Source organism: Pseudomonas sp. 13B_3.2_Bac1, from assembly GCF_025466205.1.
Taxonomy (GTDB): domain Bacteria; phylum Pseudomonadota; class Gammaproteobacteria; order Pseudomonadales; family Pseudomonadaceae; genus Aquipseudomonas; species Aquipseudomonas fluorescens_H.
In genome coordinates, this window is sequence record NZ_JANLOG010000149.1 from 112,766 (window position 1) to 170,436 (window position 57,671).

At 60.8% G+C, this 57,671-nt stretch carries 48 protein-coding genes and 1 pseudogene (2 of these 49 running past the window's edge); 31 read left to right on the forward strand and 18 right to left on the reverse strand.

The window, feature by feature from the left end:
• The 6 genes from NTD85_RS25060 to gpmI all read right to left on the reverse strand — a co-directional run.
• Positions 1 to 406: the beginning of a Vps62-related protein gene (locus NTD85_RS25060; protein ID WP_262143475.1), read on the reverse strand. The gene continues 899 nt to the left of window position 1, outside the view; 406 of the gene's 1,305 nt are visible here — the first part of the coding sequence; it begins with the start codon at positions 404 to 406; its stop codon lies off the left edge, out of view.
• Between the two features lie 211 nt (positions 407 to 617).
• Positions 618 to 2,096 (reverse strand): trypsin-like peptidase domain-containing protein, encoded by a 1,479-nt coding sequence (locus tag NTD85_RS25065; protein ID WP_262143476.1) that lies wholly within the window; start codon positions 2,094 to 2,096, stop codon positions 618 to 620.
• A 133-nt stretch (positions 2,097 to 2,229) separates the two neighbouring features.
• Positions 2,230 to 3,006 (reverse strand): divergent polysaccharide deacetylase family protein, encoded by a 777-nt coding sequence (locus NTD85_RS25070; protein WP_045122256.1) that lies wholly within the window; start codon positions 3,004 to 3,006, stop codon positions 2,230 to 2,232.
• A gap of 2 nt (positions 3,007 to 3,008) precedes the next feature.
• Complete coding sequence (locus NTD85_RS25075; protein ID WP_201136030.1) at positions 3,009 to 4,328, reverse strand: S41 family peptidase; 1,320 nt, start codon at positions 4,326 to 4,328, stop codon at positions 3,009 to 3,011.
• Positions 4,329 to 4,359: 31 nt separating this feature from the next.
• Entirely contained in the window at positions 4,360 to 5,646 is a 1,287-nt protein-coding gene (locus tag NTD85_RS25080) for a murein hydrolase activator EnvC family protein (protein ID WP_003220768.1), read from the reverse strand.
• Between the two features lie 239 nt (positions 5,647 to 5,885).
• A complete protein-coding gene (gene gpmI, locus NTD85_RS25085; protein ID WP_262143477.1) occupies positions 5,886 to 7,415 on the reverse strand; it encodes a 2,3-bisphosphoglycerate-independent phosphoglycerate mutase in 1,530 nt (509 codons plus the stop codon).
• Positions 7,416 to 7,568: 153 nt separating this feature from the next.
• Here gpmI and NTD85_RS25090 point away from each other — a divergent pair, with 153 nt between their 5' ends.
• Genes NTD85_RS25090 through secB form a run of 3 tightly spaced genes read left to right on the forward strand, consistent with a single transcriptional unit; the run spans position 7,569 to position 8,781 of the window.
• Complete coding sequence (locus NTD85_RS25090; protein ID WP_003220772.1) at positions 7,569 to 7,982, forward strand: rhodanese-like domain-containing protein; 414 nt, start codon at positions 7,569 to 7,571, stop codon at positions 7,980 to 7,982.
• A gap of 1 nt (position 7,983) precedes the next feature.
• On the forward strand, positions 7,984 to 8,238 hold the full coding sequence (grxC, locus tag NTD85_RS25095) for a glutaredoxin 3 (protein WP_003220774.1): 255 nt from the start codon (positions 7,984 to 7,986) through the stop codon (positions 8,236 to 8,238).
• A gap of 57 nt (positions 8,239 to 8,295) precedes the next feature.
• The gene (secB, locus tag NTD85_RS25100; RefSeq protein WP_025110924.1) at positions 8,296 to 8,781 is read left to right on the forward strand and encodes a protein-export chaperone SecB; all 486 of its coding nucleotides are present in this window, start codon (positions 8,296 to 8,298) and stop codon (positions 8,779 to 8,781) included.
• Between the two features lie 181 nt (positions 8,782 to 8,962).
• Here secB and NTD85_RS25105 read toward each other — a convergent pair whose 3' ends face one another.
• A complete protein-coding gene (locus tag NTD85_RS25105) occupies positions 8,963 to 9,418 on the reverse strand; it encodes a tRNA (cytidine(34)-2'-O)-methyltransferase (protein WP_003220777.1) in 456 nt (151 codons plus the stop codon).
• Between NTD85_RS25105 and NTD85_RS25110 the strand changes: the two genes are divergently transcribed.
• Positions 9,417 to 9,857 (forward strand): hypothetical protein, encoded by a 441-nt coding sequence (locus NTD85_RS25110; protein ID WP_262143478.1) that lies wholly within the window; start codon positions 9,417 to 9,419, stop codon positions 9,855 to 9,857. The genes NTD85_RS25105 and NTD85_RS25110 overlap by 2 nt on opposite strands.
• A 520-nt stretch (positions 9,858 to 10,377) precedes the next feature.
• Here NTD85_RS25110 and ntrC read toward each other — a convergent pair.
• The 5 genes from ntrC to glnA all read right to left on the reverse strand — a co-directional run bounded on the left by ntrC (position 10,378) and on the right by glnA (position 15,947).
• Complete coding sequence (gene ntrC / locus NTD85_RS25115) at positions 10,378 to 11,814, reverse strand: nitrogen regulation protein NR(I) (RefSeq protein WP_103485265.1); 1,437 nt, start codon at positions 11,812 to 11,814, stop codon at positions 10,378 to 10,380.
• Entirely contained in the window at positions 11,811 to 12,896 is a 1,086-nt protein-coding gene (glnL, locus tag NTD85_RS25120) for a nitrogen regulation protein NR(II) (protein ID WP_003220783.1), read from the reverse strand. The genes ntrC and glnL overlap by 4 nt, the downstream gene beginning before the upstream one ends.
• Positions 12,897 to 13,127: 231 nt before the next feature.
• Complete coding sequence (locus NTD85_RS25125) at positions 13,128 to 13,745, reverse strand: DUF4124 domain-containing protein (protein WP_262143479.1); 618 nt, start codon at positions 13,743 to 13,745, stop codon at positions 13,128 to 13,130.
• Positions 13,742 to 14,254, reverse strand: a complete 513-nt coding sequence (locus tag NTD85_RS25130) for a DUF4124 domain-containing protein (protein WP_262143480.1) — start codon at positions 14,252 to 14,254, stop codon at positions 13,742 to 13,744. Before NTD85_RS25130 ends, NTD85_RS25125 begins: the two co-directional genes overlap by 4 nt.
• A gap of 286 nt (positions 14,255 to 14,540) precedes the next feature.
• Complete coding sequence (gene glnA, locus NTD85_RS25135) at positions 14,541 to 15,947, reverse strand: glutamate--ammonia ligase (RefSeq protein ID WP_003220788.1); 1,407 nt, start codon at positions 15,945 to 15,947, stop codon at positions 14,541 to 14,543.
• Between the two features lie 329 nt (positions 15,948 to 16,276).
• Here glnA and thiI point away from each other — a divergent pair, with 329 nt between their 5' ends.
• Together thiI and typA are read left to right on the forward strand one after the other, a co-directional pair.
• Complete coding sequence (thiI, locus tag NTD85_RS25140) at positions 16,277 to 17,731, forward strand: tRNA uracil 4-sulfurtransferase ThiI (protein WP_003220790.1); 1,455 nt, start codon at positions 16,277 to 16,279, stop codon at positions 17,729 to 17,731.
• Between the two features lie 139 nt (positions 17,732 to 17,870).
• Entirely contained in the window at positions 17,871 to 19,691 is a 1,821-nt protein-coding gene (gene typA, locus NTD85_RS25145; RefSeq protein WP_003220792.1) for a translational GTPase TypA, read from the forward strand.
• A 226-nt stretch (positions 19,692 to 19,917) separates the two neighbouring features.
• Here typA and NTD85_RS25150 read toward each other — a convergent pair whose 3' ends face one another.
• On the reverse strand, positions 19,918 to 20,355 hold the full coding sequence (locus tag NTD85_RS25150; protein WP_045122258.1) for a YkgJ family cysteine cluster protein: 438 nt from the start codon (positions 20,353 to 20,355) through the stop codon (positions 19,918 to 19,920).
• A 258-nt stretch (positions 20,356 to 20,613) separates the two neighbouring features.
• On the opposite strand from NTD85_RS25150, the gene NTD85_RS25155 reads away from it, so the two are divergent.
• The 5 genes from NTD85_RS25155 to NTD85_RS25175 all read left to right on the forward strand — a co-directional run bounded on the left by NTD85_RS25155 (position 20,614) and on the right by NTD85_RS25175 (position 30,213).
• Positions 20,614 to 23,064: a glycogen/starch/alpha-glucan phosphorylase gene (locus NTD85_RS25155; protein ID WP_003220794.1), complete on the forward strand. Its 2,451-nt coding sequence runs from the start codon at positions 20,614 to 20,616 to the stop codon at positions 23,062 to 23,064.
• Between the two features lie 254 nt (positions 23,065 to 23,318).
• Complete coding sequence (locus NTD85_RS25160; protein WP_262143481.1) at positions 23,319 to 26,906, forward strand: DUF2339 domain-containing protein; 3,588 nt, start codon at positions 23,319 to 23,321, stop codon at positions 26,904 to 26,906.
• Entirely contained in the window at positions 26,903 to 28,267 is a 1,365-nt protein-coding gene (locus NTD85_RS25165; RefSeq protein ID WP_262143482.1) for a DUF3999 domain-containing protein, read from the forward strand. Before NTD85_RS25160 ends, NTD85_RS25165 begins: the two co-directional genes overlap by 4 nt.
• A gap of 329 nt (positions 28,268 to 28,596) precedes the next feature.
• Entirely contained in the window at positions 28,597 to 29,607 is a 1,011-nt protein-coding gene (locus tag NTD85_RS25170) for a class 1 fructose-bisphosphatase (protein WP_003220797.1), read from the forward strand.
• Between the two features lie 3 nt (positions 29,608 to 29,610).
• Positions 29,611 to 30,213: a DUF924 family protein gene (locus NTD85_RS25175; protein ID WP_262143483.1), complete on the forward strand. Its 603-nt coding sequence runs from the start codon at positions 29,611 to 29,613 to the stop codon at positions 30,211 to 30,213.
• 10 nt (positions 30,214 to 30,223) lie between these two features.
• On the opposite strand, the gene NTD85_RS25180 is transcribed toward NTD85_RS25175, so the two are convergent.
• The 4 genes and pseudogenes from NTD85_RS25180 to NTD85_RS27855 all read right to left on the reverse strand — a co-directional run.
• Positions 30,224 to 30,556, reverse strand: a complete 333-nt coding sequence (locus NTD85_RS25180; RefSeq protein ID WP_103519973.1) for a type II toxin-antitoxin system RelE/ParE family toxin — start codon at positions 30,554 to 30,556, stop codon at positions 30,224 to 30,226.
• Positions 30,553 to 30,825, reverse strand: coding sequence for a type II toxin-antitoxin system Phd/YefM family antitoxin (locus tag NTD85_RS25185; protein ID WP_047290864.1), 273 nt, complete (start codon positions 30,823 to 30,825; stop codon positions 30,553 to 30,555). The genes NTD85_RS25180 and NTD85_RS25185 overlap by 4 nt, the downstream gene beginning before the upstream one ends.
• 204 nt (positions 30,826 to 31,029) lie before the next feature.
• Positions 31,030 to 31,794: a methyl-accepting chemotaxis protein gene (locus tag NTD85_RS27850; protein ID WP_371850962.1), complete on the reverse strand. Its 765-nt coding sequence runs from the start codon at positions 31,792 to 31,794 to the stop codon at positions 31,030 to 31,032.
• Positions 31,795 to 31,887: 93 nt separating this feature from the next.
• A pseudogene (locus NTD85_RS27855) lies at positions 31,888 to 32,922 on the reverse strand (sensor histidine kinase); the annotation flags it as partial.
• Positions 32,923 to 33,204: 282 nt separating this feature from the next.
• On the opposite strand from NTD85_RS27855, the gene NTD85_RS25195 reads away from it, so the two are divergent.
• On the forward strand, positions 33,205 to 33,459 hold the full coding sequence (locus NTD85_RS25195; RefSeq protein ID WP_003220802.1) for a hypothetical protein: 255 nt from the start codon (positions 33,205 to 33,207) through the stop codon (positions 33,457 to 33,459).
• Positions 33,460 to 33,490: 31 nt separating this feature from the next.
• Positions 33,491 to 34,060, forward strand: a complete 570-nt coding sequence (locus NTD85_RS25200; protein WP_003220803.1) for a lipocalin family protein — start codon at positions 33,491 to 33,493, stop codon at positions 34,058 to 34,060.
• 121 nt (positions 34,061 to 34,181) lie between these two features.
• Here the strand turns inward: NTD85_RS25200 and NTD85_RS25205 are convergent, their stop codons facing one another.
• The gene (locus NTD85_RS25205) at positions 34,182 to 35,546 is read right to left on the reverse strand and encodes a formimidoylglutamate deiminase (protein WP_262143485.1); all 1,365 of its coding nucleotides are present in this window, start codon (positions 35,544 to 35,546) and stop codon (positions 34,182 to 34,184) included.
• A 188-nt stretch (positions 35,547 to 35,734) separates the two neighbouring features.
• Between NTD85_RS25205 and hutC the strand changes: the two genes are divergently transcribed.
• The 18 genes from hutC to NTD85_RS25295 form a co-directional block, all read left to right on the forward strand.
• Positions 35,735 to 36,403 carry a histidine utilization repressor gene (gene hutC, locus NTD85_RS25210; RefSeq protein WP_232324077.1) on the forward strand — a complete coding sequence of 223 codons (669 nt, stop codon included), beginning with the start codon at positions 35,735 to 35,737 and terminating at the stop codon, positions 36,401 to 36,403.
• Entirely contained in the window at positions 36,400 to 36,969 is a 570-nt protein-coding gene (locus NTD85_RS25215; RefSeq protein ID WP_003220806.1) for a HutD family protein, read from the forward strand. The genes hutC and NTD85_RS25215 overlap by 4 nt, the downstream gene beginning before the upstream one ends.
• 480 nt (positions 36,970 to 37,449) lie before the next feature.
• Entirely contained in the window at positions 37,450 to 39,150 is a 1,701-nt protein-coding gene (gene hutU, locus NTD85_RS25220) for a urocanate hydratase (RefSeq protein ID WP_262143486.1), read from the forward strand.
• Positions 39,151 to 39,313: 163 nt separating this feature from the next.
• Complete coding sequence (locus tag NTD85_RS25225; protein ID WP_003220810.1) at positions 39,314 to 40,786, forward strand: purine-cytosine permease family protein; 1,473 nt, start codon at positions 39,314 to 39,316, stop codon at positions 40,784 to 40,786.
• Between the two features lie 70 nt (positions 40,787 to 40,856).
• The gene (locus NTD85_RS25230; protein WP_262143487.1) at positions 40,857 to 41,825 is read left to right on the forward strand and encodes an ABC transporter substrate-binding protein; all 969 of its coding nucleotides are present in this window, start codon (positions 40,857 to 40,859) and stop codon (positions 41,823 to 41,825) included.
• Positions 41,826 to 41,909: 84 nt separating this feature from the next.
• Positions 41,910 to 42,761 carry an ABC transporter permease gene (locus tag NTD85_RS25235; protein WP_003220813.1) on the forward strand — a complete coding sequence of 284 codons (852 nt, stop codon included), beginning with the start codon at positions 41,910 to 41,912 and terminating at the stop codon, positions 42,759 to 42,761.
• Positions 42,758 to 43,588, forward strand: coding sequence for a glycine betaine/L-proline ABC transporter ATP-binding protein (locus NTD85_RS25240; protein ID WP_003220814.1), 831 nt, complete (start codon positions 42,758 to 42,760; stop codon positions 43,586 to 43,588). The genes NTD85_RS25235 and NTD85_RS25240 overlap by 4 nt, the downstream gene beginning before the upstream one ends.
• A 155-nt stretch (positions 43,589 to 43,743) precedes the next feature.
• Positions 43,744 to 45,267, forward strand: a complete 1,524-nt coding sequence (gene hutH, locus NTD85_RS25245) for a histidine ammonia-lyase (RefSeq protein ID WP_262143488.1) — start codon at positions 43,744 to 43,746, stop codon at positions 45,265 to 45,267.
• Between the two features lie 117 nt (positions 45,268 to 45,384).
• Positions 45,385 to 46,917 (forward strand): histidine ammonia-lyase, encoded by a 1,533-nt coding sequence (hutH, locus tag NTD85_RS25250; RefSeq protein WP_262143489.1) that lies wholly within the window; start codon positions 45,385 to 45,387, stop codon positions 46,915 to 46,917.
• 245 nt (positions 46,918 to 47,162) lie between these two features.
• Positions 47,163 to 48,368: an imidazolonepropionase gene (gene hutI, locus NTD85_RS25255; protein ID WP_262143490.1), complete on the forward strand. Its 1,206-nt coding sequence runs from the start codon at positions 47,163 to 47,165 to the stop codon at positions 48,366 to 48,368.
• A gap of 10 nt (positions 48,369 to 48,378) precedes the next feature.
• Complete coding sequence (hutG, locus tag NTD85_RS25260; RefSeq protein WP_262143491.1) at positions 48,379 to 49,182, forward strand: N-formylglutamate deformylase; 804 nt, start codon at positions 48,379 to 48,381, stop codon at positions 49,180 to 49,182.
• A gap of 261 nt (positions 49,183 to 49,443) precedes the next feature.
• Positions 49,444 to 50,415 (forward strand): prolyl aminopeptidase, encoded by a 972-nt coding sequence (gene pip / locus NTD85_RS25265; protein ID WP_003220824.1) that lies wholly within the window; start codon positions 49,444 to 49,446, stop codon positions 50,413 to 50,415.
• Positions 50,412 to 50,849 (forward strand): D-aminoacyl-tRNA deacylase, encoded by a 438-nt coding sequence (gene dtd / locus NTD85_RS25270; RefSeq protein WP_003220826.1) that lies wholly within the window; start codon positions 50,412 to 50,414, stop codon positions 50,847 to 50,849. The genes pip and dtd overlap by 4 nt, the downstream gene beginning before the upstream one ends.
• Positions 50,850 to 51,156: 307 nt before the next feature.
• The gene (locus tag NTD85_RS25275; RefSeq protein WP_262143492.1) at positions 51,157 to 52,941 is read left to right on the forward strand and encodes a glucan biosynthesis protein G; all 1,785 of its coding nucleotides are present in this window, start codon (positions 51,157 to 51,159) and stop codon (positions 52,939 to 52,941) included.
• Positions 52,934 to 55,504: a glucans biosynthesis glucosyltransferase MdoH gene (gene mdoH / locus NTD85_RS25280; RefSeq protein WP_410017550.1), complete on the forward strand. Its 2,571-nt coding sequence runs from the start codon at positions 52,934 to 52,936 to the stop codon at positions 55,502 to 55,504. The genes NTD85_RS25275 and mdoH overlap by 8 nt, the downstream gene beginning before the upstream one ends.
• Positions 55,505 to 55,677: 173 nt before the next feature.
• Positions 55,678 to 56,475: a transporter substrate-binding domain-containing protein gene (locus tag NTD85_RS25285; protein ID WP_003220833.1), complete on the forward strand. Its 798-nt coding sequence runs from the start codon at positions 55,678 to 55,680 to the stop codon at positions 56,473 to 56,475.
• Positions 56,476 to 56,607: 132 nt separating this feature from the next.
• Positions 56,608 to 57,567: an amino acid ABC transporter permease gene (locus NTD85_RS25290; RefSeq protein WP_103485248.1), complete on the forward strand. Its 960-nt coding sequence runs from the start codon at positions 56,608 to 56,610 to the stop codon at positions 57,565 to 57,567.
• Positions 57,560 to 57,671, forward strand: the start of a protein-coding gene (locus NTD85_RS25295; protein ID WP_103520646.1) for an amino acid ABC transporter ATP-binding protein. Its footprint extends 623 nt past the window's final position; 112 of the gene's 735 nt are visible here — the first part of the coding sequence; the start codon lies at positions 57,560 to 57,562; its stop codon lies beyond the right edge, outside the window. Before NTD85_RS25290 ends, NTD85_RS25295 begins: the two co-directional genes overlap by 8 nt.

The following is a 57,671-nucleotide window of genomic DNA, read 5'->3' on the forward strand; positions in this document are numbered from 1 at the left end:
CCGCTCCCATGGCCACATAACCTTGCGGGGCAAGCGGTCGCCATACGGCCCCGTCTTTCTTCGATTTTGAGCCGGAGTCTTTCCAGATCAATTCGAAGTCGTCCGGGCGGCGTAATGCCGGGCCCCGGGTTGGATCCGCGCTGGGGGTATCGGCCTCGCAAACCACGGCGACCACGGTGCTGCCGTTAATGTTGTCGTGTCCGGCAATGAACACATCGCCGAGCGGGAAGTAGCCCGGCAATACATCCGGCGCTGGTGTCGGCCGCCAGAAAGCCGCAGGTTTTGCCCGCGAGCCGGCGCTGTCCCAGATTCGGTGGTATTCCGTGGTGAACTGGATCAGCAAGTTGTCGTGTCTGATCGGCTCGATTGGCCTGGATGGCGCTGCGGCCTGTTCATGAATGGTCATAGTCACTCCTGATAGTTGAACGACGACTCAAGGGAGTCGCGACCCGTTGCAGGTCTCACTATCGGTATTCGCGCCAGGCCTTTGGCGGTAACTATGTATTTAGCGTAGTGACCGGATATTTCCGATAGACATCATCCTGGCCATTGGCAGCCTTGCGCGTCTTCTGTTTACCGTTGAGGCAGAAGCACAAGGCTGCGGGGCGCCGTTCAGATCAAGGGGCGCGATTTTTGAGCGTTTCCCATTGCAGGATGTATTCCTTCAGCACTGAGCGCTGATTGTTGGTATCGAGGGCATACATGCAGAATTTCATGGGGAAGTTGCTTTCTCGGCGAACCCAATTGTATTTCGGAACGGTATACCCCTGCGGATCGACGCAACGGGTTGTATCCGCAGGGCCGGCTTTTACTTCATAACGATCAATACCCTCGTTGTTCCTTTTCGGCCAGAGGAATATCACTCGGTCTGTTTCTTTGTCATAGAAAGCGTCCAGGGCAGGAGCAGGTGTCGGGCCCGCATCAATCAGATAGGTAGGAACGGTCACGGCGTTGCGGTAAGTTCCGGCGGGTAATACTTCGCTGGTATCGTCCGTGGCGATAATGCAAAGGTTATTAGTCCCGGTTTCAGGTCCCATTGGAACATTCAACCGAGTGGGGCGGGTGTCGCTGGCGATCGGTTGGCTGTAGCCTTCAGGCTTTTCGCAATCGAGTGAGTCGGCAGTACGTTTGGTTCGAATAAATCGGGTGCTGGCGGTTATTTCGAGGTTCCACGCGGGATACCCATAACTGTCTTGCGTAGTTACGCTGATTTTTGCGTGCATTGGCAGTTCGGCGGGTAGCCTGATGGAAGCTGCCGGAAATAACTCGCACACCTGTGGGTTGGTATTGAGTTTGCCATTGATAAAGCAATTGTTGAAAACCGAGGTTGAACTACCGTAACTGCCGCTCGGCATCTGGCCGTAGCCGGGCAGCGGCGTCAGATGGGCTGCAAGCGTACCCAGAACGCCATAGACTTCGTTGGTCCCTCGAACAATGACAGGGCTCCCGGAGCTTCCGGAGGCAACGTCTTTGCACTGATTGCTGAGACTATGCCGCCAGACCCAGGGCTTTTCGAAAATGGCCGGCGAAGGTACGTGGGTACAGGCTGAAATTCGTAATGGCGCTCCACCGGGTCCGTGCACAATCAGAATGTCGGTGTCTTCGGCCGGTGGTTGTTCGGCCAGCTTCATGGGCGTGATGCCCTGTGCCAGAAGTTCGCCTTGTGACATCCCTAGTTCCAAAAGAGCCACATCGACACCCTGAATACTGCTCCAGGCTACTTTTTTCAGAGGGACGGTCTTGCGGGCATCCGGTGTGTCATTGAAATGGTTGAAGGTGATCGTGCCTTCGATGTGGTCATCTATTCGCATGACGCCATTTTCCTTGCCCACGCAATGTGCGCTGGTCAGTGCATAGGCAGAGTCGGACGCATCAGAGCTGTTTGTGTCGATCAGAAAAGCGGTGCAGGTAAGTTGCCCAGGGCTTTTGTATACGCCTATTCCGCTCCAGTAGTTATAGTCACCATCCTGGTTTTTCAGGTAATGGGAGGATGAGAAGTTCTCAATGCCCTTGCCATAATCCACAGGGTTGGAATAAGCAGGCAGTGAGAATGCAGGAAGTAATAAAAAGCCTGTGTAGATGTTCTTTAAGTTCATGGCCAGTCCTTGGCGAGTGTGTTGGGGTGCAAGACTGGCGCAGAATAAATGAGTTTTGTTGTTAGTGAATTTCCAAGGTGTTGCTATTTGTTGGATTCGGCGCGGGGTAATAAGCAGTTAATTAATTGGCCGGTTAGCGATAAATACCATTTTTCCCGTGTGCAGCGGTCGCCCTGTTGCTCCGCACGCTGATCATCTGCTTGATGTCGATCCACTCGATGCCCTGAGCTTTCAGCTTCGGCAATTCACGCTCCAACACTGCCAGCGTCTGCGGGTACGGGTGACCGATCATCACCGCCGATCCCTGTTTGCGCGCCAGGCTGATGGCGGTCTGCAGTTGGGTGAAAATCGCTGCTTCGGTGCGCTCGTCATCGAGGAATACATCCCGCGAAACACTCGCCAGGTCGATTTTCTGTGCCTGCTGCGCCGCCACGGTTTGCGCACTGGTGCGGCTGTCGACGAAGAACTTGTGGCGGCGTTGCAACTCACCCATCAGCCACGCCATCGCCACCGGTTGCGCGGTCATGCGACTGCCCATGTGGTTGTTGATGCCCGCGGTGTAAGGGACCATTTTGAACGCGGCGTCGAGGCGCTTTTGCAGCTCTTCGAGCGGCAGTTCGGGGTGCCAGGCGTACGGACCGGTGGCCGGATCCATCGGCATGTGCAGGATCACGATCTTGCCGGCGCGATGGGCTTCGCGGGCGAATTCGGTGGCGTGCGGCGTGTCGGGCATGATCGCCGTGGTCACCGGGCCGGGCAGGGCCAGCACGCGGCGATCCCGGGGCAGGTTTTGCCCCAGGTCGTCGATGATCAGCGTCAGGTAGGCTTTTGGCGGGGTCGTGCTGGCGGGTTCTGCGTGCGCAGCACCCGCCAGACAGCACAGCAGGACGAAGAGGAAACGCAAAGACATCCTCAACGGCCGGACGTGATGCTCAGCCCTTTGAGCAGGCTCAGGGCCTGGGCCAGTTGGTAATCGTCATCCTGCGGCATGGCCTTGGCCTTCGCGCCGGAACCGGTCGGCTTGTCTGCGCCGCCGTTGCCGTTGCCCAGGTGGCCTTGCAGGTCGGCTTCCTTGAAGTAGTCGCCGTCCGCTTCGTTGGTGATCTTGGCCTTGCGCACTTCGATGTCCGGGACAATGCCCTGGGCCTGGATCGAGCGGCCGTTCGGCGTGAAGTACAGCGCCGTGGTGATCTTCAGCGCGCGGTCGTTGTTCAGCGGCAGCACGGTTTGCACCGAGCCTTTGCCGAAACTGGTGGTGCCCATGACCACCGCGCGTTTCTGGTCCTGCAGGGCACCGGCAACGATTTCCGACGCCGAGGCGCTGCCACCGTTGATCAGCACCACCATCGGCACCGCTTCGCTTTCGTCCTTGCCGGTGGCGGAGAAGCGCAGTTCGGAGTTGGCGATTCGGCCTTTGGTGTAGACGATCAGACCTTTCTTGATGAAGTGGTCGACCACTTCCACCGCTGCCTGCAACACACCGCCCGGGTTGTTGCGCAGGTCGAGGATGATGCCGTTGAGCTTTTTGCCGTTGTCTTTGCGCAGCTTGGCCAGGGCCTTGGAGACCTCTTCGCCGGTCTTGACCTGGAACTGGGTGATGCGGATGTAACCGTAGCCCGATTCCAGCAGCTGTGCCTTGACGCTCTTCACTTGAATCACGGCGCGCGCCAGGGTCACGTCGAACGGCGTGCCGCCGTCGCGGACCAGGGTCAGGGTGATCTTCTGGCCGATCTTGCCGCGCATCTTGTCCACGGCTTCGGTCATGGTCTGGCCGCGAGTCGGCTGACCGTTGATCTTGACGATGAAGTCGCCAGCCTGAATGCCAGCCTTGGACGCAGGCGTGTCGTCGATTGGCGACACGACTTTTATGAAGCCGTCTTCCGAGCCGACTTCGATACCGAGGCCGCCGAATTCGCCGCTGGTGCTTTCCTGCAGCTCGGTGAAGTCTTCAGGGCCCAGATAGGCGGAGTGCGGATCGAGGTTGCTGAGCATGCCCTTGATCGCGTTTTCCAGCAGGGTCTTGTCGTCCACCGGCTCGACATAGGCGGCTTTGATTCGATCCATGACCTCGGCAAAGGTACGCAACTCTTCCAGCGGCAGCGGTGCCTTGGAGGTCGCGGCAGTACCTGCCGGAGCGACGGCCGGGGCCGGTTGAGCAGCGAACGCCAGAGGCGCGCCGATCACCACAGCGATCGTCAGGGCCAGCGAGGTAAGGCGGGACAAATGCAGCATGTCGAACGAACTCCTGAATTAGGCGACGCGCTTATCCTTGCGCGTGACACCATTGCGCCGGATCACTCGGGTGACCCTGCTGACGAATTGCGAAATACAGCGCTGGTGTGTCCTGACCGCCACTGTTACCGACAGTGGAGATCGACTCACCGGCTTTTACTACGTCACCGGCCGACTTGAGCAGTGTCTGGTTGTGACCGTAAAGGCTCAGATAACCATTGCCGTGATCAAGGATCACCAGCAGCCCGGCGCCACGCAACCAGTCGGCGAACACCACGCGCCCGCCATGCACGGCATGCACCTGGCTGCCGGCAGCGGCGCTGATCATCACGCCATCCCACTTGGTCCGGGCATCGTCGCCACGGCTTTCGCCGAAGCGTGCCAGCAATCGACCATCAACCGGCCATGGAAGTTTTCCCCGGGTTGCGGCAAAAGGGCCGCCAAAGGTCTCGCCGCTGCTGGACACCAGTGCGCCGGGGGTTGATCTGGCGGGTTTTCGTGGGGCGTCGCTGTTTTCAGCCTGCGCCTCACGCAAACGCTTTTTTTCCGCTTCCTGCTGGGCGATCAGCGCTTTCTGCCGCGCTTCTTCTGCCTCACGAGCCTGGCGGGCCAGGGTTTCTTCAATGGTTTTAAGGACTTTAGACAGGTCTGCCTGATCCTGCTCGCGGGCAGCGAGTTTCTGGTCGCGGGCCTTCACGTCATCGTTGAGCTTGGCGAGGACTTGCTGGCGTTCCTTGCGGACCTTTTCCAGCTCGTCGCGCTGGGTGTCGAGGCTGCTTTTCTGTACCAGCAATTGCGCCTGTTGCGTGGCGATGTCTTTTTCGACATTGGCCAGTTGGCGCAGGGTTTCGTTGAAGTTCTTCAACTGCTCCAGGCGGGCCTGGCTCAGGTAATCGTAATAGGTGAGGGTGCGGGCGAATTTCTCGGGATTCTGCTGGTTGAGCAGCAGCTTGAGGTATTCCTGACGGCCGTTCTGGTAGGCCGCGCGGGCCTGGATGGCGATCAGTCGCTGCTGTTCAGTGCGCGCGCTCTGGAGTTTTTTTTTCTCCGCATCGAGCCGCTGCAGCTCGGATTCGCTTTTCTTCAGCTCTTTCTGCAGGGCATCGACCTGCTTCTCGAGCTTGCCCATCTCGGTTTCAGTGCCCTTGAGCTCTTTCTGCACGCCGGATTTTTCTTCCTGCAGCTTGCCCAGCAGCTTTTTCAGCTCGGCAATGTCCTGACGCGTGGCATCCAGCTGCTGTTGGGTTTGCGCGCGCTCGTCAGCGAAGGCCGGTTGGAGCAGGCATGTCAGAGCGAGGGCGATCAGGACGCGGAGCATAGAGGCGGGCGGCACCAGGTAATGGACGGCCTAGTATGCCCGCCCGAGGCTGCAAAAAAAACGCCCAATTGGGCTTGTGTGATAACTGGAGCAGATTCGGTAATAAAAATAGCGCAAAACCAATGTGGGAGCGGGCTTGCTCGCGAATGCGGGGCGTCAGTCAACATCAACGTTGCTGATACTCCGCATTCGCGAGCAAGCCCGCTCCTACAGGGTTTGGCGGTGTTTGATCTGGCGAATTACACCAGAATCGACGTACCAGTCATTTCCGCCGGTTTTTCCAGACCCAGCAGCATCAGCATGGTCGGCGCCACGTCTGCCAGTACGCCGCCTGCACGGACCTTGAGGTCACGCTTGCCGACATAAATGAACGGCACCGGCTCGGTGGTGTGCGCGGTGTGCGCCTGGTGGGTTTCTTCATCGGCCATTTTTTCGACGTTGCCGTGGTCGGCGGTGATCAGCGCTTCGCCGCCAACCTTTTCCAGCGCTTCGACGATGCGCCCGACGCAGGTGTCCAGGCATTCCACGGCCTTCACCGCAGCGTCGAACACGCCGCTGTGGCCGACCATGTCGCCGTTGGCGTAGTTGACCACAATCACGTCGTAACGCTGATGCTCGATGGCATCGACGATGCGGTCGGTGACTTCCGGCGCGCTCATTTCCGGCTGCAGGTCGTAGGTGGCGACTTTCGGCGACGGGATCAGGATGCGCTCTTCACCCGGGAACGGCTCTTCACGGCCACCGGAGAAGAAGAAGGTCACGTGTGCATATTTTTCGGTTTCGGCGATGCGCAGCTGGGTCTTGCCGTTCTTCGCCAGATAGTCGCCAAGCACGTTTTCCAGGCTGCCGGCGGCGAAGGCCGATGGCGCAGGGATGCTGGCGGCGTACTGGGTCAGCATGACGAAACCGGCCAGTTTCGGCTGGCGCGCGCGCTCGAACTCCTTGAAATCGTCTTCGACGAATACGCGGGTCAGCTCGCGGGCACGGTCGGCGCGGAAGTTCATGAACACCACGGCGTCGCCGTCTTCGACCTTGACCGGCTCACCGATGGTGGTGGCTTTGACGAATTCGTCGCTCTCGCCACGGGCGTAGGCGGCTTCGAGGCCTTCCTGGGCCGTGGCGGCGTTGAACTCGGCGTTGCCGTCGACGATCAGGTTGTAGGCCTGGGACACGCGGTCCCAGCGGTTGTCACGGTCCATCGCGAAGTAGCGACCGACGATGCTGGCGATACGGCCCTTGCCAAGCGCCTGGAAGGTCGCGTCGAGCAGTTCGATCGACGACGTGGCGCTTTTCGGCGGGGTGTCGCGACCATCGAGGAAGGCGTGCAGGTAGATTTTTTCGGCGCCGCGCTTGAAGGCCAGTTCGGCCATCGCGACCAGGTGATCCTGATGGCTGTGCACGCCGCCATCGGACAGCAGGCCCATGAAATGCACGGCTTTGCCGGCGGCCACGGCTTTATCCACAGCGGCGCAGATGGTCGGGTTCTCGAAGAACTCGCCGTCGCGGATCGCTTTGGTCACGCGAGTGAAGTCCTGATACACCACGCGCCCGGCGCCGAGATTCATGTGACCGACTTCGGAGTTGCCCATCTGGCCGTCCGGCAGGCCGACGTCCATGCCGCTGCCGGAGATCAGGCCGTTCGGCACCGTGGCCCAGAGACGATCGAGCACTGGCTTCTTCGCCGCATACACGGCATTGGATTCGTGGCTGTCACTGTGACCGAAGCCGTCGAGAATCATCAGGACCAAAGGTTTAGGCGTGGTAGTCATGGAATCCACTCGTGGCTAATAAAGAAGAGGGCGTTGAAAAAGGGAGTGGCGAGTTTAATGCTTAGTTCCGACCACGTCACCGCCGACGGGGTTTGGCCCACCCTAGGGGCTGTGTATACTGGCCGACATTTTAACGCCCTGGAACCTCCTTCGATGGTTGCTCACCTGATTGAATTTGCCACTAACCACTACATTCTTGTCGGTATCTTCGTCGTATTGCTGGCTTTGCTGCTGGCGCACACGATGCAGGGCGGCGGTAAAAGCCTGAGCACCGGCGAACTGACCGCACTGGTCAACAAGGACGCAGGCGTGGTGGTGGACATCCGTCCGGCGAAAGATTACGCCGCCGGCCATATCGTTGGCGCGATCAACATTCCTCAAGACAAGCTGGCTGCGCGCATCGGCGAGCTGGAAAAGCACAAGGCCAAGACCATCATTCTGGTCGACGCTCTGGGCCAGACCGCTGGCACCCACGCTCGCGAGCTGATGAAATCCGGCTTCACCGCCGCCAAGCTGTCCGGCGGGATCTCCAGCTGGAAAGGCGACAACCTGCCGCTGGTGAAGTGATATGAGCGAAGTCATCGTCTACTCCAGCGATTACTGCCCTTACTGCATGCGAGCCAAGCAATTGCTCGCGAACAAAGGTGTGGCCTTCGAAGAGATCAAGGTCGATGGCAAGCCGCAGATTCGTGCTGCCATGAGCCAGAAGGCCGGACGCACGTCCGTGCCGCAGATCTGGATCGGCGAAAAGCACATCGGCGGTTGTGATGATTTGTATGCCCTGGAGCGCGCCGGCAAGCTCGACGCGCTGCTCAAGGCCTGAACGGCTGCACCCACGTACAGCAATCCCTAAAAGACCCAAGATCAGAAAGGATCTGAGATGACTGACCAACAGAACACTGCAGCCAGCGAAGAAGAAACCGCACCGCAATTCTCCTTGCAGCGCATCTACGTACGCGACCTGTCCTTCGAAGCCCCGAAAAGCCCGGCGATCTTCCGCCAGCAGTGGGACCCGACCGTCGGTCTGGATCTGAACACTCGCCAGAAAGAGCTGGAAGGCGATTTCTACGAAGTCGTGCTGACCTTGTCGGTTACCGTGAAAAACGGTGACGAAGTGGCCTTCATCGCTGAAGTGCAACAGGCCGGTATCTTCCTGATCAAGAACCTCGACGCGGCTTCGATGAGCCACACCCTGGGTGCGTTCTGCCCGAACATCCTGTTCCCGTACGCTCGCGAAACCCTGGACAGCCTGGTGACCCGTGGCTCGTTCCCAGCCCTGATGCTGGCTCCGGTGAACTTCGACGCCCTGTACGCGCAAGAGCTGCAGCGCATGCAGGCAGCGGGCGAGACGCCGACCGTACAATAAAAGCTTCGTTTGCCCCATGAAAAAAGCGCCGTTTAAAGGCGCTTTTTTCATGGGGCAAACGAAACCTTCGTGTAGGAGCTGCCGCAGGCTGCGATCTTTTGATCTTGTTTTTGAAGATCAAGATCAAAAGATCGCAGCCTGCGGCAGCTCCTACAGGGGTGATGTTTTTGCGGGCGGCGGGTTATTTGAAGTCGTTCTGCCGCCACGCTTCGTACACGGCCACCGCCACGGTGTTGGACAGGTTCAGGCTGCGGCAGCCTTCACGCATCGGCAGGCGCAGGCGCTGTTCGGCGGGCAGGGCGTCCAGCACTTCCGGCGGCAGGCCACGGCTTTCCGGGCCGAAGATGAACGCATCGCCCGGGACGAACGCGGCATCGTGAAACGGCCGCGAACCTTTGGTGGTAAAGGCGAACAGCCGTGGGTTGCCGAGGCTTTCCAGGCAACTGGCGAGGTCGGCGTGGCGCTGCAACGTGGCATATTCGTGGTAGTCGAGACCGGCCCGGCGCAAGCGCTTGTCGTCCATCTCGAAACCCAGCGGTTCGATCAAATGCAGGTGGCAGCCGCTGTTGGCGCACAGCCTGATAACGTTGCCGGTGTTCGGCGGAATTTCTGGTTGAAAAAGGATGACGTGAAACATGCACGGCTCCGAAGGTAAAGATGACGCGCATTCTACGCCGCAAGCCGACCCGCGTTCGAAACTATTCCCGCGGGTGATCGGTTCGCTGGCGATTTTCGGCTTGATGGTCGGCTTGATGATCGGTCGCCTGACCACGCCGGATCCGACTGTGCTGCAGCAGGTTGAGGTGACCGCTGTCGGCCTGGTGGTGTGGTTCAACAACGAACCGCAGCTGCACGGCGAAGTCATCGACGGCACCGTGGCCCTGTTGTTTCAGGCAGAGGGCAAGGCGCAGAAGGGGCAGCTCAAGCTCAACGGCAAGGACGTGAACTGGCGAACGCGCGTGAGTGACGGTGGGTTGTTGCTGACGGTGCTGGCGGCGCGGCCGCTGCAAGGGGAGTGGGCCGGGAGCAAGGTCGATGACCGCTGGCGGCTGGAGATCCATCTCCGGGAGCAATAAAAGCGGGAATCCCCGGCCTGCCTGTACCAGGGTTCCCAAAACGGGGTGGACTTCGCTGCGAGCGTCGGTCCGGTGTAAAGAGGGAACCCCCGGCCTGCCTGTACCAAGGATCCCAAAAGGGTGGGCGCATCGCGTTGGCGCTGTGAGCCCGGTGTAAAGAGGGGATTCCCCGGCCTGCCTGTACCAAGGTCCCCGAAACGGGTGGTGAATCGAATCACCTGTAAGGGTTATTGCAGGGCGCGTGCCAGTTTTAGTATTTCGAAACAGAAAAAAGCTTCAGATGCGCGAAAGCCCCGTAAATCGGGGCTTTCGTGTTTTTACTGGCTGGGTTTTTAAGTCTTGCCTGGATGTTTTTAGCAACGGCTGCGATGCCCGATCACGGGTCAAAGTGCATTAGGTTGGTGCACGGCGGGGCCACGGTGGGAGCGGGCTTGCTCGCGAAGGCGTCGCGTCAGTCACTGATACGTTTCATGAACAGCGCTTTCGTGAGCAAGCCCACTCTCACAGAGGGCGTGGTTGATCAGCCCTCATCCCCCTCATCCTCGTCCCCGCCATCCACTTTCATCCCCAATTCCTTGATCTTGCGCGTCAGGGTGTTGCGCCCCCAGCCAAGCAATACCGCCGCATCGCGCCGCCGACCGGCGGTGTGCTTCAGTGCAGTCTCGATCATGATCCGCTCGAACGCCGGCACTGCGCTGTCGAGCAGGCTCGACTGGCCGCGGGCCAACGCCTGATCGGCCCACTGGCGCAGCGCTTGTTCCCAGTTGGTCACCGGCGCCGAATCCTGCGGCAGGCTCAGCAGCTCCGGTGGCAGGTCACTGATGTGCACTTCGCGCCCGGACGCCATCACGGTGATCCAGCGGCAGGTGTTCTCCAACTGGCGCACGTTGCCGCCCCACGGCAGGTTTTTCAGGTATTCCTCGGTCTCGCTCTTCAGCAGCTTCGGCTCCACCGCCAGTTCTTGCGCAGCGCGGCTGAGGAAATGCTTGGCGAGGGTCGGGATGTCTTCGCGACGGTCCGACAGGCGTGGAATGTGGATGCGGATCACGTTGAGGCGGTGGAACAAGTCCTCACGGAATTTCCCGGCATGCACCAGGGTTTCCAGATTCTGGTGAGTCGCGGCGATGATCCGCACGTCGACCTTGACCGGCACATGGCCGCCGACGCGATAGAACTCACCGTCCGCCAGCACCCGCAGCAAACGGGTCTGGGTGTCGGCCGGCATGTCGCCGATTTCGTCGAGGAACAGCGTGCCGCCGTCAGCTTGTTCGAAGCGCCCGCGCCGCAGGTTGGCCGCGCCGGTGAACGCACCTTTCTCGTGGCCGAACAGCTCCGATTCCATCAGGTCTTTCGGGATCGCCGCCATGTTCAGCGCGATGAACGGCGAGGCCGCGCGCGGGCTGTGGCGGTGCAGGGCGTGCGCCACCAGTTCTTTACCGGTGCCGGATTCGCCGTTGATCAGCACGGTGATGTTGGAATGGCTCAAGCGGCCGATGGCGCGAAACACTTCCTGCATCGCCGGTGCTTCGCCGATGATTTCCGGCGTGCGGGTCAGCGCCGGCACCACTTCCAGGCCTTGCTGTTCCTGTGCGTGCTGGTTCGCGCGTTTGACCAGCGATACCGCCTCGTCCACGTCGAAAGGCTTGGGCAGGTATTCGAACGCGCCGCCCTGATACGAGGCCACCGCGCTGTCCAGGTCGGAGTGAGCGGTCATGATGATGACCGGCAACCGTGGATGCTGTTCGCGGATGCGCGCCAGCAGGTCGAGGCCACTGGCGCCCGGCATGCGGATATCGGAAATGATCACATCAGGCTGCTGACGGGCCAGACGACTCATCACGCCATCGGCGCTGTCGAAGCTCTGCGTGGTCATGCCTTCCTGCTGCAAGGCCTTTTCCAGAACCCAACGGATAGAACGGTCGTCATCGACGATCCACACGGTTTCACTACGGCTCATGTCGATGTGGCTCCTTGTTCCAGTGGCAGAAAGATCGAGAACGTGGTGTGGCCGGGGTGGCTGTCACACTCGATCAGGCCCTGGTGCTGGCTGATGATGTTCTGGGTAATGGCCAGGCCCAGCCCGGTACCGTCCGGACGGCCGCTGACCATGGGAAAGAAAATGGTTTCCTGAAGTTCTGCAGGGATCCCCGGGCCGTTGTCGATGATCTCGATCTTGGTCACCAGGCGATGACGGACGTGGCCGATGGTGAACTGGCGCATGGTCCGGGTGCGCAGGCTGATGCGACCCAGACGCAGCTCGTTCTGGCTGCTGATCGCCTGCATCGCGTTGCGCACGATGTTCAGTACGGCCTGAATCATTTGTTCGCGGTCGATCAGGACGTCGGGAATGCTCGGGTCGTAGTCGCGCACCAAGGTGATGCAGCCCTGGCTTTCCGCTTCGACCAGTTGGCTGACGCGCTCCAGCACTTCGTGAACGTTGCACAGCGCGAGTGACGGCAGCTTGTTGGAGCCGAGCATGCGGTCGACCAGATTGCGCAGGCGGTCGGCCTCTTCGATGATCACATTGGTGTAGTCGCGCAGACTGTCTTCCGGCAGCTCGCGGGCCAGCAACTGCGCCGCACCACGGATGCCGCCGAGCGGATTCTTGATCTCGTGGGCCAGGCCGCGCACCAGCATCTTGCTGGTTTCCTGTTTGGACAGCTGCGCCTCTTCCTTGGTGATCCGCAGCAGGCGATCACGCGGGTGCACTTCCAGCAGGAGCATGGTCGCGCCGTTGCTGAGGATTGGCGTCACCGCGTAGTCCACGGTCAGGGTCTGGCCGGTGAGGGCGGTGAGCATCGCTTCGCGTTTGGTGAACGGGTGTGCCTGTTCGACCGCCTGCCGCAGCGAGTTGAGCGCCTCGGTGGACTCGGTGAACAGTTCGCTGATGAACTGGCCATGACTGCGCTGGCCGCTGATGGCCAGCAGCATCTCGGCCGCCGGGTTCATGTACTCAAGGCGCAATTCGGCGTCGAGCAGGATGGTGGCGGTGGTCAGGTTGTCGAGCAGCAAACGGTGGATTGCGTCGCTAATAGTCATCGGAGCCTCTTTTGGGGGCGGAGCGTGCGCAAGAAGCAGGCGTCGTTAAACGGAAAATGCAAAAACCAAACCAAGGCTCCGAAAAGAAGCGTTCAACCCGTGAAACAGGCGTTTGACGCTCGTTTGCGTGGCGCCATTGCCGCCGGAGCGGGAAGTTTCGAACCAAAATGGGTTGGGATGTGAGTACGGTGCAACCTTATGCACCAATATAGTGCGCAAAGCTGAACGGCGTTAGAAGAAACGCAGGAAGGGATTTTTTTCTTCGACGGGTTTGTCTTTCAGCGGACATTCCGGGCGCACGCCGTAGTCCTCGCTGACACAGGGTTTGACCTGGCGTTTCTGCGCCAGCGAGATGCGCAGCATGTGGAACGGCTGGTTGGCGGTGCGCTCGACGATGCGACCCTCGGCATCGAGGATTTCCACCGACAGGTTGTGGCTGCCACGGTCGATGTTACTCAATGGGAATACCGGACTCAGGCCCGCCTCGCCAGTGGCCTGGCCGTCGAGCAGCAGGCGATAGCGATGGCCCTGCTGCAAACCGGGTTCGCTGGTGACGCTGACGATCACCTCTCCCGCACTGCTGCGAATGGTCGCGTCCGGCTCGGGGATCAGGATGCGCAGCATGTCGTAGTGGAACAGCGGTTGTTCCGCGACCTTTTTTGCAGCGCTGATCGGTGCTGCAGCCGTGGGGTTGGCCGACATGCGATTACTGGTCGCGATAGGTACGCGCTTGGCGTTGCCGCGCGGCTGGTCGGTGTAGGCGCGATTGCCCTGGGCGTCGACATAGGTGAAGACCTCGGCGTGCACGGGCAGGGCGCACAGGCACAGGATCAGCCAGAAAATCCTCACGGCTTATGCACCCGCTGCACGGTGAACACCACCGCCGGGCTCTGCTGGATGATCGCTTCACCGTCGATCACCTGCACCGCGAGACGATGCTCGCCGCGATCGACATTCACCAGTTGCAGGATCGGCACGTTGCTCGGCTGGCCGTAGGGCGCGTCGTCCAATACCAGCCTTAGCTGGTGTGGCGGCTGCAGGCGCGGCTTGATCAGCACGTTGACGGTGAAGGTGCCGTTGTTGGCGCGCAGGGCTTCTTCGCTGGGCAGGCCGGTCAGTTCCAGCACCTCATAAGCACTGCGCGCCGCTGGGCGCGTGTCCGTGCTGGCGGGCGCCAGGGGGCTCGGTGCCTGCGGTTCGACGCTGTTGAGTGGTGGCAGCGCTACCGGCAGCGCCTTTACACCGTCCGGCGCATGATCGCTGTAGACCGTGTTGCCATTGGCATCGGTGTACTTGTAGATCTGCGCGGCGGCGGGCAGGGCGATCAGTAGCAGGAGGTAGAGAAAGGTGCGACCCATGAAATCGACCGGCAATGAAAACGATGGGGTGGAGCATAGGCCAGGTGTGGCGGTTGGCCCAACCCTGGACATATCCGCAAATCATTCAGACGCTGCAATGCCCCCGTGGGAGCGGGCTTGCTCGCGAATGCGGTCGGTCATTGAAGATGATGGTGGCTGACACGACGCCTTCGCGAGCAAGCCCGCTCCCACAGGGTCGTGCGGGCGCCAACGAAATCCGCGCAATAAAAAAGGCCTCCCGAAGGAGGCCTCTTTTTGTCACGCCGCGTAGCACGGCGCTACCGGATCAGCAGCTGTAGTACAGCTCATATTCCAGTGGGTGTACGAAGGTGCGGACCTTGATTTCTTCTTCGGATTTCAGCGCGATGTAAGCGTCGATGAAGTCGTCGGAGAACACGCCGCCCTTGGTCAGGAACGCACGGCCCTTGTCCAGCTCTTCCAGGGCTTCTTTCAGGCTGCCGCAAACTTGTGGGATCTCTTTCGCCTCTTCAGGCGGCAGGTCGTACAGGTTTTTGTCAGCGGCGTCGCCTGGGTGGATCTTGTTCTGGATGCCGTCCAGGCCGGCCATCAGCAGTGCTGCGAAAGCCAGGTACGGGTTGGCAGCCGGATCCGGGAAACGGGCTTCGATACGACGGCCGCGTGGGCTGTTGACGTAAGGAATACGGATCGAGGCGGAACGGTTGCGAGCCGAGTAGGCCAGCATCACCGGCGCTTCGAAACCAGGCACCAGACGCTTGTAGGAGTTGGTGGCCGGGTTGGTGAAGCCGTTCAGGGCCTTACCGTGCTTGATGATGCCGCCGATGAAGTACAGGGCGGTTTCGGACAGGCCGGCATAGCCTTCACCTGCGAAGGTGTTCTTGCCGTCTTTGGCGATGGACATGTGTACGTGCATGCCCGAGCCGTTGTCGCCGTACAGTGGCTTCGGCATGAAGGTCGCGGTGCGGCCGTATGCGTCGGCAACGTTGTGCACAACGTATTTCAGCGTCTGAACTTCGTCAGCTTTCTTCACCAGGGTGTTGAACTTGACACCGATTTCGTTCTGACCGGCAGTCGCCACTTCGTGGTGGTGAACTTCAACGGTCTGGCCCATCTCTTCCAGTGCGTTGCACATGGCAGTACGGATTTCGTGGTCGTGGTCGAACGGCGGAACCGGGAAGTAGCCGCCTTTGATACCAGGACGGTGGCCTTTGTTGCCGCCTTCGATGTCCTGGTCGGACATCCACGAGCCTTGTTCGGAGTAGATCTTGAACATCGAACCGGAGATGTCGGATTTGAACTTCACTTCGTCGAAGATGAAGAACTCTGGCTCCGGACCGGCGAAGACGGTGTCACCGATACCGGTGGTCTTCAGGTATTCCTCGGCACGGTGAGCGATGGCGCGCGGGTCGCGATCGTAACCTTGCATGGTCGAAGGTTCGATGATGTCGCAGACCAGGATCAGGGTCGCGTCTTCGGTGAACGGGTCCAGAACGGCAGTGTCGTCGTCCGGCAGCAGGATCATGTCGGAGGCTTCGATGCCTTTCCAGCCAGCGATGGAGGAACCGTCGAACATCTTGCCGACTTCGAAGAAGTCGTCTTCCAGCGCATCGCGAGCCGGCATGGTCACGTGGTGCTGAGTGCCTTTGGTGTCCGTGAAGCGCAGATCAATCCACTTGACGTCATGATCTTTGATGAGTTGAACCGACTTCGACATAGTGTCCTCCGGGGTGGCTTAGGGCTTGGTAGTGGATGCCCTTAATATGGGTGATGCCGGCGCAGATACTCTGCCAAGGCAACCTGCCTCACAAGGGAGCAAATTGCATGCCAGTGCCCCAGCATGGGTTTTTTGCCCCAAATTCACGCTTTCACAGGACGAAAGCGCCATAAAGGCGAAAATCTCGCCCTTTAATGTAGCGTCTTAAATCAAAAATGACCCGTTTTGGTGCAAGAGAAACCTTCTGCATATTAACTGGTTAAACCTTGAGCAATTTCCGCTATAATCCGCGCCCCCCTTTTTCGGCTGGCCCTGCGCGCGCTGTTTTCATGAAACTAATCGTAAAAGTCTTCCCCGAGATCACCATCAAAAGCCGCCCTGTCCGGATGCGTTTCATCCGCCAGCTGGCCAAGAACATCCGCGCCGTGCTCCGCGATCTGGACCCGGCCGTGGTGGTGAACGGTGTGTGGGACAATCTCGAGCTGGAAACCCGCGTTACCGACCCCAAAGCCTTGAAAGAGATGGGCGAGCGCCTGACTTGCACTCCGGGTGTCGCGCACTTTCTGCAGATCGACGAGTACCCGCTGGGCGACTTCGACGACATCACCGAGAAGTGCAAACAGCACTACGGCGATGTGCTGGCCGGGAAGATTTTCTCGGTGCGCTGCAAGCGTGCAGGCAAGCATCCGTTCAGCTCGATGGACGTTGAAAAATACGTCGGCAGCAAGCTGCGTCGTGAGTGCGGTGCGGCCGGAATCGACCTCAAAGACCCGCAAATCGAAGTTCGCATCGAAGTTCGCGACCAACGGTTGTTTGTCATTCACAGCCAGCACAACGGCATCGGCGGATATCCGCTCGGCGCCCTGGAGCAGACGCTGGTATTGATGTCCGGCGGCTTTGACTCGACGGTTGCCGCCTACCAGATCATGCGCCGCGGCCTGATGGCGCATTTCTGCTTCTTCAATCTGGGCGGGCGTGCCCACGAATTGGGCGTGATGGAAGTCGCGCATTTCATCTGGAAGAAGTACGGCAGCTCGCAACGCGTGCTATTTGTCAGTGTTCCGTTCGAAGAAGTGTTGGGCGAAATTCTCGGCAAAGTCGATAACAGTCATATGGGCGTCGTATTGAAGCGTATGATGTTGCGCGCATCGTCGGCCATCGCCGACCGGCTGCACATCGACGCGCTGGTCACCGGCGAAGCGATTTCCCAGGTATCGAGCCAGACGCTGCCGAACCTGTCGGTGATCGACTGTGTGACCGACAAGCTGGTCCTGCGCCCACTGATCGTTGCGCACAAGCAGGACATCATCGACACGGCCAACGAGATCGGCACCGCCGATTTCGCCCGGCACATGCCGGAGTACTGCGGGGTCATCTCGGTCAATCCGAAGACCGCCGCCAAGCGCCACCGTGTTGAGCACGAAGAGAAAGAATTCGACATGGCGGTTCTCGAGCGTGCGCTCGAAAACGCCAAACTGGTGTCGATCGATCGGGTGATCGACGAATTGGGCCAGGATTTGCAAATCGAAGAAGTCGGCGAAGCGCTGGCCGGTCAGATCGTCATCGACATCCGTCACCCGGATGCGGCCGAGGATGACCCGCTGGAAATCGCCGGCATAGAAGTACAGACGATGCCGTTCTATGCAGTGAACGCTCGTTTCAAGGAGCTGGATCCGACTCGCCAGTACCTGCTGTATTGCGACAAAGGCGTGATGAGTCGCCTGCATGCTCACCATTTGCTCAGTGAGGGGCATGCCAATGTGCGCGTTTATCGACCGAGCTAAGTGCCCGGGGCTGTTTGCCTGTGGCCTGCGTCACCGGCCCCCCGACACCGCCGTCAAGCTGTAACGGCCATGCCGGACACTACTGTTAATCGCTGCCAAGACTTGTCAGCAAACCGAATCCTCTGATCGAGATACACAAGTGATCGAAAATCTACGTAACATCGCCATCATTGCCCACGTTGACCATGGTAAGACCACCCTGGTAGACAAACTCCTGCGTCAATCCGGCACCCTGGAGCGCAACGAGCTCAACGACGAGCGCGTGATGGACTCCAACGACCAGGAAAAAGAGCGCGGTATTACCATTCTGGCGAAAAACACCGCCATCAACTGGAACGGCTACCACATCAACATCGTGGACACCCCGGGCCACGCCGACTTCGGCGGCGAAGTAGAACGCGTAATGTCGATGGTTGACTCCGTTCTGCTGCTGGTTGACGCTCAAGACGGCCCTATGCCGCAAACCCGTTTCGTGACCAAGAAGGCCTTCGAAGCCGGCCTGCGTCCAATCGTGGTCATCAACAAGGTTGACCGTCCAGGCGCGCGTCCGGACTGGGTTCTGGACCAGATCTTCGACCTGTTCGACAACCTCGGTGCTACCGAAGAACAACTGGACTTCCAGGTTGTTTACGCTTCGGCCCTGAACGGCATCGCCGGTCTGGACCACACCGCCATGGCGGAAGACATGACCCCGCTGTACCAAGCGGTAGTCGACCACGTTCCGCCTCCGGCCGTTGACCGTGACGGTCCGTTCCAGATGCAGATCTCCGCTCTGGACTACAACAGCTTCCTGGGTGTTATCGGTGTTGGCCGTATCGCTCGTGGTCGCGTCAAGCCGAACACCCCGGTTGTCGCTATCAGCGCCGACGGCAAGCGCCGCAACGGTCGTATCCTGAAGCTGATGGGTCACCACGGTCTGCACCGCATTGACGTTGAAGAAGCAGCGGCCGGCGACATCGTCTGCATCAGCGGCTTCGACGAGCTGTTCATCTCCGACACCCTGTGCGATATCAACACCGTCGAGGCGATGAAGCCGCTGACCGTTGACGAGCCAACCGTTTCCATGACCTTCCAGGTAAACGACTCGCCATTCTGCGGTAAAGAAGGCAAGTTCGTGACCTCCCGTAACATCAAGGATCGTCTGGACAAAGAGCTGCTGTACAACGTTGCACTGCGCGTTGAAGAAGGCGACTCGGCTGACAAGTTCAAGGTTTCCGGCCGTGGTGAGCTGCACCTCTCGGTACTGATCGAAACCATGCGTCGCGAAGGCTTCGAGCTGGCCCTGGGCCGTCCTGAAGTGATCATCCGTGAAGTTGACGGCGTGAAGCAGGAACCGTTCGAAAACGTCACCATCGACATCCCTGAAGAATCGCAGGGCAAGGTCATGGAAGAGATGGGTCTGCGTAAGGGCGACCTGAGCAACATGGTGCCGGATGGCAAGGGCCGTGTTCGTCTGGAATACAACATCCCTGCTCGCGGTCTGATCGGTTTCCGTAACCAGTTCCTGACCCTGACCAACGGTGCTGGCATTCTGACCTCGATCTTCGACCGTTACGCGCCAGTGAAGTCGGGCCACATGTCCGGCCGTCAGAACGGCGTTCTGGTTTCGGTTGAAACCGGCAAGGCACTGACCTACTCGCTGGAAACCCTGCAGGCTCGTGGCAAGCTGTTCGTAGAACACGGCCAGGAGATCTACAACGGTCAAATCGTTGGTCAGAACAGCCGCGACAACGACCTGGGTGTGAACCCAACCAAAGGCAAGAAGCTCGACAACATGCGTGCTTCGGGTAAAGACGAAACCATCGCTCTGGTACCACCTGTTCGCTTCACTCTGGAACAGGCTCTGGAATACATCCAGGAAGACGAGCTGTGCGAAGTCACGCCTAAGTCCATCCGTCTTCGCAAGAAGATCCTGGACGAAAGCGAGCGTACCCGCGCTGCCAAGAAAGCCAAGGCGTAATTTAGCCCGAGCTTGAAAAAACGCCCCCGGTCGCGAGACCGGGGGCGTTTTTGTTTGTCCGGGGTTTAACCGAGACGGGTGCGGTGTTTGTGCTGGCCTCTTCGCGAGCAAGCCCGCTCCCACAGCAGATCTCGGTGAACACAAATCTTGTGTACGCCATAGTTCCCTGTGGGAGCGGGCTTGCTCGCGAAGGCGGCCTGACAGGCGCCGAAAATTTCAGGAACGATCAGAACTTCTCGATCGACCGCGAGTTCTGCACTCGCTCCACTTCTTTGGGCTTGTACGCGCAATACCCCGGCCGCGGGCCGATTTTCGGGTGGTTGCGGCAGGTGTCCGGGCGCTTGTCATAAATGGTGCACAAGCGCGATTTACGATCCAGGTAGTAGCAATCGTTGTTGCTCATGCGCTGCAGGGTGAAGATCCCCGACTTCTGGTTGAAGCGCTCGACCAGCCCTTCCTTTTGCAGGCGCTTGGCGATGTTCTTCGGCGGATCGCCCAGCTCGAACTCGTCGACCACGCCGATGCGCACCAGATCCTTGATCTTGACCTCGACCGGCAGCGTGCAGCAGCTGGAGATACAAGAACCGCACATCGGGGCCGAATATTTGGCCCACGTATCGAGACGATCGATCTCGGCGGCGGCAATCAGGTTGGGCTTCATCATCGGGAGTTACCAGGCGTGTGCATCAGGGCGCGCGATCATACCGGGACTGGTGGATTTTTGAACAACCTTTCGCCAGATTTTTTCATCGCCCGCCAAAATTGGCGCTTAACCCGGCACGGGCCATGCATCGATCAGCGTGCTCGCCAGGGTTATGCCGGGCGATCTCACACTCTCAAGAAAAACTGCCGAACCAGAGCCGCCAGCGTCGGTCAGACCGTCTAGGCTCAGACAATTCCCCGCTCGCTCGAGGTCCTATCGATGACTCAAGAACCACTAGTTCGCGAAGCAGAGGTGGCCGCATTCCGCGATGCCGTCCTGACCAAGCTCACCTATGCAGTGGGTAAAGACCCGGATCACGCCTTCGACCATGACTGGTTCGAAGCCATTGCCCTGGCGGCGCGCGACCACATGGTCGAGCACTGGATGGACCACACCCGGCAGATCTACCGCAAAGGCCAGAAGCGGGTGTATTACCTCTCGCTGGAATTTCTCATCGGTCGTTTGCTCTACGACAGCCTGAGCAACCTCGGCCTGCTCGACGTCGCCCGTGAAGCGCTGACCGAACTCGGTGTCGATCTGGAGCGGATCCGCCTGCTCGAGCCGGATGCGGCACTCGGCAACGGCGGCCTCGGGCGTCTGGCGGCGTGCTTCATGGAAAGCATGTCGACCCTCGGCATCGCCGGGCACGGCTACGGCATTCGCTACGAACACGGTCTGTTCCGTCAGGCCATCGTCGATGGCTGGCAGCAGGAACAGACCGAGCACTGGCTGGATTTCGGCAACCCGTGGGAGTTCGAACGTCCGGAAGTGGTGTACTCCATCGGCTTCGGCGGCAGCGTCGAAACCGTGACCGATGCCAGCGGCAAGACCAAACAGGTCTGGTCGCCTGCGGAAACCGTGCGGGCGATTGCCTACGACACACCGGTGGTCGGCTGGCGCGGGGCGAGCGTCAACACCCTGCGCCTGTGGCGCGCCCGGGCGATGGAAGATCTGCACCTGGAGCGCTTCAACGCCGGTGACCACTTGGGCGCCGTCGCCGAAGTCGCGCGGGCTGAAAGCATTTCCCGGGTTCTCTATCCGGCCGACAGCACCGAAGCCGGGCAAGAGCTGCGTCTGCGTCAGGAGTATTTCTTCGTCGCCGCTTCGCTGCAGGATTTGCTGCGCCGCCATCGCAACATGCACACCTCGGTGCTGACCCTGGGCGATCACGCGGCGATCCAGCTCAACGACACCCACCCTTCGATTGCCGTCGCCGAATTGATGCGCCAACTGGTCGACGTCTACGACGTGGCCTGGGATGCGGCGTGGCAAGTCACCGTCGACACCCTGTCGTACACCAACCACACGCTGCTGCCGGAGGCGCTGGAAACCTGGCCGGTGGGCCTGATGGAGCGCATGCTGCCGCGGCACATGCAGATCATTTATCTGATCAACGCCCAGCACATCGACTCGCTGCGGGCCAAAGGCATTCACGATTTCGACGTGCTGCGCGCGGTTTCCCTGATCGAGGAAGACAACGGTCGCCGTGTGCGCATGGGCAACCTCGCGTTCCTCGGTTCGCATAGCGTCAACGGCGTGTCCGGGCTGCACACGCAGTTGATGCGCAAGACCGTGTTCGCTGAACTGCACAAGCTCTACCCGGAGCGGATCAACAACAAAACCAACGGCATCACCTTCCGCCGCTGGCTGTTCCAGGCCAACTCCGAGCTGACCTCGATGCTGGTCGACTCCCTCGGCCCGGAGGTGCTGGATAACCCGGAAGAACGCTTGCTCGACCTCGAACCGTTCGCCGAGAAACCCGCCTTCCGCAAAGCCTTCGCCGAGCAGCGCCTGCACAGCAAAAAGGCCCTGGCCTACCTGATTCACGAGCGGCTGGGGATTGCGGTCAACCCGGCGGCGATGTTCGACGTGCAGGTCAAACGGATCCACGAATACAAGCGTCAGTTGCTCAACCTGATGCACACCGTGGCGCTGTATCAGGCGATCCGTGCCGAGCCGGAAACCGACTGGGTACCGCGAGTGAAAATCTTCGCCGGTAAAGCAGCGGCCAGTTATCACCAGGCCAAACTGATCATCAAACTGACCAACGACATCGCCCGGGTGGTGAACAACGACCCGACCGTACGCGGCTTGCTGAAAGTGGTGTTCCTGCCCAACTACAACGTCAGCCTGGCGGAGAGCATCATTCCGGCGGCGGACTTGTCCGAGCAGATTTCCACGGCCGGTTTCGAGGCCTCGGGCACCAGCAACATGAAGTTCGGCCTCAATGGCGCACTGACCATCGGCACCCTCGACGGCGCCAACGTGGAAATGTGCGAGCGCATCGGCGCCGAGCACATGTTCATCTTCGGCCTCAGTGCGCAGCAGGTCGAAGCGCGTAAACAGAACCACGAGTTCAGCGCCGCGCCGGATATCGCTGCGTCCCATCGTCTGAACGATGTGCTGCAGGCGATCCGCAGTGGTGTGTTCTCACCGGACGACACGTCGCGCTATACCGGGCTGATCGATTCGCTGGTGGACTACGACCGCTTCCTGGTCTGCGCCGACTTCGACTCGTACTGGGAAGCGCAGATGCGCGTCGATGCGCACTGGCACGATTCCAACAACTGGTGGCGTTCGGCAGTGCTCAACACGGCGCGCATGGGCTGGTTCTCCTCAGACCGGACGATTCGCGAGTACGCGACGGATATCTGGAAAGCGCTGGAGTAATCTTTCGCAACAAATGTGCGCAAGGCCCAGCGTTTGTTGGGCCGGATCGATATACTGAGCGCCGGTTACCGGGCTGTTCAATCACCACTGATCCAATGTAGGAGTGAGCCTGCTCGCGATAGCGCCGTCACATTCAACAGCTTCGTTGACTGACAAACCGCTATCGCGAGCAGGCTCACTCCTACAAGGGTTTGTGGCTAGACTGTGCAATCGCCGGATACGCCCCGCCTTGGGGCTGCTTAGGGATATCGACCATGCAATGGATGTTCATGTTGATCGGGCTGTTGCTCGGCTGGCTGCTCGACGAGTCGTTCAGTACCGCATTGCTGGGTGCGCTGCTCGGGCTGGCGATCGGGCAAACGCTGCGCATCGCCCAGCTCGGCAGGCAGACTGCGGAGCAACAGCGCCAACTTGAACAGACGAAGGTGGCCTTGCAAGGCGTCGCGCAGCGCCTGTATCTGCTGGAAGGCTCTCCCTCTCACGCGGTGCCAGCGGCAAGCGCGGAACCGGTCAGCGAGCCTGCCATCGTCGCCGAACAAGCACCCGCCGACGCGCCGGATCTGGTCTGGGAGCTGCCGCCCGAACTCGAACCGATCACCGTCACTGCCAGCGAAACCAGTCAGCCACTGCCGGCCGATGTCTGGCATCTGGACGCCGTCACTGCCGAGCCATCACCCCCCGCACAACCTGCCGAACCTCGTGGCCCGAACCTGATCGAGCGTGGCATCCGCGCTGCGCGCAACTGGCTGTTCGGCGGCAACACCGTGCTGCGGGTCGGTGTGGTGCTGCTGTTTTTCGGTCTGGCCTTCCTGCTGCGCTACGCCACCGAAGGCATGGTGGTGCCAATCGAATTGCGTTACGCCAGCGTCGCGGCGGCGGCGTTGGCCCTGCTGGCGCTGGGCTGGTGGCTGCGCACACGCAACAACAGCTATGCGCTGATCCTGCAAGGCACCGGGATCGCGGTGCTGTACCTGACAGTGTTTGCGGCGATGCGTCTGCATCCGCTGCTCGATCCGTCCGCCGCGCTGGGTCTGCTGGTGGCGGTCACGGTGTTCTCGGCGATTCTCGCCATCACTCAGGATGCTCTTGGACTGGCCGCCGCCGCTGCGCTTGGCGGTTTCGCCGCACCGATCCTGACCTCGACCGGGGAGGGCAACCACGTCGCGCTGTTCAGCTATTTCGCGCTGCTCAATGCCGGCATTCTCGCCATTGCGTGGTTCAAGGCCTGGCGCCTGCTCAACCTGATCGGGTTCGTCGGCACGTTCGGTATCGGTTTCGCCTGGGGCCTGCGTTCCTACGCCCCGGAGCTGCTGTGGAGCACCGAGCCGTTCCTGATCCTGTTCTTCCTGATGTATCTGGCCATTGGTCTGCTGTTCGCCCGGCGCAAGCTGCTCGACATGCCCGATGCGCCAGCGGACGGCGATCGCGAGGCGCTGCTCCAGTGGTCGGCGCGCAAGGGCGACTACGTTGACGGCACGATGCTGTTCGGCCCGCCGATCGTGGGCTTCGGCTTGCAGTTTGCGCTGGTGCAGCACCTGGAGTTCGCCGCCGCGTTCAGCGCACTCGCACTGGGCGTGATCTACATGGGTCTGGCCCGGGTGTTGATGGGCGGGCGCGCATTGCTGCTCGGTGAAACCTGTCTGGCGCTGGGGGTGATTTTCGCCAGTCTGGCGATCCCGCTGGGCCTCGATGCGCGCTGGACTTCGGCGGCGTGGGCAGTGGAGGGCGCGGGGATTTTCTGGCTCGGTCTGCGTCAGCATCGGCCGTTCGCCCGGGCCTTTGCCTTGCTGCTGCAACTGGGTTCGGCGCTGGCGTTCCTCAGCCAGTTGCGGGTCGGCACAAGCAGCCTGCTCGACGGCGCACCGCTGGGGGCGTTGATGCTCGGCATCGCGTTGCTGTTCAGTTTCTATCAGTTGCGAAAAGCCGCGCCGGAACAGGCTTTGCCGTGGGAGCGCCAGGGCCTTCCGGTGCTGGCGGCACTGGGCCTGACGTTCCTGTACTTGTTGGCGCCGCTGTTTTTCCTGGTTCAGGCGACAGCGATCAGTTGGGCCTTGGCCGGGCTGGTGACCTTGTTTGTCGGCCTGCGCCTGCAATCGCGCACGTTCCTGTTCACCGCGTTCGCCGTGCAGTTGCTCGGCGGCGCGCTGTTCCTGTTGCGCCTGCAAGGCGCGGGCGAGGATTCGGCGGCCGTATTCAGTGCCGGTTGGAGCGGTTTGCTCAGCGCATCCCTGATCGGTCTGGCGTTGATCGCCGGCATGCTGCTGGCGGCGCGCGACGAGATGGTGCGCGGCGATGTGCGGCTGCTGCGCGGGTTGTCGGTGGTGTTGCTGGCGGGGTTGGTGCTGATCAATCTGGCGGTGCTGTTCGTGCTGCCGTGGCAAACAGCGAGCGCGGTCTGGGCGGCCAGCGGTCTGTTGATCATCTGGCTCAGCCTGTACCTCAAACAGCGCGTGAGTTTTGTCTTTGGGCTGTTGTTGCAGTTGATCGGCGGCACGGCATTCTTGTTGGCCGGCCCCGAGTTGCTCGGGCCGCTGTCCAGCGAAGGTTTGCGGCCGTTGGCCCATGGCGGCTTCTGGACGCCGCTGGTGCTGGGGTTGGCCGCGCTGGTCGGTGCCTGGCGCCTGCAATTGGGCAATCACGCCTCGGCCTTCGATGCGCTGAGTTTGCAACGCCTGTCCGAAGTGCTGCTGGTGTGGGGCGCCGGTTGGTGGGCGTTGGCGTGGGTCAGTGAGGTGCTGCGTTTTGCGCCGTTGAATCTGCAGGCGACGCTGTTGCTGCTGGTCGCTGCGCTGAGCGTGGCGTTGTGGACGCTGTTGGCGCTGCGCCTGAAATGGCCGGTGTTGGGCCTGCTCTGCACCTTACTGATTCCGACGGCGGGACTGGTGTTGCTGGCGGCGTGGCATGCGCGTTATCACCCAGCGGCGAATTTCGGTTGGCTGGCGTGGGTATTGGTGTTCGCCGTGCATTTCTTCAGCCTGCGGCGTCTGGCACCGATGCTGCCGGCTCGGGCCTTGAGCACGGCGCATGTGCTGGGTTGCTGGCTGCTGATCGGCGTACTGGCGCTGGAGCTGCGCTACGGTCTGCTGCTGTTGTCCGAGCAATACAACGCCTGGCGCTGGCTGGGCTGGGCGATCCTGCCGAGCCTGTATCTGCTGTTGGCGGCGGCTCCGCGCAACTGGCCGTGGCCGGTGGCAGCGTTCCCTCGCGAATATCGTTTGTACGCCGCCGCGCCACTGGCAGTGCTGATGCTGGCGTGGTTCTGGCTGGCCAACGGTGTCAGCGACGGCAACGCCGAACCGCTGCCGTATGTGCCGCTGATCAACCCGCTGGAATTGGGCCTGCTGTTCGCCTTGTTCGGGGTTTACGTGTGGTCGCGTCATGCGGTGACGCAGTTTGCCCTGCGCAAGGATTACGCCGAGTACGCCACGCAACTGGTCGCCGGGGTTTCGCTGTTCGCCTTCTGCACCGCGCTGGTGACCCGCGCCGCACACCATTGGGCGGGGATTCCGTTCGAGCTGGATCTGCTGCTCGAATCGATGCTGGTGCAGGCCGGGTTGTCCATCGTCTGGACCCTGATGGCGCTGGGTCTGATGATCGGCGGGCATCTGCGCCATCGTCGCGAAGTGTGGCTGATCGGCGCGGCGCTGATTGCGCTGGTGGTGGCCAAACTGATTTTTGTCGAATTGAGCAACCGTGGCGGCCTCGCCCGGATCGTCTCGTTTATCGGCGTCGGTGTGTTGCTGCTGGTGGTGGGCTACTTTGCACCGCTGCCACCGAAACGCGTCGAAGCCGAACCGGCGGCGGACAAACCCGTCCCGGACACCGAAGGAGTTTCATCTTGAGTCGCATGCTGAATCTGGGGTGGTTGGCGCTGGGTGTGGTGATGACTGCCGGCGCCCTGGAAAAACCGGCGGACTTCGCCACGCAGGTGCCGCTGGCGGTGAGTGGCAACGGTCCGTGGTATCGCCTCGACCTGCCGTTGAGCGCGCAATTGCAGGCACGCCAGACCGATCTCAGCGACCTGCGCATATTCAACGCTGCCGGTGAACCGCAAGCCTACGCCCTGGCCCGCGAATCGGCGCAGACCCGCGACGACGGGCAGTTGCATGAGGTGAAGTGGTTCCCACTCTACAACGCCGCCGATGCCAGTGAGCGTGCGCCGAAAGTGCGCGTGCAATCGACCACCACCGGCACGCTGGTGGAGGTGCAGCCGTCGACTCAGTTGGAGGCCGGCGAAGAAGTGCTGCGTGGCTGGCTGCTCGATGCCAGCGCGATCAAGGCGCCGCTGCAGCAGCTGATTCTCGACTGGACCAGCGAGCGTGACGGCTTCCAGCGCTTCAGCATCGAGGCCAGTGATGACTTGCAGCATTGGCAGGCGTGGGGTGAGGGGCAGGTGGCACGGCTGACCTTTTCCGACGAGCGCATCGAACAGCATGAGGTCGCGCTGCCGGGGCAATCGGCACGCTATCTGCGCCTGTTGTGGGAGGCGCCGACGTCGGCACCGATCCTGACTTCGGCACAATTGAAAAGCAGCGATCCACGCAACGTGCCGCTGCCGTTGGTCTGGTCGCAAGCGCTGGCGGGCAGCAGCACCCAGTCCGGCGAGTACATCTGGCAATTGCCGATGGGGCTGAATGTCGAGCGGGTGCAGGTCGAGCTGAAGCAACCGAACAGTCTGGCTCCGGTCACGCTAGCGGGCCGGCGCGAAAGCAGCCTGCCGTGGCAGACGTTGAGCAACGGTTTGCTGTATCGCCTGACCCAGAACGGCCAGGACGTGGTGCAGAACGAATTGCAGTTGTACGGGCAGACTGTGCAGCAATTGAAACTGAGCGTGGACGAGCGCGGCGGTGGTCTGGGCGAGCAGGCACCGAGCCTGAAATACGCGGTGCGGGCGACGCAGGTGATTTTCCTTGCGCGTGGTGAAGGGCCTTACAGTCTGGCGCTGGGCAATCCGTCGGTGAAAACCGCGAACCTGCCGCTGAGCACGCTGATTCCGGATTTCAAAGCGGAAAAACTCGCGACGCTGGGCAAGGCAACGGTGCAGGGCGAAGTGGTTGTCACGCAGGCTGCGTCGGCAACCACAACGGCGGTGGCCGAGACCAACTGGAAGAAGATCGGCCTGTGGGCGGTGTTGCTGGTGAGCGTGGTGTTCCTCGGGGCGATGGCGGCGAGTCTGTTGCGCAAGCCACCGACCAATTCCTGAGCATGGCTGGCGCTGCGCGCCATTCGCGAGCAGGCTCGCTCCCACATTGATCGCGTCCCCCAGGGCTACTCGGTCAACTGTGGGAGCGGGCTTGCTCGCGAAGGCGGCCGATCGACCAACAAGAATTTCAGATCGGTCGCGGATCCGCATGCACCACCCGTCCCGTTTCGAACTACGCTGAATGCGGTGCCTGAACTCTCTCGACCCGTTCACGTCTGATGGAAGCAATTGCGCCCCAATGCACGTTACCGGGCGTCATCGCTCGCTACGTTTTCAGACTCCCTGTAAACTGCGCGGGTTTTTAGCCCCCCATTCCACCGGAGCCGTCCATGTCCCGCGTTACCCTGAGTCGCTATTTGATTGAGCAGACCCGCAGCAATAACACTCCTGCCGATCTGCGCTTCCTGATCGAAGTGGTGGCGCGTGCTTGCAAAGAGATCAGCCACGCCGTGTCCAAAGGCGCCCTGGGTGGTGTTCTGGGCAGCATGGGCACTGAAAACGTCCAAGGCGAAGTGCAGAAGAAACTCGACGTGCTGTCGAACGAAATCCTGCTCGAAGCCAACGAATGGGGCGGTCACCTGGCCGGCATGGCGTCCGAAGAAATGGACAATGCCTACCAGATCCCGGGCAAATACCCGAAAGGCGCCTACCTGCTGGTCTTCGACCCACTGGACGGCTCGTCGAACATCGACATCAACGCCCCGGTCGGCACCATCTTCTCGGTACTGCGTTGCCCGAACGAATACCTGAGCCAGAACGAAGCGCTGAACGAAAAAGCCTTCCTGCAGCCAGGCACCCAGCAGGTTGCTGCCGGTTACGCGATCTACGGCCCGCAGACCATGCTGGTACTGACCCTGGGCGACGGCGTCAAAGGCTTCACCCTGGACCGCGAAATGGGCAGCTTCGTGCTGACCCACGAAGACATCACCATTCCTGAAACCACCCAGGAATTCGCGATCAACATGTCCAACCAGCGCCACTGGGAAGCCCCGGTACAACGCTACGTCAGCGAACTGCTGGCCGGCGAAGAAGGCCCGCTGAAGAAGAACTACAACATGCGCTGGGTCGCCGCGATGGTGGCCGACGTACACCGCATCCTGACCCGTGGCGGTCTGTTCATGTACCCACGCGACAGCCGTGAGCCATCCAAGCCCGGCAAACTGCGTCTGATGTACGAAGCCAACCCGATGTCGTTCCTGGTGGAACAGGCTGGCGGCGCGTCCACCGACGGCCACCAGCGCATCCTCGACATTCAGCCCGAAGGCCTGCACCAGCGTGTAGCGGTGTTCCTCGGCTCGAAAGAAGAAGTCGCCCGCGCCACGGCTTACCACAAGGAATAAGCCATGAACGCGCCCTGGCAGCCGTTGCTCGATTGGTGGTTCGGACACGCCGAATCACCGGACGAGATTGCGGCTGACAAGGGCAAGTTGTGGTTCGGCAAGAAAGACAGCCAAGACCTCGAAGCGCGTGAGCGTTTCGGGGTCTTTGTCGATCAGGCCCTCGCTGGCGAATTGACCGAGTGGACGCAACGTCCCGAAGGTTGGCTGGCGCTGGTGCTGTTGCTCGATCAACTGCCGCGAATGATTTTTCGCGACTCTCCCAAAGCCTTTTCCGGTGATCTGCGCGCGCAGAAGCTCGTCGCGCAGGGCATTGCTGCGGATTTCGATCGGCAGTTGAAGCCGATCCAGCGGGTATTCATTTATCTGGTGTTCGAACACTGCGAAAACCTCTCGGTGCAGAACGAAGCCGTTTCGCGCTTTATCGCTCTGCTGGCCGAACAGCCGGAAGCCGAGCGGGCGGTGTTTGCCGACAATCTGGATTATGCCGAGCGGCATCGGACAGTGATTGCGCGGTTTGGAAGGTTTCCGCATCGCAATGCGGTGTTGGGGCGGGAGTCGACGGCGGAGGAGTTGGCGTTTCTCAGTCAGCCTGGGTCACGGTTCTGATTTTTTGAGTTCAAGGATTGCCGTTCAACAGTCTCTTCATCAAAAGTGAAGGCAGGCTTTTTCTTGAGTCGACAATGATATGAACGAAGACGATTTTTTCTCTGACTTCATAAATGACTCGGTTCATCCCGGAAATGATTTGTCGGTATTGACCAAGGTTGAGCTTCTCGATTTCCTCGGGGATTGAACCGGAATAAGGAAGGTCTGCGAGACCAAGAATGGCGTTCTTGAGGTTAGCGTAGGTACTCTGCCACGTCTGACTCGAGGACTGTTTGATAAGGTAGGTCCGGAGTTCTTTGAGATCTGTCTGTGCGGACTGAAGAATAACGACCTTTAAACTCATTGATGGTCGGCCCTGTCCAAGTCCGCGAAAACATCCTCAGCGTCTCGATACTTGCCTTCCTCAATCTCCCGATTGCCCATTGCCAATAGCTTCAGCAAAGCCATTGTGTCTTCCTGCTCCTCAAAGCTTTTCACGTCCATAACTACAAGCTTGGCTTCACCATTTTGGGTGATGACCAATGGCTCACGGCTTTCAGTGATCGACTTGACGATCTCCGCTGTATGACTTTTGAGGTAGCTGATCGGTTTGATTTGCGATGAAAGCTTCATGGTTGAGTCTCGCCAAATTGAACAGGACTGAGTTTAGTCTTAATTCAGTCCTGCGTCATTGCGAGCTGACCAGCGTATTTCAACTCAAAATTCAATCGTCGCTAACGCCGTCATCGCCAGCAGGCTGCCTCCCAAAGGGGATCTGTGTCGTTCACAAAAACCTGTGGGAGCGGGCTTGCTCGCGAAGAGGCCAGTGGCCGCGCCTTAGATCCTGAAGCTGCCTACCAGCTGCTTCAACCGTGCCGCCTGCTGCTCCAGATCCGAGCACGCACGCAAGGTTGCCTGCAGGTTCTCGACACCTTCCTGGTTCAGCGTGTTGATCTCGTTGATGTCGACGTTGATCGACTCGACCACCGCGGTCTGCTCTTCGGTCGCGGTAGCCACCGACTGGTTCATCCCGTCGATCTCGCCGATGCGTTGGGTCACGCTGCCCAGACGTTCGCCGGCCTGGTTGGCGATGCCGACGCTGCTTTCGCTCTCGCGCTGGCTCTCGGTCATGATGCTGACTGCCTGGCGTGCGCCGACCTGCAGTTCTTCGATCATCTTCTGCACTTGCTGCGCCGAATCCTGGGTACGGTGTGCGAGGTTGCGTACTTCGTCAGCAACTACGGCGAAACCACGGCCAGCCTCACCGGCGCGGGCCGCTTCGATCGCGGCGTTGAGCGCCAGCAGGTTGGTCTGTTGCGAGATGCTGGTGATCACTTCCAGAATCTGCCCGATGTTCACCGTGTTGCTGTTGAGGGTTTCGATGTTGCCGCAGGAGTCGCTGATTTTTGCCGACAGCTGCTGCATGGCCTGAATGGTTTTATCCACAACCTGCTGGCCGTCGACCGCCAGGCTGCGCGCGTCGCTCGAATGCTGCGAGGCGAGGGCGGCGTTCTGGGCGATTTCCTGAGCGGCGGCGCCGAGCTGGTTGATCGCCGCGGCCACGCTGTTGGTGCGGGTCGCTTGCTGATCGGAGTTGTACATCGACGAATTCGACGCGGCGACCACGCGCAGGGCGACTTCGTTGACTTGGCCGGTGGCCGAGGACACTTCGCGGATCGAGGTGTGAATACGCTCGACGAAGCGGTTGAACGACAGGCCCAGCGCGCCGAACTCGTCGTGGCCGTGGATCACCAGGCGCTTGGTCAGGTCGCCTTCGCCTTCGGCGATGTCATGCATGGCGCGACCCATGGTCAGCAGCGGCTGCATCAGCACGCGAATCAGCATGCCGAGCAGGGCGATGATGATCACCACCGCGATCGCCATGGCGATCAGCGCCGAGGTGCGGAATTCGCTGAGCATCGAGAACGCGGTGTCTTTGTCCAGCACCAGCGCCACGTACCAGTCAGCCGACGGCACGCCGTTGACGCGGGTGAACGAGATCAGTTGGGTCTTGCCGTCGAATTCGACTTCTTTCAGGCCCGGGCTGACTTTCGGTGCGCCGTTTGGATAAGCCTCGGCGAGGGTTTTCAGAACCAGTTTGCTGTCCGGGTGAATCAGGATCTTGCCATCGGCGCTGACGATGAACGCATGGCCGTGGCCACCAAAGTTGAGCGAGTTGATGATCGCGCTGACGCTGGTCAGGTCGATATCCGCGCCGGCCACACCGATCATCTGGCCCTGGCGCTGCACCGGGGTGGCGACGGTGATCACCAGTTTGCCCGACGACGCGGCGATGTAGGGTTCGGTGACGATGGTCTGCTGCGCGCTGTTGGCCGCCTTGTACCAGCCACGGGCGCGCGGGTCGTAGTCCGGCGCGCGGTTGCCGGCGGGCACCGAGAACATTACGCCGTCAGCGCCGCCGAAGTAGCTGAGCTGGAAATTGCCGGTGTAGGCGGGCAGGTCGATGATGCGTTTGAGGCTGGCCGGGGCGCTGCCGTCGGCGGCGACCTGTTGCGACAGCGATTGCAGCAACTGGATGCGGCTTTCCAGCCAGGTCTGGATGTTGCTGGTGGTCAGGCTGCCCAGCTCCTGCATCGAGGCTTCGGTGCTGCTGCTCAGGGCTTCGCGTTGTCGATAGTCGTTGAACAAAATGAAACAGGCGAATGCAACGGCCACCACAAGGGCGGCAGCCAACAAGATCTTGTGGCTGAATTTCATGTTTCTGGTCATCGAATGAACTACCGCGAAGGGGCTGGTCGAGAAAGGGCGGCAATTTGCCACACTCGGGGGCTTTGCGCTGCTCTTATTTCGGCCTCGGCGCGCCAAAGATTAGGGGGCTTTTGTGAAAAGCGACGAAATGCTCAGAAGCCCTGCAAAGTGTCTGATTTATCGGCAAAAGCCAGACGAGCGGAGCAATAAATAGCCATTTCTGAAGGGAACCAGATGAGGGTTTTCTCTTCTAAGCTTCTGGTTGGCCCCATGCCATCCCCCTTCCGCTCCAGGAGTTACTTCATGTCGCTGCGATCTATCGCCCTTCTGACCTTTTGCGTGCTGCTCGCCGCATGCAGCAAGGTCAATCAGGAAAACTACTCGAAACTGTCGGCCGGCATGGCCAAGGCCGAAGTCGAGACGTTGCTCGGCAAACCTACCGACTGCTCGGGCGCGCTCGGCATGTCCAGTTGCACCTGGGGCGACAAGAACAGCTTTATCAGCGTGCAGTACGCCGGTGACAAAGTGCTGATGTTTTCCGGCCAAGGCCTGAAGTAAACCGGGGCTGTGCGCCCACGGGAGAAAAACAATGAAGCGGTTATTGCTTGTCCTTTTTGCCGGCCTGGTACTGGCCGGCTGCGCCACGCACGGTGAAGATCCGCTGGCGCCCAAGACGGCCCACGAGGTCAACCTCAAGCGTTACCAGGGTACCTGGTACGAACTGGCGCGGATGCCGATGTACTTCCAGCGCAACTGTGCGCAATCCGAGGCCCATTACACGCTCGAGACCAACGGCAACGTCGATGTGCTCAACCGTTGCCTGACGGCCGACTGGCAGTGGGAAGAGGTCAAGGGTACGGCTTATCCACAGGTGCCGGGCAAGACCGACAAGTTGTGGGTCGAGTTCGATACCTGGTTCTCGCGGCTGATTCCGGGTGTGGCGAAGGGGCAATACTGGGTGCTGTACGTCAGCGATGACTACAAGACCGCCATCGTTGGCGATCCGAGTCGCAAGTACATGTGGCTGCTGTCGCGCACGCCAACCGTCAACGCTGAAGTGCGTGAAGAGTTGCTGAGCAAGGCGCGGCAGCAGGGTTACGACACCACGCGCCTGATCTGGCGGGCGTCGGATCGGCAGATGGCCAAGACCTCGAATTAAGCATCACCGAAGATCAAATGTGGGAGCGGGCTTGCTCGCGAAGAGGGCGTATCAGTCGATTGAAATATTGACTGCTACACCGCTTTCGCGAGCAAGCCCGCTCCCACATTTTTGTTTTGTGTCAGCCCAAAAGTTCGCGCAGAACCTGGGTGAAGGCTCTAGCACTTTCCTCTTCGCCGGCATGCCGCCCGTCACGCACCACCCATTGGCCGTTGACCAGCACGTCGCGCACCTGCCGATCGCCACCGGCAAACAACCAGCGATTCAAGATCCCGTCACCACTGGCCGTGGCCAGATATGGGTCATTGTCGTCGAGCACGATCCAGTCCGCACGCTTGCCGACTTCCAGCGCACCGATCGGCTGTCCCAAAGCCTGGGCGCCGCCATCCAGTGCCGCGTCATATAGCGTGCGCCCGACCATCGGCTGATCCGCGCCATACAAACGGTTACGCCGCTGGTCGCGCAGCCGCTGACCGTATTCCAGCCAGCGCAACTCTTCGACCACGCTGAGCGACACATGGCTATCGGATCCGATGCCCATGCGGCCGCCCTGAGCGAGGAAATCCACCGCCGGGAAAATCCCGTCGCCGAGGTTGGCTTCGGTGGTCAGGCACAGGCCGGCGATGGCACGACTCTTGGCCATCAGCGTGACTTCTTCCGGGTTGGCGTGAGTCGCGTGGACCAGACACCAGCGCTGATCGACTTCGGTGTTTTCGTACAGCCACTGCAATGGACGGCGGCCGCTCCAGCTCAGGCAATCATCGACTTCCTTCTGCTGTTCGGCGATGTGGATATGCACCGGGCATTGCTTGTCGCTGGCGGCCAATACTTCGCTGATCTGCTGCGGGGTAACCGCGCGCAACGAGTGGAAGCACAGACCCAGCGATTGGGCTTTTTGCTGCGCCAGCAGGGGTTGCAGGCGCGATTGCAGCTTCAGGTAGTTTTCGCTGCTGTTGATGAAGCGGCGCTGGCCATCGTTCGGCATCTGACCGCCGAAACCCGAGTGGCTATAGAGCACCGGCAGCAGGGTCAGGCCGATGCCGCTGTCGCTTGCGGCCTGACTGATGCGCAGCGCCAGCTCGGCCGGATCGGCATACGGCTGACCGTTGTTGTCGTGGTGCACGTAGTGGAATTCGGCGACCGAGGTGTAACCGGCCTTGAGCATTTCGATGTACAGCTGACGGGCAATGACGCCGAGTTGCTCCGGGCTGATTTTTCCGACCAGCCGATACATCAGGTCACGCCAGGTCCAGAAACTGTCGTTCGGATTACCGGCCACTTCGGCCAGCCCGGCCATCGCGCGCTGGAAGGCGTGGGAGTGCAGATTGGGCATCCCCGGCAGCAGCGGACCGCTCAGCCGCTCGGCGCCGTCTGCGGTGGAATCGGCCAGGATTCGGGTCAGCAGGCCATCGGCGCTGACCTCAAGACGTACATTGTTGGCCCATCCGTTAGGCAGCAGCGCGCGTTCGGCAAAGAAGGCGGACATGGTTCAGCACCCCATCGTGTGTTATTTGTATATACATATACAGACGTTTGCCTGCCCGGTAAACTCCGGCAAGCTAGCAACTTTCAGCCAATAAACAGGGATCAACCGTGCCGACTCCGCCTCCAGTCTCTCCGTTGGCCGCGAACCTGGGCGACAGTCCGGCGCCCTTGTACGCCCGCGTCAAACAGATGATCACCCAGCAGATCGACAGCGGTAACTGGCCACCGCACTACCGCGTGCCATCGGAAAGCGAACTGGTCAGCCAGCTCGGTTTCAGCCGCATGACCATCAACCGCGCCCTGCGCGAGATGACCGCCGACGGTCTGCTGGTGCGTATGCAAGGTGTCGGTACGTTTGTCGCCGAACCGAAGAGCCAGTCCGCGCTGTTCGAAGTGCACAACATCGCCGACGAAATCGCCTCCCGTGGCCATCGCCACACCTGCCAGGTGATCACCCTCGAAGAAGAGGCCGCCGGTTCCGAGCGCGCGCTGGCGCTGGACATGCGCGAAGGGCAGAAGGTCTTCCACTCGCTGATCGTGCATTACGAAAACGATATTCCGGTGCAAATCGAAGACCGTTTCGTCAACGCACTGGTCGCCCCGGATTACCTCAAGCAGGACTTCACCCTGCAGACCCCTTACGCCTATCTCAATCAGGTCGCGCCGTTGACCGAAGGCGAGCACGTGGTTGAAGCGATCCTCGCCGAGCCGTCCGAGTGCAAGTTGCTGCAGATCGAAAAAGGCGAGCCGTGCCTGCTGATCCGTCGCCGCACTTGGTCAGGGCGGCAGCCGGTGACTGCGGCGCGCCTGATCCACCCAGGTTCCCGTCATCGTCTGGAAGGACGCTTTCATAAATGAGTGCACTGAAAGTTTTACGCGCCGAAGGCTACCCGCGCATGCCGTGGAAAAACGGCGGCGGCAGCACTGAAGAAATCACCCGCGATGCAGGCGCAGGCCTGGAGGGGTTCGGCTGGCGCCTGTCGATCGCCGACATCGCCGAGTCCGGTGGTTTCTCCACCTTCAGCGGTTATCAGCGGGTGATCACCGTGTTGCAGGGCGATGGCATGACCCTGTGTGTCGACGGTGATGACACGCGCCCACTGTTACCGCTCGACCCGTTTGCGTTCAGCGGCGAAAGCCAGGTCTCCTGCACCTTGCTCGGCGGCGCGATCCGCGACTTCAACCTGATCTACGCGCCACAGCGTTACAGCGCGCGCTTGCAGTGGCTGGACGGCGAGCAGCGGTTCTTCAGCTCGGCGGGGACGGTGGTGGTGTTCAGTGTCAGTGAGTTGCTTGAGGCGAAAGTCGCTGACAGCGTCGCGCAACTGGGCCGACATGATTGTGTGCAACTGGACGGTAACAGCGGTCTGGTTGAAGTGGCCGTCAATGCTCCGTGCTGCGTGATCGAGCTGACAGCGCGCTGATTATCCTGCTCATATAAAACACATTGTGGCGAGGGAGCTTGCTCCCGCTGGGCTGCGAAGCAGCCCCACTTCGGTAAATGCCGGAATGGGAGTCCTTCGGCCTCCAGCGGGAGCAAGCTCCCTCGCCACATTTGCGTTCACGCAGACTGTTTCCCTTCACGCACCAACTTGTTACCGAACGCCCCAGCGTGGCGCAAAACCACGGGTTCGTAACGATCCGCCGCCACCTCATTTCCTCCCTGCAAAAAATTTCATCCACGCCACAACCCTTGTGTCAGGCGCTCTCCAGCGCTGTCCGAAATTTTCCTGAACTGCCCGCCAGCAAGTTGGCCGCTTGATTGCATATGCTTGTATGTACAAGTAAAGACGTATGCGTATAAGTCCGCAGCGTCCACTGATTCGCTTGTCGCGCATTGAGGCGCACAGGCTGCTTGCCCACTGCCAGGGTTGGTTTGAATTGATCGCTGAGGAGTCTTTTTCGTGACTGACAATAAGCCTACAACTGCCGTTTATACAAAGAGACGTGACGTCGAAATCCGTGCATCGCGCGGCAACAAGCTGACCGCCAAGAGCTGGCTGACCGAAGCGCCGCTGCGCATGCTGATGAACAACCTCGATCCGGAAGTGGCCGAGAACCCGAAAGAGCTGGTGGTTTACGGTGGTATCGGTCGCGCGGCGCGTAACTGGGAGTGCTACGACAAGATCGTCGAGAGCCTGACCCACCTCAATGACGACGAAACCCTGCTGGTGCAGTCGGGCAAACCGGTCGGCGTGTTCAAGACTCACAGCAACGCCCCGCGCGTACTGATCGCCAACTCCAACCTGGTGCCGCACTGGGCGAGCTGGGAACACTTCAACGAACTCGACGCCAAAGGCCTGGCCATGTACGGCCAGATGACCGCCGGCAGCTGGATCTACATCGGCAGCCAGGGCATCGTTCAGGGCACCTACGAAACCTTCGTCGAAGCCGGTCGCCAGCACTATAACGACAACCTCAAGGGCAAGTGGGTGCTGACCGCCGGTCTCGGCGGCATGGGCGGTGCCCAGCCACTGGCCGCCACCCTGGCCGGTGCCTGCTCGCTGAACATCGAATGCCAGCAGGTGAGCATCGATTTCCGCCTGAAAAGCCGCTACGTCGATGAGCAGGCCAAAGACCTCGATGACGCCCTGGCGCGCATCGCCAAATACACCGCCGAAGGCAAAGCGATTTCCATCGCGCTGCTGGGCAACGCGGCAGAAATCCTGCCGGAACTGGTCAAGCGTGGCGTGCGCCCGGACATGGTCACCGACCAGACCAGCGCCCACGACCCACTGAACGGCTACCTGCCGGCGGGCTGGACCTGGGAAGAGTACCGCGCTCGTGCCAAGACCGAGCCGGCGGCCGTGATCAAAGCCGCCAAGCAATCGATGGCGGTCCACGTCAAAGCCATGCTGGACTTCCAGAAGCAAGGCATTCCGACCTTCGACTACGGCAACAACATCCGTCAGATGGCGCAGGAAGAAGGCGTGGAAAACGCGTTCGACTTCCCGGGCTTCGTCCCGGCCTACATCCGTCCGCTGTTCTGCCGTGGCATCGGTCCATTCCGCTGGGCGGCGCTGTCGGGTGATCCGCAGGACATCTTCAAGACCGACGCCAAAGTCAAAGAGCTGATCCCGGACGACGCCCACCTGCACAACTGGCTGGACATGGCCCGCGAGCGCATCAGCTTCCAGGGTCTGCCGGCACGTATTTGCTGGGTCGGTCTGGGCCTGCGCGCCAAGCTCGGTCTGGCGTTCAACGAAATGGTGCGCAGCGGCGAGCTGTCGGCGCCGATCGTCATCGGTCGCGACCACCTCGACTCCGGCTCGGTAGCCAGCCCGAACCGTGAAACCGAATCGATGCAGGACGGTTCCGACGCGGTCTCCGACTGGCCGCTGCTTAACGCTCTGCTCAACACCGCGAGCGGCGCGACCTGGGTGTCCCTGCACCACGGTGGCGGTGTCGGCATGGGCTTCTCCCAGCACTCGGGCATGGTAATCGTCTGCGACGGTACCGACGAAGCGGCCGAGCGCATTGCCCGCGTCCTGCACAACGACCCGGCCACCGGTGTCATGCGTCACGCCGATGCCGGTTACCAGATCGCTATCGACTGCGCCAAGGAGCAGGGGCTGAACCTGCCGATGATTACCGGCGGCAAGTAACACGCTTTGGCTTTATGTGGGAGCGAGCTTGCTCGCGAAAGCAATCTGTCAGCCAGCACAGATGTTGAATGTGCTGGCCAATTCGCGAGCAAGCTCGCTCCCACAGAAAAGCAGCCCTACCGAAGCTCAGTGAACAATTAAAACAATCCACAGAGGTTGAATCATGGCTGTAACCCCTGATCGTGCAAGCAACAAACCGTTGATCGAAAGGCGTTCGATCGACTACATCCCGGAAGCGGAAAGACACGGTCGTCTGTTTAGCCAGTTCACCCTGTGGATGGGTGCGAATCTGCAAATCACTGCGATTGTCACCGGGGCCCTGGCCGTGGTGCTGGGCGGTGATGTGTTCTGGTCGTTGATCGGTCTGTTGCTCGGGCAATTGCTGGGCGGTGGCGTGATGGCGCTGCATGCGGCGCAAGGGCCGAAGCTGGGCCTGCCGCAGATGATTTCCAGCCGCGTGCAATTTGGCGTGTACGGTGCGGCGATCCCGATCGTGCTGGTGTGCCTGATGTACCTGGGTTTCACCGCCACCGGTACGGTGCTTTCCGGTCAGGCGCTGGGCCAGTTGTTTGGCGTCAGCGACACCGTGGGCATCCTGCTGTTCGCCAGTGTCATCGTGCTGGTCACGGTGCTTGGCTATCGGGTGATCCACTGGATCGGCCGGGTCGCCAGTGTGATTGGCGTGATTGCCTTTGTGTATTTGTTCAGCCGCCTGCTGAGCCAGGTGGACGTTGGCGCACTCCTGCAAATTCGCCACTTCAGCTGGAGCAGCTTCCTGCTGGCGGTGTCACTCGCGGCGTCCTGGCAGATCGCTTTCGGCCCTTATGTGGCGGACTACTCGCGTTACCTGCCGAGCAAGATTTCCTCGGTGAAAACCTTCTTTGCCGCTGGCGCAGGTTCGGTCATCGGCGCGCAGGTGGCGATGGTCCTCGGCGTGTTCGCGGCAGCTTCGGCCAACGGCCAGTTCGCCGGTCACGAAGTGGCCTACATCGTCGGGCTGGGCGGCACCGGGGCCACCGCCGCGCTGCTGTACTTCAGCATCGCGTTCGGCAAGGTGACCATCTCGACGCTGAACTCCTATGGCAGCTTCATGTGCATCGCGACCATCATCAGCGGCTTCCGTGGCCACCTGACGGTCTCGCGCCTGCAGCGTCTGGTGTTCGTGCTGGTGATCGTCAGTGCGGCCACCCTGATCGCCTTGCTCGGTCAGCACTCGTTCCTCGGTGCGTTCAAGTCTTTCATTCTGTTCCTGCTGGCGTTTTTCACGCCGTGGAGCGCGATCAACCTGGTCGACTACTACTGCATCACCCGCGAGCGCTACGACGTGCCTGCGCTGGCCGATCCGAACGGTCGTTACGGGCGCTGGAACCTGCTCGGGATCAGCATCTATGTGTTCGGTGTGCTGGTGCAGTTGCCGTTCATCTCCACCAAGTTCTACACCGGCCCGCTGGTGGCGGCCCTCGGTGATGTGGATATCTCCTGGATCATCGGTCTGGTGTTGCCTGCCGCGCTGTATTACCTGTGCGCGAAAAAATGGCACGGCTCGGTGCCCGATCACCTGATTCTGCCGGTCGAGCAGAACAGCGATGTACAACCTGAAAAAAGTGGGGCCAGTCGCGCTGCGGCGCAGGCCTGACTGGACGTGGACAGGGCTGGATGCCTCTTGAACTGCCGTAAGCCAATTCATGATTAGGAGCGTCGCGACAATGAAATCGAACAAGACCCTGCTGACCACATTGCTGTCCATGGGCCTGTTGGCCAGTGCCGGTGCGACTCAGGCGGCTGGCTGGTGCGAATCGGGCAAACCGGTGAAGTTTGCCGGCCTGAACTGGGAAAGCGGCATGCTGCTGACCGACGTCCTGCAAGTGGTGCTGGAGAAAGGCTACGACTGCAAGACCGACAGCCTGCCGGGCAACTCCATCACCATGGAGAACGCCCTGAGCAGCAACGACATTCAAGTGTTCGCCGAAGAGTGGGTCGGCCGCAGCGAGGTCTGGAACAAAGCCGAGAAGGCCGGCAAGGTTGTCGGTGTCGGCGCGCCGATCGTTGGTGCGGTCGAAGGCTGGTACGTGCCGCGCTACGTGATCGAAGGCGACGCCAAGCGCAAGCTTGAGCCGAAAGCCCCGGACCTGAAAAACATCGCCGATCTGGGCAAATACGCGGCCATTTTCAAAGACGCCGAAGAGCCGTCCAAGGGCCGCTTCTACAACTGCCCGGCCGGCTGGACCTGCGAGCTGGACAACAGCGAAATGCTCAAGAGCTACGGCCTGGAAAACAGCTACACCAACTTCCGTCCGGGCACCGGCCCGGCGCTGGATGCGGCGGTGCTGTCGAGCTACAAGCGTGGCGAGCCGATCCTGTTCTACTACTGGACGCCAACCCCGCTGATGGGCCAGATCGATGCGGTCAAACTCGAAGAAAAACCGGGCGTCGACAAGAGCCTGAGCATCAAGGTCGGTCTGTCGAAAACCTTCCACGAGCAAGCCCCGGAACTGGTGGCCGTGCTGGAAAAGGTCAACCTGCCGATCGACCTGCTGAACCAGAACCTGGGACGCATGGCGAAGGAACGTATCGAGTCGCCGAAGCTGGCGAAAATCTTCCTCAAGGAACATCCTGAAGTCTGGCATGCGTGGGTCAGTGACGACGCAGCCAAAAAAATCGACGCGGCGCTGTAGGTCGATACCTCCCGGTCAACCGTGAGGCTGGCCGGGAGATATGCCGTAAATCGCTTGATTGAGATTTCTGATTGAGAGCCGCTTATGTTTCCCGAAAGATTTACCTTTTCCATCGCCGACTGGGTCAACGGTTGGGTCGATGCGCTGGTCACCAACTACGGTGATGTGTTTCGCCACATCTCGGACACGCTGCTGTGGGCCATCGTCAACCTCGAAGGCCTGCTGCGTGCGGCGCCGTGGTGGTTGATGCTGGCGATCGTCGGCGTCGTCGCCTGGCACGCCACGCGTAAAGTCGTCACGACTGCGGTCATCGTCGGTCTGCTGTTCCTCGTCGGCGCTGTCGGCCTGTGGGACAAACTCATGCAGACCCTGGCGCTGATGATGGTCGCGACGATCATATCGGTACTGATCGGCATTCCGCTGGGGATTCTCTCGGCGCGCAGCAATCGCCTGCGTTCGGTGCTGATGCCGCTGCTCGACATCATGCAAACCATGCCCAGCTTCGTGTACCTGATTCCGGTGCTGATGCTGTTCGGTCTGGGTAAAGTCCCGGCGATTTTCGCCACGGTGATCTACGCCGCGCCGCCGCTGATCCGCCTGACTGATCTGGGCATCCGCCAGGTCGACGGCGAAGTGATGGAAGCGATCAACGCTTTCGGTGCCAACCGCTGGCAGCAACTGTTCGGCGTGCAACTGCCGCTGGCCCTGCCGAGCATCATGGCCGGGATCAACCAGACCACCATGATGGCCCTGTCGATGGTGGTGATCGCCTCGATGATCGGCGCCCGTGGTCTGGGTGAAGACGTGCTGGTGGGGATTCAGACCCTCAACGTCGGACGCGGCCTCGAAGCCGGTCTGGCGATCGTGATTCTCGCGGTGGTCATCGACCGCATTACTCAGGCGTACGGTCGGCCACGGCATGAGGTGAGCAAATGAGCAACGCAACCGTGAGCAAGATCGAAGTCAAAAACGTCTTCAAGATTTTCGGCAACCGCGCCAAGGATGCACTGGCGATGGTCGGCCAGGGCAAGACCAAGGATCAGGTGCTCAACGAGACCGGATGCGTGGTCGGGGTCAACGACCTGTCGCTGAGTATCGGCACTGGCGAGATCTTCGTGATCATGGGCCTGTCCGGCTCGGGTAAATCCACTCTGGTGCGCCACTTCAATCGCCTGATCGACCCCACCAGCGGCGCGATACTGGTCGATGGCGTGGACATCCTGCAATACGACATGGAAGCGCTGCGCGAATTTCGCCGGCACAAGATCAGCATGGTGTTCCAGAGCTTCGGCCTGCTGCCGCACAAGACCGTGATCGAAAACGTCGCCTACGGCCTGAAAGTGCGCGGCGAGAGCAAGCAACTGTGCAACGAGCGCGCCTTGCACTGGATCAACACCGTCGGCCTCAAGGGCTACGAAAACAAATACCCGCACCAGCTCTCCGGCGGCATGCGCCAGCGCGTGGGCCTGGCCCGTGCATTGGCGGCGGACACCGACATTATTCTGATGGACGAAGCGTTCAGTGCGCTGGATCCGTTGATCCGCGCCGAGATGCAGGACCAGTTGCTGGAGCTGCAAAAGACCCTGCACAAGACCATCGTCTTCATCACCCACGACCTCGACGAGGCCGTGCGCATCGGCAACCGCATCGCGATCCTCAAGGACGGCCGCCTGATTCAGGTCGGCACCCCGAGAGAGATCCTGCATTCGCCGGCGGATGAGTATGTCGACCGGTTCGTGCAGCGGCGGGCGGCGGTGGTTTGACAGATTTTGTGGTGAGACAGCTTTTGTGGCGAGGGAGCTTGCTCCCGCTCGAGCGCGCAGCGGTCGCAAAAATTTTGGGCCTGCTTCGCAGTCCAGCGGGAGCAAGCTCCCTCGCCACAGGTTGGTGTATCAACAGAATAGGCATGAGGTTTTAGATGTCCCAGGCTGAAAAAATCATCATCACCGGTAACCCCCTGCGTTGGCAGGACGTGGTCGCCGTCGCCCGTCACGGCGCCACTTTGGAGCTGTCGGGCGAAACCTGGGCGCGCATCGAAAACGCTCAGGGCATCGTCCAGCGCATCGTCGAAAGCGGCGAACGCGCTTACGGCGTCAACACCGGTCTGGGTGGCCTGTCCAACGTCTCGCTGAAAGACGAACAACTCAGCCAGCTCTCGCGCAACACCCTGCTCAGCCACGCCTGTGGCGTCGGCCCGGTGCTGCCTGACGAACAAACTCGCGCGATCCTCTGCGCGGCAATCCACAACTACAGTCACGGCAAGTCCGGCATTCATCGCCGTGTGGTCGAAGCGCTGCTGGCGTTGCTCAATCGCGGCATCACCCCGCAAGTGCCGGCGCAAGGCTCGGTGGGTTACCTGACGCACATGGCGCACATCGGCATCGCCCTGCTGGGCGTCGGTAATGTCAGCTATCGCGGACAGATCACCTCGGCGCAACAGGCGCTGGCCGAAGAAGGCCTGCAACCGGTGCAGCTCGGTGCGAAGGACGGTTTGTGCCTGGTCAACGGCACCCCGTGCATGACCGGCCTCAGCTGCCTGGCGATTGCCGATGCGACGCGGCTGGTGCAGTGGGCCGACGTGATCGGCGCCATGAGTTTCGAAGCGCAGCGCGGGCAGATCGCCGCGTTCGATGCGGAGATCATCGCGCTCAAGCCACACCCGGGCATGCAGCAGGTCGGGATCAACCTGCGGGCCTTGCTCGACGGCAGTGAGGTGATCGCGGCGAGCCAAGGCATTCGTACTCAGGATGCGCTGAGCATTCGTTCGATCCCGCAGGTGCACGGCGCGGCGCGTGATCAACTGGCGCACGCGATCAAACAGGTCGAAGCCGAGCTCAACGGCTGCACCGACAACCCGTTGCTGCTGGGCACGCCGGACAACTTCCGGGTGATGTCGCAGGCCAACCCGCACGGTCAGTCGGTAGCGATGGCGGCGGATCTGCTGGCGATTGCCATGGCTGAAATCGGCTCGATTGCCGAGCGTCGTCTCGATCGTCTGGTCAACCCGCACGTCAGCGGTCTGCCGGCGTTTCTGGTGGCCAACCCGGGGGTGAACTCCGGGATGATGATCGTGCAATACGTCGCCGCTTCGCTGTGTGCCGAGAACCGCCAACTGGCGCAACCGGCCGTGCTCGACAACTATGTCACCTCGGGGTTGCAGGAAGACCATCTGAGCATGGGCACCAGCGCTGCGCTGAAGCTGCACCGCGCTCTGGAAAACTGCACGCAGATTCTTGCCATCGAGTATCTGCTGGCGGCGCAGGCGTTTGAATTTCTCAAGGAACAGCGCTTTGGCGTGGGCACTGACCGGGCGTGGCGCCTGCTGCGCGAAACAGTCCCGGCCTACGATCAGGATCGCTGGCTGGCGCCGGATATCGCCGCCGCCGCGAGCGTTTTGAAGGACCCGAATTCGCTGCACAACGTATTACCGAATCTGCACTGATTTTTAAAACGCCAGCGTGCCAAGGCGCGGATCGTCCAAAAGGCGAAATGCGACGGACAACGGAATTATCCGGAGCGACTGGCGAGCCAATAACAAACTCTCAAAAGGAGCATTTTAATGACTGCGCTGAACCTGATTCCCGGCCAACTGAGCCTGGCCCAATTGCGTGACGTCTATCAACACCCGGTCAAACTGACCCTCGACCACAGCGCCTCCGCGCAGATCGAGGCCAGCGTGGCCTGCGTCGAGCAGATTCTCGCCGAGAACCGCACCGCCTACGGCATCAACACCGGTTTCGGCCTGCTGGCTTCGACCCGCATCGCCAGCGAAGACCTGGAAAACCTGCAGCGTTCGCTGGTGCTGTCCCACGCCGCTGGTGTCGGCCAGCCGATCAGCGATGAGTTGGTGCGTTTGATCATGGTGCTCAAGGTCAACAGCCTCAGCCGGGGTTTCTCCGGCATCCGCCGCGTGGTGATCGACGCGCTGATCGCGCTGATCAACGCCGAGGTTTATCCGCACATTCCGCTCAAGGGATCGGTCGGTGCATCGGGTGACCTCGCGCCGCTGGCGCACATGTCGCTGGTGCTGCTGGGCGAGGGCAAGGCGCGTTACAAAGGCGAGTGGATGGAAGCCACCGAAGCGCTGAAAGTCGCTGGTCTGACCCCGCTGACGCTGGCGGCGAAGGAAGGTCTGGCACTGCTCAATGGCACTCAAGTGTCTAGCGCATTTGCCCTGCGCGGTTTGTTTGAAGGTGAAGACCTGTTTGCCGGTGCGCTGGCAATTGGCGGTCTGACGGTTGAAGCGGTGCTCGGTTCGCGCTCGCCGTTTGACGCGCGCATCCACGCGGCCCGTGGGCAGAAAGGCCAGATCGATGCGGCCATGGCTTACCGCGATCTGCTCGGTGAGCGCAGCGAAGTCTCTGATTCGCACCAGAACTGCGAGAAGGTCCAGGACCCGTACTCGCTGCGTTGCCAGCCGCAAGTCATGGGCGCCTGCCTGACTCAGTTCCGTCAGGCCGCTGAAGTGCTGGTGGTCGAAGCCAACGCCGTCTCCGACAACCCGTTGGTATTCGCGGCTGAAGGCGATGTGATTTCCGGCGGTAACTTCCACGCCGAACCGGTGGCCATGGCCGCTGACAACATGGCCCTGGCCATCGCCGAAATCGGCTCGCTGAGCGAGCGCCGCATCTCGCTGATGATGGACAAGCACATGTCGCAGCTGCCGCCGTTCCTGGTGGCCAATGGCGGCGTCAACTCCGGTTTCATGATCGCCCAGGTGACCGCCGCGGCACTGGCCAGCGAGAACAAGGCACTGTCCCATCCGCATTCGGTCGACAGCCTGCCGACCTCGGCCAACCAGGAAGACCACGTGTCGATGGCTCCGGCCGCCGGCAAGCGTCTGTGGGAAATGGCCGAGAACACCCGCGGCATTCTCGCGGTGGAATGGCTGGCGGCGGTGCAGGGGCTGGATTTGCGTAACGGTCTGAAGACCTCGGCCAAGCTGGAGCAGGCGCGGGCGATTCTGCGCAAGGAAGTGCCGTTCTATGAGAAAGACCGCTTCTTTGCGCCGGACATCAATGCGGCGACTGAGTTGTTGGCTTCGCGCTGCTTGAGCGAATTGGTTCCGGCGAAATTGCTGCCTAGTTTGTAAGTGTTTTTCAGGGGGAGTTTTGTTGTTGCTGAAATCGATCCCCCTCACCCCAGCCCTCTCCCCCAAGGGGGAGAGGGGGAAGGGAGCCAATCTTCATTGTTTTCAGAGCCGGAGTTCGGCTCAAGATTCTCAGGTCGATGTATCTCGACAGAACAACCCGGTCAGTCCCCTCTCCCTCCGGGAGAGGGCTAGGGTGAGGGGCTTTTGAAGGCTCCCCACCAAACCAATTCCAACGGAGGCCAACAGTGAAAACCCTCTGGCAACACTGCCACGTCGCAACCATGGCGCAGGGCGTCTACTCGATCATCGAGGACGCAGCCATCGTCACGTCCGGTGCGCACATCGAGTGGATCGGCCCGCGCAATCTGCTGCCTTCCGGCGAATATCCGGCGGTCAACGATCTGCAAGGCGCGTGGGTCACCCCGGGCCTGATCGACTGCCACACCCACACAGTGTTCGGCGGCAACCGCAGCGGCGAATTCGAGAAGCGCCTGCAAGGCGTCAGCTACGCCGAGATCGCCGCGCAGGGCGGCGGCATCGCCAGCACCGTGCGCGCCACCCGTGAAGCGACTGACGACGAGCTGTTCGCCAGCGCCGCCAAACGCCTGAAAAGCCTGATGCGCGATGGCGTGACCACGGTCGAGATGAAGTCTGGCTACGGTCTGGATCTGGCCAGCGAACGCAAGATCCTGCGGGTGATTCGCCGGCTCGCCGCGGAACTGCCGATCAGCGTGCGCAGCACCTGTCTGGCGGCTCATGCGCTGCCGCCGGAGTACAAGGATCGCGCTGACGACTACATCGAGCACATCTGCGCCGAGATGCTTCCGGCGCTGGCCGCCGAAGGGCTGGTCGACGCCGTGGATGCGTTCTGCGAATACCTGGCGTTCTCGCCGGAGCAGGTCGAGCGGGTGTTCATCACTGCGCAAAAACTCGGCCTGCCGGTGAAGCTGCATGCCGAACAACTGTCGTCGCTGCATGGCTCCAGTCTGGCCGCGCGGTATCACGCGTTGTCTGCCGATCATCTGGAGTTCATGGATGAGGATGACGCCATCGCCATGGCCAAGTCCGACACCGTCGCCGTGCTGCTGCCGGGCGCGTTTTATTTCCTGCGCGAAACCCAGTTGCCGCCGATGGACGCCCTGCGCAAACACAAGGTCAAGATCGCCATCGCCAGCGACCTCAACCCCGGCACCTCGCCCGCGCTGTCGCTGCGCCTGATGCTGAACATGGCCTGCACCTGTTTCCGCATGACCCCGGAAGAAGCCCTGGCCGGTGCAACCATTCATGCCGCGCAGGCGCTGGGCATGGCTGACACCCACGGTTCGCTGGAAGTCGGCAAGGTCGCGGATTTCGTCGCCTGGCACATCGATCGTCCGGCGGATCTGGCCTATTGGCTCGGTGGTGATCTGGACAAACGCGTCGTGCGTCACGGCGTCGAATCAAGTCTGTAGGAGAGCGGTTGTGGATAAGGTTCTGAATTTCAAACAAGGTCGCGTACCGCTGCTGATCAGCATGCCGCATGCCGGCGTGCGTCTGACGCCAGCGGTCGAGGCCGGGCTGATCGCCGATGCGAAAAGCCTGCCGGACACCGACTGGCACATTCCGCAGCTTTACGATTTTGCCGAGGAACTGGGCGCCAGCACGTTGGCCGCCGAGTACTCGCGGTTCGTTATCGACCTCAACCGTCCGTCCGATGACAAGCCGTTGTACGCCGGTGCCACCACCGGGTTGTATCCGGCGACGCTGTTCGATGGCATCCCGTTATTCAAGGAAGGGCACGAACCCTCGAAAGCAGAGCGCGCGACCTACCTGGAACAGGTCTGGACGCCGTACCACCGCACTCTGCAACAGGAGCTGGCGCGGCTGAAGGCCGAGTTCGGCTATGCGCTGTTGTTCGACGCGCATTCGATCCGCTCGATCATCCCGCACCTGTTCGACGGCAAACTGCCGGACTTCAACCTCGGCACCTTCAACGGCGCGAGCTGCGATCCGCAATTGGCGGAGCAACTGCAGGCGATCTGCGCCCGGCATGGCAATTACAGCCACGTGCTCAACGGGCGCTTCAAGGGCGGCCATATCACTCGCCATTACGGCAACCCCGCCGAGAACATCCACGCGGTGCAGCTGGAACTGTGCCAGAGCACCTACATGGAAGAGTTCGAACCGTTCCGCTACCGCGCCGATCTGGCGGAGCCGACGCGAGTGGTGCTGAAGGAGTTGCTGCAGGGCTATCTGGCCTGGGCAAAGTCGCACTACACCGCATAACTCGCAGAGAAAACTGTGGCGAGGGAGCTTGCTCCCGCTCGGCGGCGCAGCCGTCGTAAAGCGGCAATCCGGATTCAACCGGGAACACTCGGCTGACTGTTTTGGGGCTGCTCCGCAGCCCAGCGGGAGCAAGCTCCCTCGCCACAGGTTTTGATTCATGTCCTCAGGCATGCTCATTGACGTAAATCGGGTTTATGATGCCCAACGGCAGAATAATAGAAGTCCCCCCAGGGATGACCTCGACCCCTTACGGAGCGCGCAATGCAGACATTGTTTCCGCAGATCAAACCCCATGCCCGGCACGATCTGGCTGTCGATGACACCCACACGCTGTACGTCGACGAAAGCGGTTCGCCGGAAGGCTTGCCGGTGGTGTTCATCCACGGCGGCCCGGGTGCCGGTTGCGACGCGCAGAGCCGTCGCTATTTCGATCCGAACCTGTATCGCATTGTTACCTTCGACCAGCGCGGCTGCGGTCGTTCCACCCCGCACGCCAGCCTGGAAAACAACACCACCTGGGATCTGGTCGCCGACCTCGAGCGTATCCGCAAGCACCTGGGCATCGACAAATGGGTGTTGTTCGGCGGTTCGTGGGGTTCGACCCTGGCGCTGGCCTACGCGCAAACCCATCCGGAGCGCGTGCACGGTCTGATCCTGCGAGGGATCTTCCTCTGCCGCCCGCAGGAAATCGAGTGGTTCTATCAGGCCGGTGCCAGCCGTCTGTTTCCCGATTACTGGCAGGACTACATCGCGCCGATCCCGCTGGACGAGCGCGACGATCTGCTCAGCGCCTTCCACAAGCGTCTGGTCGGTAACGATCAGATCGCCCAGATGCACGCGGCCAAGGCTTGGTCGACGTGGGAAGGGCGCACCGCGACCCTGCGGCCGAACCCGCTGGTGGTCGACCGTTTCTCTGAGCCGCAGCGCGCCCTGTCGATCGCGCGGATCGAGTGTCACTACTTCACCAACAATGCGTTCCTCGAGCCGAATCAACTGATTCGCGACATGGGCAAGATTGCCCATCTGCCGGGGGTGATCATTCACGGTCGTTACGACGTGATCTGTCCGCTGGACAACGCCTGGGAGCTGCATCAGGCGTGGCCGAACAGCGAGCTGCAGGTGATTCGCGACGCCGGTCACGCCGCCTCCGAACCGGGCATCACCGATGCGCTGGTGCGTGCCGCGAGCAACATGGCCCGTCGCCTGCTCGACCTGCCGCCCGAAGAAGCATGAAGGGGCTTTTACAGCGCGTGCGCGGTGCGCGAGTCGAAGTCGCCGGAGAGATAGTCGGTGCGGTGGATCAGGGTTTGCTGGTGCTGGTGGCGGTCGAACCCGACGACACGCGTACCAGTGCCGACAAACTTCTGCATAAGCTGCTTAACTATCGGGTATTCAGTGACGCCGAGGGCAAGATGAATCTGTCCCTGGCGGATGTAGGTGGCGGGTTGCTGCTGGTCTCTCAGTTCACCCTGGCTGCCGACACCAAGAGCGGGTTGCGCCCGAGTTTCTCGACCGCGGCCCCTCCGGCATTGGGCGAGGAATTGTTCGACTATCTATTAAGCAAAGCGAAACAGATGCATGGCACTGTGGCATCAGGTAGATTCGGCGCGGATATGCAGGTGCACCTGGTCAACGATGGCCCGGTAACCTTCCTGTTACAGACATGAAAGCGCTTGAAACATCTTTTCAAGGGCTTTTCGACTGAAAACAGGCGTTTTTCGCGATAAATACTTTGTTACCCCTGATGCGTTGTCACGCGGGCTACTAGATAATCGCGCGCTATGGGGATCAGCGTTCGCTGTTCCATTTTTGACTTAGGTAGAGACTTGTCTGGATCCGATTGGGGAATCATTTTGCCCTAGCGGAGTCGGAACAATGCTCGCCAACCTGGCATATAGATAGCTGGCCGTTGGTTTTTTGATCTGTTTTCGGCGAGGGTTGCTCGTGATTGTTAGTCCCTGTAATGCAGCAAAAATGTCTGCCAAACGCATGCGAAGTGCCCTGGTAGCGGGTTCGGCGCTCCTGTGCCTGCTCAGCGCCGGCCAGCTTTGGGCGTTCAATCTTGACGATGTATCGGCCAAGGCTAAAGAGCTGGCCGGGCAGAAGTTCGAAGCCCCGCGCAGCAACCTGCCGAACGAATTCCGTGACATGAAGTTCGCGGACTACCAGAAAATCCGCTTCCTCACCGAAAAGGCGGAGTGGGCCGATCAGAAGACTCCATTCAAGCTGTCCTTCTACCACCAGGGCATGCACTTCGATACGCCGGTGAAAATCAACGAAATCACGGCGAACACCGTCGAAGAGATCAAATACGATCCGACCCGCTTCGATTTCGGCGACCTCAAGTTCGATCCGAAGGCCACTGAGCAACTGGGCTACGCCGGTTTCCGTGTGCTGTACCCGATCAACAAGGCCGACAAGCAAGACGAAATCATGACCATGCTCGGCGCGAGCTACTTCCGCGTCGTCGGCAAAGGTCACACCTACGGTCTGTCGGCTCGTGGCCTGGCGATCGATACCGCGCTGCCGTCGGGCGAAGAATTCCCGCGTTTCCGCGAGTTCTGGATTCAACAGCCGAAGCCGGGCGACAAGCACCTGGTGATCTTTGCCCTGCTTGATTCGCCGCGTGCCACCGGTGCCTACCGCCTGATCGTGCGCCCGGGCAGCGACACCATTGTCGACGTCAAAGCGCAGATGTTCCTGCGTGACAAGGTCGGCAAACTGGGCATCGCGCCGTTGACCAGCATGTTCCTGTTCGGCGCCAACCAGCCATCGAAAGTCCTCAACTACCGTCGTGAACTGCACGACTCCAGCGGTCTGTCGATTCATGCCGGCAACGGCGAGTGGATCTGGCGTCCTCTGAACAACCCGAAACACCTGTCCGTGAGCAACTTCAGTGTCGAGAACCCGCGTGGGTTCGGCCTGCTGCAGCGCGGCCGTGACTTCAGCCACTACGAAGACCTCGACGATCGCTACGACAAGCGCCCAAGCGCCTGGATCGAGCCGAAGGGCGAGTGGGGCAAGGGCACCGTTGATCTGGTAGAAATTCCGACTGCCGACGAAACCAACGACAACATCGTTGCCTTCTGGAGTCCGGAAACCATGCCGGAGCCAGGCAAGCCGCTGGACTTCGCCTACCGCATGCACTGGACAATGGACGAAGCGGCGATTCACGCCCCCGACAGCGCCTGGGTCAAGCAGACCCTGCGTTCGACCGGCGACGTCAAACAGTCGAACCTGATCCGTCAGCCGGACGGCAGCGTCGCTTACCTGGTCGACTTCGAAGGTCCATCGCTGGCGGCTCTGGCTCCGGATGCCGACGTGCGCAGTCAGGTCAGTGTTGGCGATAACGCCGAACTGGTCGAGAACAGCGTGCGCTACAACCCGGAAACCAAGGGCTGGCGCCTGACTCTGCGGATGAAGATCAAGGACGCGAGCAAGGCCACCGAGATGCGCGCCGCACTGGTACAGCCAGTCGTGACCGCTGATCTGGCCAAGTCTTCGGTACCGGCGTCGAACTCGTCGGTGGCCAAGGCTGACAAGGTCGCGGCCAAGCAGCAAGAGAAGGAAGACAAGGAAGCCAAGGCCGCCGAAGCCAAACAGGCCGACGCCAAGCCAACCGCAGATGCCAAGGACAAGGCCAACAAAGACGCCAAGCAGCCAACCGCTGCCGACGCGGCCCCAGCCACACCGGAATCGGCACCGACTGAAGAAGTCCTGACCGAGACCTGGAGCTATCAGTTGCCTGCCGATGAGTAATTCTCAAGTACAGCCGGAGACTCTGTCCGAGTATCTGGCGCATCTGCCGATGACCGACGAGCAGCGCGCGGAACTCGCGGGCTGCTCGTCCTTCAGCGAACTGCACCAACGCTTGTCGTCGTCGACGTTCGACGCCCCTGCCGAAGCCGCCCAGGCTTCGGTGGGCAAGCGTCTGACTCTGAGCACCGCCGAAGAACTCGAAGAGGCGGAAATGCTGGTGCTGGACGCCAGTGGCCGGGTCAGCCTGAAAGCCACGCCGCCGATTCGCCGCACGAAGGTCGTGCCGGAGCCGTGGCGCACCAATATTCTGGTGCGTGGCTGGCGCCGCCTGACCGGGCGCACCAATCCGCCGAAGCCGCCGAAAGACGAGCGCGTTCTGCCGGCTGCGCGCTGGCGCACCGTCGGTTCGATCCGTCGCTACATTCTGTTGCTGCTGATGCTCGGTCAGACCATCGTTGCCGGCTGGTACATGAAAGGCATCATGCCGTACCAGGGCTGGTCGTTCGTCGATCTGGACGAAGTCCTGCACCAGCCGCTGCTGCAAACCGCCACGCAAGTGCTGCCGTACGCACTGCAAACCAGCATCCTGATTCTGTTCGGGATTCTGTTCTGCTGGGTCTCGGCCGGTTTCTGGACCGCGCTGATGGGCTTCCTCGAGTTGCTCACCGGTCACGATAAATACCGTATCTCCGGCAAAAGCGCGGGCAACGAGCCGATTCCGAAAGACGCCCGTACTGCGCTGGTGATGCCGATCTGCAACGAAGACGTGCCGCGGGTATTCGCCGGTCTGCGCGCCACGTTCGAATCGGTCGCGGCCACCGGTGATCTGGATCGCTTCGACTTCTTCGTCCTCAGCGACAGTAACGACACCGATATCTGCGTTGCCGAGCAACAGGCCTGGCTGGATGTCTGCCGTGAAGCCAAAGGCTTCGGCAAGATCTTCTATCGCCGCCGTCGCCGTCGTGTGAAACGCAAGAGCGGCAACCTCGACGACTTCTGCCGTCGCTGGGGCGGTGACTACAAGTACATGGTCGTGCTCGACGCCGACTCGGTGATGAGCGGCGAGTGCCTGACCAGTCTGGTGCGCCTGATGGAAGCCACGCCGGACGCCGGGATCATCCAGACCGCGCCGCGTGCGTCGGGCATGGACACGCTGTATGCGCGTATGCAGCAGTTCGCCACCCGTGTTTACGGTCCGCTGTTCACCGCCGGTCTGCACTTCTGGCAGTTGGGTGAATCCCACTACTGGGGTCACAACGCGATCATCCGCATGAAGCCGTTCATCGACCACTGCGCCCTGGCGCCGTTGCCGGGTAAAGGTGCGTTCTCTGGTGCGATCCTGTCTCACGACTTCGTCGAAGCCGCGCTGATGCGTCGTGCCGGTTGGGGCGTGTGGATTGCCTACGACCTGCCGGGCAGTTACGAAGAGTTGCCGCCAAACCTGCTCGATGAACTCAAGCGTGACCGTCGCTGGTGCCACGGTAACCTGATGAACTTCCGCCTGTTCCTGGTCAAGGGCATGCACCCGGTGCACCGTGCGGTGTTCCTGACCGGCGTGATGTCGTACCTGTCGGCGCCGTTGTGGTTCTTCTTCCTAGTGCTGTCGACCGCGCTGCTGGCGGTGAACACGCTGATGGAGCCGCAGTATTTCCTCGAACCGCGTCAGCTCTATCCGCTGTGGCCACAATGGCACCCCGACAAGGCGATCGCGCTGTTCTCGACCACCATCGTGCTGCTGTTCCTGCCGAAACTGCTGAGCATCATCCTGATCTGGGCCAAAGGCGCGAAAGAGTTCGGCGGCAAGTTCAAGGTGACCCTGTCGATGCTGCTGGAGATGCTGTTCTCCATGCTGCTGGCGCCAGTGCGGATGATTTTCCACACCCGTTTCGTGCTCGCCGCGTTCCTCGGCTGGGCCGCGACCTGGAACTCGCCGCAACGTGACGACGACTCCACGCCGTGGAGCGAGGCGGTCAAGCGCCACGGCCCGCAGACCCTGCTGGGTTTCTGCTGGGCACTGCTGGTGATCTGGCTGAACCCGAGCTTCCTGTGGTGGCTGGTGCCGATCGTCGGTTCGCTGATGCTGTCGATCCCGGTGTCGGTGATTTCCAGCCGTGTCGGTCTGGGCCTCAAGTCCCGTGACGAGAGCCTGTTCCTGATCCCCGAGGAATACAATCCGCCGCAGGCGCTGCTGGCGACCGACCAGTACACCCACGAGAACCGTTGGCATGCACTGAACGACGGCTTCGTCCGCGCCGTGGTCGATCCGCAGCAGAACGCCCTGGCGTGCTCGCTGGCGACGGCCCGTCACGGTCAGGCCGAGCCGATCGAGTTGCTGCGTCAGGAGCGTGTGCGTCACGCCCTGAAGGCGGGTCCGGCGGCACTGAGCAACCATGATCGCCTGCAATTGCTGAGCGATCCGGTGGCGCTGGCGCGTCTGCACGAACTGGTTTGGGCCGAAGGCCACAACGAGTGGCTGGATGCCTGGCGGGCCTCGGTGAAAGCCGATCCGCATGCACCGCTGTTGCCGTTGCGACCGCTGAGCATGCAGGCTCAGCCGGCCTAATAAGAAGCCCCGCCATCCAGCGGGGCTTTTTTATTGTTAAACAAATCGTCCATTAACTCTTGTGCAAAAGAACGAGTGCGTTAGCATCCGTCCCCGAATTGGCGCACCCGGGCATTTTTGCCCATCACTGCTGGTTTTCGCGCCGCACATGCAATGGTTTTGGGGACTTGAAGATGAAGAAGTATCTGTCGATGCTGCTGGTCGGCGTCACGGCACTGGTTGCAGTCAATGCGGCGCACGCCGGCGCAATCGATGACGCGGTCAAGCGCGGCACGTTGAAAGTCGGTATGGATCCGACTTACATGCCGTTCGAAATGACCAACAAGCGCGGCGAGATCATCGGCTTCGAAGTCGACATCCTCAAAGCCATGTCCAAGGCCATGGGCGTCAAGCTCGAGCTGGTGTCCACCGGTTACGACGGGATCATCCCGGCCCTGATGACCGACAAGTTCGACATGATCGGCAGCGGCATGACCCTGACTCAGGAACGCAACTTGCGCCTGAATTTCAGCGAACCGTTCATCGTCGTCGGCCAGACCCTGCTGATCCGCAAGGAGCTGGAAGGCACCATCAAGTCTTATAAAGACCTGAACACTGCCGACTACCGCATCACCTCCAAGCTCGGCACCACCGGTGAAATGGTCGCCAAGAAGCTGATCGCCAAAGCCAAGTACCACGGCTATGACAACGAGCAGGAAGCCGTGCTCGACGTGGTCAACGGCAAGGCCGACGCGTTCATCTATGACGCGCCGTACAACGTGGTCGCGGTGAACAAGGTCGGCGCCGGCAAACTGGTGTTCCTCGACAAGCCGTTCACCTACGAGCCGCTGGCCTTCGGCCTGAAGAAGGGTGATTACGACAGCATCAACTTCATCAACAACTTCCTGCACCAGATCCACGAAGACGGCACCTACGATCGCATCCATGACAAGTGGTTCAAGAGCACCGAGTGGCTCAAGGACATGGAATAACACTGGGTCAGTCAGACCGAGTCGCCCCATTCGCGAGCAAGCCCGCTCCCACATTTGAAATGCAGTCCAAATGTGGGAGCGGGCTTGCTCGCGAAGAGGGCCTGCCAGGCAACACAGAATCCGGAACCTGCAATGAAACAGAAAAAAGCCCAATGGCCCTGGCACGTCCTGACCGTGCTGGTGCTGGTCGGCCTGGCGGGCGCGTTGTATTACGCCACGTCGCTGATGTCCTACGAATGGCGCTGGAATCGCGTGCCGCAGTACTTCGCCTATCAGGCCGAAGAATCCCAGCGTGCCACCGATATCTCCACCGTCACCGAACTGGTGCGCAAGGGCGGCAGCGCGCAGGTCACCCTGCGCAACGACGCCGGTGACGAGCAGCATCTGACCGTCGACGAGAACAGCCTGCAATTCGCTCAGGGCGACGATGTGGCGGAAGGTGACGTCGTGGGCGTGACCCGACATTGGGCGGCAGGGCCGCTGTTGTGGGGCCTTTGGACCACGCTGTGGCTGTCGGTGGTGTCTGGGGTACTCGGTCTGCTGATCGGTCTGGTCACCGGGCTGTGCCGCCTATCGAACAACCCGACCCTGCGCGACCTGTCGAGCATCTACGTCGAGTTGGTGCGCGGCACGCCGCTGCTGGTGCAGATTTTCATTTTCTACTTCTTCATCGGCACGGTGATGAACCTGTCTCGCGAGTTCGCCGGGATCGCCGCGCTGTCGCTGTTCACTGGCGCGTATGTGGCCGAGATCATCCGTTCCGGCGTGCAGTCGATTGCCCGTGGCCAGAACGAAGCGGCGCGTTCGCTGGGTCTGAGCGCCGGCCAGTCGATGCGCCACGTGGTACTGCCGCAAGCGTTCAAACGCGTGCTCCCACCGCTGGCCGGACAGTTCATCAGTCTGGTGAAAGACACCTCGCTGGTGTCGGTGATTGCGATTACCGAGCTGCTGAAAAGCGGTCGCGAAGTCATCACTACCTCGTTTTCGCCGTTCGAGATCCTGTTCTGCGTCGCCGGCCTGTACCTGTTGATCAACCTGCCGCTGTCGAAAATCGCCAGCCGGCTTGAGCGGAGGCTCGCGCAAAGTGATTGAAGTCCGCGATCTGGTAAAAGTCTTCGACACCCGTGGCCAGGTAGTCCGGGCTGTGGATAACGTCAGCACCACGGTGGCCAAGGGCGAAGTGCTGGTGGTGATCG

Coding starts and splice junctions, on each gene's coding strand:
- glnA (WP_003220788.1), bottom strand. CDS start 15,947: ATGTCGAAGTCGGTTCAACTCATCAAAGATCATGACGTCAAGTGGATT.
- grxC (WP_003220774.1), top strand. CDS start 7,984: ATGAGCGAAGTCATCGTCTACTCCAGCGATTACTGCCCTTACTGCATG.
- NTD85_RS25080 (WP_003220768.1), bottom strand. CDS start 5,646: ATGCTCCGCGTCCTGATCGCCCTCGCTCTGACATGCCTGCTCCAACCG.
- NTD85_RS25185 (WP_047290864.1), bottom strand. CDS start 30,825: ATGAAGCTTTCATCGCAAATCAAACCGATCAGCTACCTCAAAAGTCAT.
- NTD85_RS27850 (WP_371850962.1), bottom strand. CDS start 31,794: ATGTACAACTCCGATCAGCAAGCGACCCGCACCAACAGCGTGGCCGCG.
- hutC (WP_232324077.1), top strand. CDS start 35,735: ATGATCACCCAGCAGATCGACAGCGGTAACTGGCCACCGCACTACCGC.
- ntrC (WP_103485265.1), bottom strand. CDS start 11,814: ATGAGCCGTAGTGAAACCGTGTGGATCGTCGATGACGACCGTTCTATC.
- NTD85_RS25230 (WP_262143487.1), top strand. CDS start 40,857: ATGAAATCGAACAAGACCCTGCTGACCACATTGCTGTCCATGGGCCTG.
- NTD85_RS25075 (WP_201136030.1), bottom strand. CDS start 4,328: ATGCTGCATTTGTCCCGCCTTACCTCGCTGGCCCTGACGATCGCTGTG.
- NTD85_RS25155 (WP_003220794.1), top strand. CDS start 20,614: ATGACTCAAGAACCACTAGTTCGCGAAGCAGAGGTGGCCGCATTCCGC.
- NTD85_RS25275 (WP_262143492.1), top strand. CDS start 51,157: ATGTCTGCCAAACGCATGCGAAGTGCCCTGGTAGCGGGTTCGGCGCTC.
- gpmI (WP_262143477.1), bottom strand. CDS start 7,415: ATGACTACCACGCCTAAACCTTTGGTCCTGATGATTCTCGACGGCTTC.
- NTD85_RS25215 (WP_003220806.1), top strand. CDS start 36,400: ATGAGTGCACTGAAAGTTTTACGCGCCGAAGGCTACCCGCGCATGCCG.
- mdoH (WP_410017550.1), top strand. CDS start 52,934: ATGAGTAATTCTCAAGTACAGCCGGAGACTCTGTCCGAGTATCTGGCG.
- secB (WP_025110924.1), top strand. CDS start 8,296: ATGACTGACCAACAGAACACTGCAGCCAGCGAAGAAGAAACCGCACCG.
- NTD85_RS25225 (WP_003220810.1), top strand. CDS start 39,314: ATGGCTGTAACCCCTGATCGTGCAAGCAACAAACCGTTGATCGAAAGG.
- pip (WP_003220824.1), top strand. CDS start 49,444: ATGCAGACATTGTTTCCGCAGATCAAACCCCATGCCCGGCACGATCTG.
- NTD85_RS25285 (WP_003220833.1), top strand. CDS start 55,678: ATGAAGAAGTATCTGTCGATGCTGCTGGTCGGCGTCACGGCACTGGTT.
- dtd (WP_003220826.1), top strand. CDS start 50,412: ATGAAGGGGCTTTTACAGCGCGTGCGCGGTGCGCGAGTCGAAGTCGCC.
- NTD85_RS25070 (WP_045122256.1), bottom strand. CDS start 3,006: ATGTCTTTGCGTTTCCTCTTCGTCCTGCTGTGCTGTCTGGCGGGTGCT.
- NTD85_RS25205 (WP_262143485.1), bottom strand. CDS start 35,546: ATGTCCGCCTTCTTTGCCGAACGCGCGCTGCTGCCTAACGGATGGGCC.
- NTD85_RS25110 (WP_262143478.1), top strand. CDS start 9,417: ATGCACGGCTCCGAAGGTAAAGATGACGCGCATTCTACGCCGCAAGCC.
- thiI (WP_003220790.1), top strand. CDS start 16,277: ATGAAACTAATCGTAAAAGTCTTCCCCGAGATCACCATCAAAAGCCGC.
- NTD85_RS25065 (WP_262143476.1), bottom strand. CDS start 2,096: ATGAACTTAAAGAACATCTACACAGGCTTTTTATTACTTCCTGCATTC.
- NTD85_RS25090 (WP_003220772.1), top strand. CDS start 7,569: ATGGTTGCTCACCTGATTGAATTTGCCACTAACCACTACATTCTTGTC.
- NTD85_RS25195 (WP_003220802.1), top strand. CDS start 33,205: ATGTCGCTGCGATCTATCGCCCTTCTGACCTTTTGCGTGCTGCTCGCC.
- hutH (WP_262143488.1), top strand. CDS start 43,744: ATGTCCCAGGCTGAAAAAATCATCATCACCGGTAACCCCCTGCGTTGG.
- glnL (WP_003220783.1), bottom strand. CDS start 12,896: ATGACTATTAGCGACGCAATCCACCGTTTGCTGCTCGACAACCTGACC.
- NTD85_RS25290 (WP_103485248.1), top strand. CDS start 56,608: ATGAAACAGAAAAAAGCCCAATGGCCCTGGCACGTCCTGACCGTGCTG.
- NTD85_RS25170 (WP_003220797.1), top strand. CDS start 28,597: ATGTCCCGCGTTACCCTGAGTCGCTATTTGATTGAGCAGACCCGCAGC.
- NTD85_RS25175 (WP_262143483.1), top strand. CDS start 29,611: ATGAACGCGCCCTGGCAGCCGTTGCTCGATTGGTGGTTCGGACACGCC.
- NTD85_RS25160 (WP_262143481.1), top strand. CDS start 23,319: ATGCAATGGATGTTCATGTTGATCGGGCTGTTGCTCGGCTGGCTGCTC.
- NTD85_RS25240 (WP_003220814.1), top strand. CDS start 42,758: ATGAGCAACGCAACCGTGAGCAAGATCGAAGTCAAAAACGTCTTCAAG.
- NTD85_RS25150 (WP_045122258.1), bottom strand. CDS start 20,355: ATGATGAAGCCCAACCTGATTGCCGCCGCCGAGATCGATCGTCTCGAT.
- NTD85_RS25180 (WP_103519973.1), bottom strand. CDS start 30,556: ATGAGTTTAAAGGTCGTTATTCTTCAGTCCGCACAGACAGATCTCAAA.
- NTD85_RS25200 (WP_003220803.1), top strand. CDS start 33,491: ATGAAGCGGTTATTGCTTGTCCTTTTTGCCGGCCTGGTACTGGCCGGC.
- NTD85_RS25235 (WP_003220813.1), top strand. CDS start 41,910: ATGTTTCCCGAAAGATTTACCTTTTCCATCGCCGACTGGGTCAACGGT.
- hutH (WP_262143489.1), top strand. CDS start 45,385: ATGACTGCGCTGAACCTGATTCCCGGCCAACTGAGCCTGGCCCAATTG.
- NTD85_RS25130 (WP_262143480.1), bottom strand. CDS start 14,254: ATGGGTCGCACCTTTCTCTACCTCCTGCTACTGATCGCCCTGCCCGCC.
- NTD85_RS25105 (WP_003220777.1), bottom strand. CDS start 9,418: ATGTTTCACGTCATCCTTTTTCAACCAGAAATTCCGCCGAACACCGGC.